The following is a 57,671-nucleotide window of genomic DNA, read 5'->3' as shown; positions in this document are numbered from 1 at the left end:
TATATTTTTATCCACACCAAAATAATTTAACATTTGACTTCTTTGAGAGTCTGTAAGATTTTTACCCAAACTTACAACTTTGTCTACAGTAGCCACTTCATCTGCAATTGCAAAACTAGAAAACAATAAAATAAATATCAGCGTAATAGAAGTCATTCTTTTAAACATGAATATCACCTCAAATTAATTTTATACAATACCTTATATCATAGAATAACTTATTATTACAAGTTTTACAAGGATAAATTATTTCAAATCACTTAAACCGTTTTCGACTTTTTTATTCCTACATCTATTTCTTCAGAAATGTTTTTTAAAAATTCTTCTTTCACTTTAATATTCTTTTTATATTCCTCTTCGCTTATGAGACCTTCCCTTTTCAAGGAATCCAACATGAACATGACCATAATACAAAGATCCTTTAAATCATCTTTTATAAGACTCATAAACACACCCCTTCAAAATTTTAACTTTAACCTATTATATTTTCTATAACTATGTAAAAAGTCCTTTATTTTTTCACAACTGCCCTATTTTCATGTCCAACTAGCCACATTTCAGCCACAATTGAACACAAAAATGGTCCGCCAATATTGACGTACCATTTTTGTTATTGTTTACAATATTCTGTTCTTTAACTCTTCTTTGAATTTTCCATATCCTGTTCTGCTCATAGCTGCTACCTTATGACTATTTAAAAACTTTATTTCATAAGTTCTTTCCCCAACCTCTTTTATTTTGTCTATTTTGTCTTTATTTACGATATAAGACTTATGAACCCGTAAAAAATTATTTCCTAATTTCATCTCCAATTCCTGCAAGGTATCTTGAACACAATAAGCATTATTTTCATCGTGTATAATAGTATTTCTATCTGCCTTTTCTACATATAATATATTCTCTACGGATATAAAAAGCATCTCATTCCCATTTTTTACTACAATTTTTTCTATACCCTTTTTCTCATTTACAGAATTTTTTTCTATACTATTGGTTAAAGTCACTATAGTTTCTATAAGTCTCTTGACATTTATAGGTTTCAAAATATAGTCATAAGGATGTACATCAAAAGCAGATACTGCATACTTAGAATGACCAGTAATAAAGACTATTTTAGTCTCAGGATTAATTTTTTGAATCATTCTACCTACTTCCAAACCATTTAAATCGTCACCCTCAAGTTCCATATCTAGCATAGCTATTGGGGGGTGATGATCTATAGCTAAGTTTATAGCATCTCTGCTATTTGATGTATCAAATACTTCTGATGTAGGAGCATTTTCTGATATGATTTTTTTTATGAATTTTCGAGTATAAACCTCGTCTTCTAAAACAAGAAATTTCATTAAACAACATCAACCCCTACTTCTTTAAACAATCAGGTACATCTGGCTCATAATAAATAAACATACTAGCAGCATTAGCTCCTGTTGATGCAACTGTGCCTAATATCGATGCGAAAATAGCAAGAATACCTTTAATCATTTATTTCACCTCCTCAGTTTTTATAAATATTTTATTTAAAAAATTGTCTATTCCATTTATCATCCAGTATCCAAAAGGAGTCATAAACAAAAGACTTTCAAAAGCACCCAAGACAATAGCTGGAATATAGGTGTTTTTTCCTTGCTTGTCCAAAAATATTGTGAGTATTAACCAAAAAACCAGCACTACAGTAGTTTTCATTTTTTGCTCTTTTATTTTTTCTTTTTCTTTTATGGGCTTTTTCTTTGTATCTGCAGGAACCCATTTCACAATAGTCAACACTCCTAAGACTAGTGTCATATAAAAAAACATCTCCTGAATAATCGACAATTTATCTAAAGATGCTATTTTCCCTGAAATCAAAAAAGTCATCACTCCAAAACTTAAACATCGCAAATATGTGCTAAAATGTACCCCTCCACCAAAATGACGAAAAAAGGCAAAAGCTATAATACAAAACATAGTATATTGAAAGATTCCTAAAAAAACAGACAATACAGCTATAATTAAAAATTTGATAACGGAGTTCAATATTATTTCCAAACCATAAGCCCAAATTTCAACGTCTTGCTTACTTCCATCTAATTTTTCAGCTAATTTAGCTGAAATTTTTAAAGCTAAATCTCTATTCACTTAATCCACCTTCCTTGTATGGAAACACTATTTGAAAAACAGTATCTTCTTGACAATAAACTTCTATAGTACCACCATACTTTTCTATAAGACTTTTAGTTAAAAACAATCCATATCCTCTTCCTACCGAACCTTTGGTGGTATATCCTGGCTCAAATATTTTATCTATCTCTATTTCAGATATCTTTTCTCCATTGTTAGACACTTCAACAACATATTTGTCATCTATATAATTGATTTCTAGCTTTACCTGTCTATTGTCTCTTTTCTTTATGACAATTTCAAAGGCATTGTCTAAGAGATTCCCCAATATACTACATAAATCCCAAGAATTTATTTTTAGTTTACTTAAAATACAATTTATAGAAAAATCGAAATTTACATTGTTCATTTCAGCTACTTTTCGCTTATCATTTATGAGAGCTGTCAAGGCCATATTTCCCACATATATTACATCATCTGTTTGACTGTAGTTTTCACTTAGTCCATCAATATATTCTTTTGCAGATTGTATTTCATCTAAATAAATCATAGATTGGATGGTTTGAATATGTCTCTTATGTTCATGATTTTGAGTTCTCAACACATTGTATAAACCTTCCATTTGTTTAAGATGGGTCTTTAAAAAATTCATTTCAACTTTATTCTCTATATCACTTCCAAGACCTCTTATAGATATCAAAACTAAAATAGTCTGTATACTAATAACGTAATTTACTACAACATATTGTGTTCCAGTCCCATAGAATTCATAAAATAAATAAAAATTCTGATTCATAACTATAATAAATATTCCCTGTGTCAATATTGTGAACAAAACCAATATTGACTTGTCCTTAATTAAACTTTTTTCATCATTTTCATACATTTTTAAATCAAATATATAGATTTTCCTTTTATCTATATATTTGAAAAACCCAACCATTAATAGCCCACAAGGAATAAAATTCAGAACATTGATCCATGGAAATTCTATCAAATCTTCTGTGCCTTTTTGAAATATTCCAAATAAAATTGGAGTAAATAAACTTTGCAATAATCCATTTATTAAAGAACTAGTTGAAATACAAATAAAAGAACATATAAAATTTATTCTCAAAATTATTTTTATTGCAATTAGAGAAGATATTATGAATACTATTGTATGAACCCCATAAACTGTTATATTTTTTCTCGCAAAATATCCTATTATAGAAACTATACATGATATCAAGAAAATCTTTTTAAACTCTATATCTAAATTAAATAATTTAAATCCAAGTATCAAAGTAAAAAATATTTCTGGAATAGACTCAAATAGTACAACATACCAAGGTATTGAATACAACATAGACACTTCACCCACAATTAATATTTAGTTCAATACCTATATTCTACATTGTAGATAAATATCCTCCATATTATGTATATTTATTATCCAACTATTTTCGTCAACATTCGCCTTTTTTTATAGACATAATCAAACGATTATGTACATTTCAACATAATTTTATATGTATATTGAATTTCTTCATTTTTCTCTAAATTCCTTCAATAAATCCTAACTGTCCTTTTTTTAAACCTAACTGTCCTTTTTCTGTGTCTAACTATCCAGTCAAAAATAAATTAGGGCACTTTTAGCGCCCTAATTTATTTTTAACCCTTCTTTTTCAAATTCTTCTTCAATTCTGTCCATTATTTCATCTACATCTATTTCAATTTTGTCATCACTACTTCTTAAAGAATATTCTACAATATTCTCACCAGCCCTTTTCCCTACAGTTATTCTAATAGGAATTCCTATTAAATCTCTATCTTTAAATTTCACTCCAGCCCTCTCATTCCTATCATCAATCAATGCTTCCAACCCTCTATCTTCTAAATAGGAGTATATCTTTTCTCCTAAATTCATTTGATCTTCATTCTTTATATTCACTACAGTGACAATCACATGATATGGTGCTACAACCAGTGGCCATATAATTCCATTGTCATCATGATATTGTTCTACTATAGCTGACATACTTCTAGAAACCCCTATTCCATAGGAACCCATGACAAATGGTTTTTCCTTCCCATTTTCATCTAAATAAGTAGCATCTAAACTCTCACTATATTTTGTACCTAATTGGAATATATTCCCCACCTCTATTCCTCTATCCATCTTAAGTTTCTCTCCACATCTTGGACAAATATCGCCTTTTTCAATAAGCAACAAATCCTCTACCACTTCACCTTTGAAATCCCTTCCATAGTTTACATTCTTTATATGATAATCCGTTTCATTAGCTCCTACTATAAAGTTTTTCATCTTAGTTATCCTTTCATCTACTAAGAGTTTTACTTCTTCTTTTAGTCCTATAGGTCCAGCAAATCCAACTTCTGCTCCTGTAACCTTTTTGACAGTTTCTTCATCTGCCAACTCCAATTCATGTTCTGCTATACCTAAATAATTGCACAATTTTACTTCATTTAGTTCTCTATTCCCTGGCAAAACTACTACAGCAATTTCATCTTTAGCATTATATATTAATGTTTTAGCAAATCCCTCTTCTCCTCTATTGAAAAAAGCAGCTATATCTTCTATAGTCCTTGCATTTGGCGTATAAACTTTTTCACAGTCTAATTCTTCTATATCCTGTCCATCAATATTATAAACTACAGCAGCTTTTTCATCTGTAGCAGCATAGTCACAACTGTCACAATACGCAACTAAACCTTCTCCAACTTCTGACATAGCCATGAATTCGTGGGACACCTTTCCTCCCATAGCTCCTGTATCTCCTTGGACAACTTTGTAATATATTTTTAATCTATTGAAAACTTTTTCATAAGCTTCCCACATGATTTTGTAGGACTCTTCTAGCCCCTCTAAATCCTTGTCATAGCTGTAAGCATCTTTCATGATAAATTCTCTACTTCTTATAAGACCAAATCTTGGCCTCTTTTCATCTCTATATTTAGTTTGAATTTGATACAAATTTAAAGGAAGCTGCTTATAAGACTTTACTTCGTCCTTTATAAGATTTGTAAAATATTCTTCATGAGTTGGCCCTAAGCAAAATTCTCTTTCGTTTCTATCCTTCAATTTAAACATTTCAGGTCCAAAATTATCCCATCTGCCACTAGCTTCCCACAATTCCTTAGGCTGTATAGCAGACATCAACAATTCTTGAGAACCTGCAGCATCCATTTCCTCTCTAACTATTTGTTCTATTTTTCTTATGACTCTATACCCAAGAGGTAAATATGAATAAACCCCAGAAACTAATTTTCTCATCATCCCTGCCCTTAAAAGCAGTTGGTGACTAGGTATTTCAGCCTCAGATGGCACTTCTCTTAAAGTTGGTAAATACAATTTTGACATCCTCATCTCTAATTCCTCCTTAACTTTTTTGGGAATAAAAAAACCTTCATCTCAAAATAGAGACGAAGGTATTCTTCGCGGTACCACTCTAATAGATTTAAAATAATAAATCCACTCGAAAGTTATAACGGAACTACCGTTTAGACCTACTTCTTTTCAATCTAAAAACTCAGGGACGGGTTCAATGTAAAGAGGGCCAGAAATCTCTCACCTTATGATTTCCTCTCTTTTGACCATTCATATTTACTATTTCCCTTCAATGCAATATATTAAATTGATGTAATTATCAATATAATACTAAAAAAAGATTATTGTGTCAAATAAAAATTTAATTTTTATTCAAAATACATACACAATAAGCAGACATTCCTTCTTCTCTTCCCTCGAATCCAAGCCATTCTGTAGTAGTAGCTTTTATACTTATATTATCTATAGATGTATTTAAAGTTCTTCCTATGTTTTCTCTCATAATATGTATATATGGAGCAAATTTAGGCCTTTGAGCCACTACTACACAATCTATATTTCCAATTTCATACCCATTATTCACCATTATATCATAAACTTTCTCAAGAAGAACCATACTAGATATATTTTTATATGCATTATCCGTATCTGGAAAATGTTTCCCAATATCTTCTAAAGCCATTGCTCCTAAAATACTATCCATAATAGCATGAATCAAAACATCTGCATCTGAATGACCTAATAGTCCCCTTTCATGAGGAATTTCTACTCCTCCTACAATTAGTTTTCTTCCTTCTACTAGCTTATGGACATCATACCCCATACCTATTCTCATTCAAACCACCCTATCTACCTTGAAATACAAAATTTCTTTTCTTAAAAATAATTTCCTTATCTTTTAACATAGATTCTGCAACTATTAAATCATCTGGAGTAGTAATCTTTATATTCTCATAAGAACCCATGATCATCTTTACAGGAACTCCTAGCCTTTCCACGAGCATACTATCATCAGTTCCAGTAAAATTATCATCTAAGGCAGCTTTATACGCTTGCATAATGATGTGTCTCCAAAAACATTGAGGCGTTTGAGCTGCCCATATTTGGCTTCTATGGGGAGTATTCTTTATGTCATTGTTGTCATCTACTACTTTTATAGTATCTTTCACAGGTGCTCCTACAACACAAGCTCCATATTTAGTTACTCCAGAAATACCATCTTCAATATTCTTAACTTTTACAAAAGGTCTTGCTCCATCGTGAATCAAAACTATTTTACATTTTTCATCTAAAGCCAACAATCCATTATATACAGAATCTTGTCTTTCTTTTCCGCCCTTGACAACCTTACTAACCTTTTTGAAATCATATTTTTTAACAATCTCTTTTTTGCAATAATCAATCTCGTCCTCTTTAGCTACTACTATTATCTCATCTACATATTTACACATTTCAAATTTTTCCAATGTATGAGCTAGCACTGGTTTATTGTCAATAAAAATAAATTGTTTATTTATTCTGCTCCTCATCCTGTTGCTCATACCTGCAGCAGCTACTATAACTGAAACAAAATTGTTTTCATACATATTTTTCACCTCTTAGTCATTATAGCATATTGAAAAATATTCAGAAATATATTTATAAAAATATGTTCTCCTAAAAGCAAAAAAATATTAGGGTCTAAAACTAGACCCTAAACTGCTCTATCTACTGCTGACTTTGGCTTAGCAAATATCATTCTTCCTGCAGAAGTTTGCAAAACACTAGTCACTAAAACACCAATAGTTTCTCCAATATGCTTTTTCCCACCTTCTACAACTATCATAGTTCCATCATCAAGGTATGCAAGACCTTGACCTATTTCTTTTCCATCTCGTATTACTTGCACTACCATTTCTTCTCCTGGCAAAACTACAGGTTTAATAGCATTTGCAAGTTCATTGATATTTAAAACTTCTATTCCTTGCACTTCTGCTACTTTATTTAAATTGTAATCATTTGTAATAACTTTTCCCTTCATCTGTTGAGCAAGTTTTAAAAGTTTTGAATCCACTTCTTGTACTTCTTCAATCTTTTTATCGCAAATGACAACTTCTATATCTAATTCTTTTTGAATTTTATTTAAAATATCAAGCCCTCTTCTTCCTCTGTTTCTCTTTAGCGAATCCGATGAATCTGCTATACGTTGAAGTTCTTCAAGTACAAATTCAGGTATTATAAGGGGTCCTTCTATAAAACCAGTTTTACATATATCGGCTATTCTTCCATCTATTATGACACTAGTATCTAATATTTTAGGAGATGCTTTGCTACTGGTTTTTACTTTTTCTTTTCCAGTATTTTTCTTGAAAACATTCAATGAATTTGTAAAATCATCTCTATTTCTAGTTGGAATCTTAATTCCTAAATATCCAAATATTAGATACAATACAATAGAAACAATCACTCCTAAATACGGAACCTTTATATTGTAAAATGGTTGGCTCAAGAGATATGCTATAATTAAACCAACTATTAATCCAACAGAACCCAGAATAATATCAGACGCAGGTCTGTTTTGAATTTCCACTTCTAAGAAATGAATAAACTTTCGGATTCCTTTTATAAAATGTGGTGATAAAAAGAAGAAAATAATTCCAGATGCAACCATTACAATGATGAAAATAAAAAATGCAAAAAGTCCACCATCTGCCAATCTCAAAGCTTCAATATTTTTTAATCCAGCTGTAATTCCATATCCAATCAGAACCCCTACTAAAGATATTACAAATTTAGCAATTTTATCAACCATAAATTCACCTCCTCCTTTATATTATATATTTCCATAATAATAAATTATATAACAAAAAACTATAAATATATACCTTTTTTAGATCGAAGGACAATTTATGGCCTCATCTATTAGCATTTCTGTTTGGTCTCTATCTATTCCCTTTGCCAATACTAATTCGCTCACAAGCATTTGTTTAGCACTATTTAACATTTTTCTCTCGCCAGTTGACAAACCTTTTTCAGCATCTCTTATCATGAGATTTCTAACTACTGATGCTATTTCATAAATATTTCCACTTTTTATTTTATCCATATTTAGTCTATAGCGTCTGTTCCAATTTTGAGGCATTTTAGTCTTGCTTCCTTTTAGCACTTCAAATACTTGTTCTATTTCTTCATCATCTATTACTTCTCTTATGCCTATCTCTTTTACATTATCTACAGGTACCATTACTTTCATATCCCCAATAGGCATTTTCATTATATAATATTTTCTCCTTCTTCCCAATATTTCCTTTTCTTCAATAGCCACAATTACACCTGCACCATGCATAGGATAAACAATTTTGTCTCCTATATTAAACATAACGAAAACCTCCCAATATAATTCTCACTACTATAACAGTATACAATAATAGGGAATGAATGTCAAATTTATTATTTTACCACATAGCATGATATCTTGTCAACTCAAAGTTATTTCAATAATTTTCTTTTGAAACCATTTAATAAAATATAAGAATTATTTGACAATGACTTGTCCACATAAGTATAATGAAAATATAAATCAAATAATTTGACTGGGGTGGGAGAAATGGACAAAAACATTGAAAACATAAATACAAATATAAACTGCAGCGATTTTCAAGAAATGACATCTAATGTACTCATAAGACACAAGAGCATTTTAGATATAATCACTAAACTAGATGAATATAATGCTAGAATTAATAGAGCTGTGATTAAATCCGTCACTTCTTGTGGATGCATTTCAATAGATGCAAAAAAACAAGAATACAATAGCGAATCTTTAGAAGAACTTAAAAAATCACTAAAAAGTCATCTAGAAGGAGAACTATGTGAAGTTTGTAGTGAAAAAATAGAAGAAGAAATAGGCTCTTACCTATTCTATTTAGCAGCTCTTTGTGACACATTAGAAATAAATTTATCTGATATATTAAATAATGAATATGATAATCTCAAAACTCTAGGAATATATAATCTTAAATAAAATTAAGAGCTAAATTGGAATCTTCCAGTTTAGCTCTCATATTATGTGCCTGTCTAAAAATATTTGTTCTTGAAATCTTCTTAGAGCTTCCTTAATAGTCCTAGCTCTTACTTCCCCTATGCCCTCAACTAAATCTAATTCTTTTGTGGAAGCTTTCAATATTTTTTGAAAACTGCCAAACATCTTCACCAAATTTTCCAATACGCCTGCTGGAAGTCTTGGTATTTTGCCAAGTATTCTATAGCCTTTAGGATAAACACTTGTATCCAATGCTGAAATTCCACCATCATATCCCATTGTCCTAGCTATAGTATAAAAATCCAAAAGTTCCTCTGAAGAAAGTTCCCTTATGGATTTTTTTATTTCTTCATGAGATTTATCAGGCCAATTTGAATAATCCTTTATAATATTTATTCCGTCTTCCACTACTCCACTCATAAGTTCATCTAATTGCATACTTATAAGTCTTCCTTCATTTCCCAACTCCAAAATATATCTTTCTATTTCATCTGATATTCTCATGACCATTTCCAATCTCTGAATAACTTTGACTATATCATAAACCGTAACTAAATCTTCAAACTCTAATGCAGTCAAATTTCCCATATCTTGATTTAACACATTTTTGTATTTTTCCAATGTCTGTATAGCTTGATTTGCTTTATCAAGTATTTCGCTAGATTCTCTTAATACATATTTGTTGTTTCCCTTATATAAAGTAATGATATTTCTCCTTTGAGAAATGGCTATAACCAATGTATCCGTTTGTTTTGCTACTCTTTCCGCTGTTCTATGACGTATACCCGTTTCTCTTGATAAAATAGACTGATCTGGAATGAGTTGAGCATTGGCATAAAGTATTTTTTTACAGTCACTGCTAAGTATTATGGCTCCGTCCATCTTTGCCAATTCATAAAGATAAGCAGCTGTAAAATCACTATTTATGTTGAAACCTCCATCAACAATTTTTAAGACTTCTTCATTATCTCCTACTACTATTAAAGCACCTGTTTTAGCTCTCACTATGCTTTCAAGTCCTTCTCTTAAAAGGGTTCCTGGTGCTATTATACTCATAGATCTATACATATCTTTTTTGGAATCTTTCATATCTATCCTCCTAAAACAATTTCCATTGCTTCTTCCACACTATCAACACCAATTACATCTATGCCTTCTATCTTATTTAAATCCTTGGTATTTATATTAGGTATTATAGCTCTATTGAAACCAAGCTTCGAAGCTTCATAAATTCTCTTATCTATAAAACTTATTCTTCTCACTTCCCCTGTAAGACCCACTTCTCCCATAATAACAGTATTTGGATCTACATATATATCTCTATAACTTGAAGCTATAGAGGTTATAATCCCCAAATCTATAGCTGGTTCTTTTGTTTGAAGTCCACCTGCAATGTTTATATAAACATCACTATTTTGCATATTATATCCTATTTTTTTCTCAAGAACTGCAACCATCAGAACAACTCTATTATAATCTATTCCCATAGCAGTTCTTCTTGGCATGCCAAAAGCTGTAGCACTAACCAATGACTGTATTTCCACAAGCATAGGTCTTGTACCCTCCATGCTAGGAACTACAACGGTTCCAGAAGAATTCTCTGGTCTTCCTGAAAGTAGAACTTCCGATGGATTTTTCACTTCTACCAATCCTATATCTCTCATTTCAAACATGCCAATTTCATTAGTGGAACCAAATCTGTTTTTAACAGCCCTAAGTATTCTATAGCTTTGATACATTTCTCCTTCAAAATATAGTACTGTATCTACCATATGTTCCAAGACCCTAGGTCCTGCTATAGACCCTTCTTTAGTTACATGACCAACAATAAAAGTAGCAATACCGTTTCTTTTAGCTATTTTCATCAATACATGAGTAGCTTCTCTTACTTGACTAACACTTCCTGGAGCTGAAGCTATTTCACTATTGTATACAGTCTGAATAGAATCTATGATTAACACATTTGGCAATATTTTCTCTATTACATTTCTTATTATATCCAAATTTGTCTCTGATAAAATATATAATTCATCAGATTTTAAATTTAATCTTTCAGCTCTCATTTTCACTTGTTTAGGTGATTCTTCTCCGGATACATATAAAATTTTTAAACCCTTATTTGAAAGATGATTTGCCACTTGTATCAATAAGGTAGATTTTCCTATCCCAGGATCCCCTCCAACTAATATTAATGAACCTTTAACTATTCCTCCTCCTAAAACCCTATCAAGTTCTTCCATATCTGTTTTTATTCTGTCTTCTTCATCTATTTCAACATCTATAAGTTTTTCTACAGATACATCTCTTTGTATTATATTTGCTTTGTCCCTCTTTTCATATATTTCTTCTACAAAACTATTCCATTCATTGCAAGATGGACATTTTCCCATCCATTTAAAAGTTTCATATCCGCAATTTTGACACACAAATTTAGTTTTAGTCTTTCCCATATCACCCCTCCTCATCAATTGCTATCAACTATATCCTACTATATTTCTTTTATAAATAAAAGAACCTATATCTAAGATACAGGTTCTTTATTGAATAAGAGTTTATCCTCTTTGCAGTCGATGATTATATTGTCATCTCTAGATACATTTCCTTTCAGTATTTCTTCTGCCAATTGATCTTCTATCATCTTGGTTATAGTTCTTTCTAGAGGTCTAGCACCATAAACTGGATCAAATCCTTTTTTACTAATATATTTTTTAGTATCTTCACTAACATTGATACTTATATCCATCTTCTTAAGTCTCTTTTCCAAATCCTTTATCATGATATCTACAATTTCACTTACATTTTCCTCATTTAATGGATGGAACATAATGATCTCATCAACTCTATTTAAAAACTCAGGTCTAAATGTTCGTTTCAATTCCTCTGTAATATTTTCTTTTATTTTTTCATATTCTTCTTTTTCTTCATCTTTTCCAGATGAAAATCCCAATACATTTTGCTTTTTAAGAGTCGTAGCTCCTACATTAGATGTCATAATTATAACTGTATTTTTAAAATCAACAGTTCTTCCTTTTGAATCTGTAAGTCTTCCATCATCTAATATTTGGAGCAATGCATTGAATACATCTGGATGTGCTTTTTCTATTTCATCAAATAGAACTACAGAATATGGTTTTCTTCTAACTAACTCTGTCAATTGTCCGCCTTCATCATATCCTACATATCCTGGTGGAGAACCGATGAGTTTAGACACAGAATGTTTTTCCATATACTCAGACATGTCTATACGTATCATGGCATCTTCATCGCCAAATAATGCTTCTGCTAGGGCCTTTGCAAGATAAGTTTTTCCAACTCCAGTTGGCCCTACAAATATAAAAGTCCCTACAGGCTTTTTAGGGTCCTTAAGACCTACTCTAGCTCTTCTTACAGCCCTTGACACAGCCTCAACAGCTTGATTTTGCCCTATAACTCTTTCGTGAAGTATCTCTTCTAAATTTAGAAGTCTTTCACTTTCTTCAGTAGTCATCTTTGTTACAGGAACACCAGTCCAATTTGATACAACCTTTGCTATTTCTTCATATTTAACTTCCAAGGTTGTAGATTTCTTTTCTTGCTCCCATCTCACCTTTTCATTGTTTAATTCTTCCTTAAGTTCTTTTTCCCTATCCCTTATTTTAGCAGCCTTCTCGTAGTTTTGAGTATTTATAGCCTCTTCCTTTTCCTGAGCCAATTCCTCAAGTTTTTCTTCAATTGTCTTTAAATCTTCAGGTGCCGTAATGGATTTTAACCTCACCATAGAAGCAGCTTCATCTATTAAATCTATTGCTTTATCTGGTAAAAATCTATCAGTAATATATCTATTTGAAAGCTCTGCTGCTGCATGGATAGCTTCATCTGTGATATTGACCCTATGATGAGCTTCGTATCTATCTCTTAAGCCTTCCAAAATCTTTATGGTATCTTCTACAGTAGGTTCTTCTACCATAATAGGTTGAAGCCTTCTTTCTAATGCTGAGTCTTTTTCAATGTATTTTCTATATTCATCTATAGTGGTGGCACCAATAACTTGAAGCTCTCCTCTTGCAAGAACAGGTTTCAATATATTTGAAGCATCTATAGCTCCTTCTGCTGCACCAGCACCAACTATTGTATGCAATTCATCTATAAATAAAATTACATTTCCAGATTCATTTATTTCTTTCATTACAGCCTTAAGTCTTTCTTCAAACTCTCCTCTGTACTTAGCTCCTGCAAGCATACTTGGTAAATCCAACGCAACAACCCTTTTATCCTTGATTATTTCTGGCACTTGGCCTTCTACAATTTTTTGTGCCAAGCCTTCAGCTATAGCAGTTTTTCCTACTCCGGGTTCTCCAATTAAACAAGGATTGTTTTTAGTTCTCCTACTTAATACTTGAATAACTCTTTCAATTTCTTTCATCCTACCTATAACGGGATCTATTTTTCCCTCCTTAGCTAGAACATTTAAATCTCTACTGTACTTATCTAAATTTGGTGTACTATCTTCCATTTCTCCTTGATTTGATTTTGAATAACTTTCTTTGAACATTTCTATTATACTACCTTTAAGTCTTTCAATATCCACTCCTAGGCTTCTTAAAATAGCTATTGCTACACCTTCACCTTCTCCAATAAGGCCTAATAGTATATGTTCTGTGCCAATATAATTGTTTCCCAAATTTCTAGCTTCTAAAAAACTTAGTTCAAATACTCTTTTAGTTCTTGGAGTAAATCCCAATATATCAGTTTCATAATTTCCATACCCAACTGCATTCGCCACTTGTTCCCTAGCAGTCTCCAAATCTACGCCTTCATTAGCTAATGCCTTTGCCGCAATACCTTCTCCTTCAGCAATAAGGCCTAATAGCAAATGTTCAGTCCCCACATAATTGTGTTTAAATCTCTGTGCTTCTTCTTGGGCCAATAGTATAGATTTCTGTGCTCTTTCTGTAAACCTACCAAACATCGCCATTTTACTCCTCCTCTCCTAAATCTTTTCTCTTATCAATTCTGCTCTTTTTATATCTCTCTTTTCTGCAGTCAAATCAGTTTCAAAATATTTTTGTAAACTTGCTGGTTGAATAAGTATCATCAGTTTATTTATCTCTTTAGGTTCTATATTTTTAATTATACCCATTTCTATTCCCATTTTTACATCAGAAAGAAGAGACATAGCTTCATTAGATGAAAGAATTCTTGAATATTTAAGAATCCCCATAGATCTAAATACTTTATCCTCTATTTCAATTTGTCTTGTATTAAGCAATTTATTTCTAACTTCTCTTTCTTTATCTGCTATTTGAATAATGACATTCTTAAGCTTTTGAATGATTTCCTCTTCTGTTTCACCTAATGTGGTTTGATTAGATATTTGAAAAATATTTCCCAAAGCACTGGTCCCTTCTCCATAAAGTCCCCTAACAGTAAGCCCTATTTGACTTAATGCCTGATAAATATTGTTCATATATCCCGTAAAAACTAATGAAGGCAAATGTATCATAACAGAAGCTCTCATGCCAGTGCCTGTATTTGTAGGACAAGAAGTAAGGTAACCAAATTTTTCATCAAAAGCAAAATCCAAACTTTCTTCAAGAATATCATCTATATTGTTAGCTGCACTCCACAATTCCTCCAAATTTAATCCTGATGAAAGACATTGTATCCTTAGATGATCTTCTTCGTTTATCATAATAGTAACACTTTCATCATTCTTTAAAAGAAAACTACCCTTTTCTTGATTTTGCACAAGATTTGGGCTAATTAAATGTTCTTCTATAAATACATTTTTTTCTAAAACGGAAAGGTCATTTACTCTATAAAATTTATAATCATTAAAACCATCAGATTTTTTGGCTACATTTAATATTTTTAAACTTATATCTTCAGCTTCTTCTCTGTTCATTATTTGAGGAAATTTAAAATTTTCTAGATTTCTAGCAATTCTTATACGACTACTGATAACCACATCATCTTCTACTCCACTATCTTCCAACCATTTTATCATTTTACCACCTCTAATCATTTTCAATTTCATTTTGAAGAGATTTTATTTTATCTCTAACTTCCGCAGCTTTTTCAAATTCTTCATTCTTAATCAAGATATCCAACTGACTTTTGAGTTTTCCAATTTCTTTTTTTATACCGATTGCTCCTCCAGCTCTTTTAGGTATTTTACCTATATGGGTATCGTGTCCATGAACTTCCTTTAACAATGGTATAAGTTTTGATTTGAATGACTCATAGCAATGAGAACAACCAAATTTTCCTGATTGTTTAAAGCTTGAATAGCTCATACCACATACATCACATTTTATATCAATGTTTTCTTCTTTAAATGACTCTCCTTGTATGTTATCTATAAGCCCTGTTAAGAATTTATGAAACGAAAAAGTTGTATCAAAATCAAATTCTTTATGTTTCTTTGCACATTCATCACAAAGATGAAGTTCAGTTATATCTCCATTGACTATTTTAGTAAAATGCATAGTTGCAGGATTTTTCCCACATTCTTGGCATAGCATAATATCACTCCTATTCTTTCAACAAAATCAATAACATATTCTTTAAAATATTAGCCCTCAGTACATTCCTGTCAGTAGCAGGAGAAAGCGATCTATCTCCAACAGCTACTTTCATCAGATTTCCTTCTCTTTCTGTTATAATGCCCTCTTCCATAAGACTATTTATTATACTATAGGCTTTTGTTTTGGTGATAGAATCTCCTATGGCATTTACAATCAAATTATTTATATTATCATCATCATCTATTCCTACCTTTACAATTTTTATATACCCACCTCCGCCCCTTCTACTCTCAACATAATACCCCATATATGGAGTAAATCTAGTTGTAAGCACATAGTTGATTTGAGAAGGAGCGCAATCGAAATAATCCGCCAATTCATTTCTCTGAATTTCCACAATACCATCTTCAGTTTCTTCTAAAAGTTCCTTTATAAATTCTTCTATTATATTGCTCAATCTTGGCATTTTTACACCTCTCTTTTGACTTTGACTTTCTTTGTCCTTCTAAATAGATTTTTACTTATATTCATACATTTTTCAATAGGCATTTAAAGGTATAAAAGAAGGTACCATGAAAATACATGATGTTTCTTCATATATTCTCTTGATACCTTACTATTTCTCTATTTTTCTCAATAAACTTTTCTTCTTATTTTCAACTATTTTTATTCTTTTTCAGCTTTTGCTTCTTCTATTATTTTCTCACTTATATTTGATGGGACTTCTTCATATCTTGCAAATTCCATTCTGAAACTTCCTCTAGCTTGAGTCATACTTCTAAGGTCAATTGCATACTTGAACATTTCTGCCATAGGAGCTTCAGCCATAACAAGTTGTGAACCATCTTCTTGTTGTTCCATTCCAAGTATCCTTCCTCTACGTTTGTTCATATCCCCCATTATATCACCCATATACTCTTCTGGTATAAGTATTTCTACTTTCATGATTGGTTCTAAAAGAACAGGTTTTGCTGCCTCAATCCCCTTCTTAAACGCAAGAGATGCAGCTATCTTAAACGCCATTTCATTTGAATCTACTGGATGATATGAACCATCAAACAACACAGCTTTTATATTAACTACAGGATATCCTGCCAATACACCATGATCTAAACACTCTCTAATGCCTTTTTCAACTGCTGGTATATATTGTTTTGGTACAGAACCACCAAATATTTCTTCGTCAAATATAAATTCTTCTTCACATGGCTCAAATCTCATGTGAACATCTCCATACTGACCTGCACCACCTGATTGTTTCTTGTGTTTACCTTGAACACTAGCAGTTCCTTTGATAGTCTCTCTATAAGCAATCTTTGGATCTGTCAAGTTTACATCTACTCCAAAAGTATTCTTAAGTTTATTCACAATAACAGCAAGTTGCATGTTTCCTTGACCTCCAATTAATTGCTGCTTAGTTTCACTATTTCTTTCAACTACAAAAGTAGGGTCTTCCTCTGTAAGTCTCTGCAAGGATGAACCAATTTTATCTTCATCGCCTTTTGATTTTGGTTCCACTGCTAAAAACAAGCATGGTTCTGGATACTCAATTTTTTCAAATTGTATAATATTTCCCTTATCACAAAGAGTATCTCCAGTTTGAGTTATTTGTAATTTTGAAGTAGCACCAATATCTCCGGCTACAATTTCAGATACTTCAATTTGATTTTTACCTCGAAGTACAAACAATCCTCCTAGTTTTTCACTATCATCTTTGTTAGGATTGTATAGTTCTTGATCTTTTGTCATTTTGCCAGATAGAACTTTAAATACAGAAAGTTTTCCAACAAATGGGTCGACAATAGTCTTAAATACAATGGCTGAAAAAGGTTCTTTTGAATCAACCTTTCTCTCTATTTTTTCTTCTCCCCTATAACCAACATTTGCTCCAACTTCATTTGGTGCAGGAACAAATCTTCCAATCATGTCTAATAATACCTCAATACCTATAGCCTTTTCAGCACAACCTACTATCAATGGAACAAGATCACAATTCATAAATGCCAATTTTAATCCTTTTTCAAATTCTTCCTTTGTAAAAGCTTCTCCTTCAAAATACTTTTCCATCAATTCTTCATCTGTTTCTGCTACTTTTTCAGTAAGCATTTCCTTTATTGAACTAGCTTCATCTGCAAGTTCTGCTGGAATTTCCACCTCATCTACTATATCGACTAATCCTTTAAAACTTTCTGCCTCACCTATTGGTAATGTAAAAGGTACTATTTTATCTCCAAAATTTTCTTTCAATTGAGCTAATACTTTTTCAAAACTAACGTTTTCCTTATCCATTTTGTTCAAAAATATCATTTTAGGAATTTTATTTTTTTCTGTATATTGCCAAGCTTTTTCAGTTCCTACTTCTACTCCCGCTGAAGCATCTACCAATATAATTGCTGCTTCACTTGCACGCAATGCTCCGTACATTTCCCCTGCAAAGTCAAAATACCCGGGTGTATCTAAAAAATTGTATTTTATGTTTTCCCACTCAGTAGGGATTACAGAAGCTCCAATAGATACTTTTCTAGCCATTTCTTCTTTGTCAAAATCTGAAACTGTATTTCCATCTTCAACTCTTCCTTGCCTTTTTGTCACTCCTGTAGCAAACAAAACTGCTTCTGTCAATGTTGTCTTTCCACTACTTCCATGTCCTATTAAAGCTACATTCCTGATTTGATCTGTTTGGTATACTTTCATTATATCTTTCCCCCTTAGCCAGTCTATTATTTTTTATCAATTCTAAATATTCTACAAAGATTTTAAAATTCCTTTTAAAACCTTATAATCAATTTTAAAATTAATATTTCCCTAAGAAACCAATTTATGCAGGAAAAATAAATATTTAGTACCAATTTAAATTATATCATGAATACTATAATTATCCTAGTGCTTTTTGAACTTGCCTATAGATGATAGTGCTGTTATACTAAAAGATGGATATTAATATTTGAAGGGAGCTGGTTTTATGAATATATCTTATAGAGAGGAACTTAAGGAACTATCACCTTACAAACCAGGTAAACCTATTGATGACGTAAAAAGAGAATATGGGTTAAAGGAAGTTATTAAACTGGCATCAAATGAAAATCCTCTTGGTTGTTCAGAAAAAGCAAAAGAAGCTGTAAAAGCTGCATGCGAAAATCTATCTATTTATCCTGATGGCAATGCGACTTTGCTTAAAGAAGCATTAGCTAAAAAATATAATATTAGTACTGATGAAATACTGCCAAGTAGCGGCTCTGATGAAATGATTGATTTAATCGCTAAAACATTTATAAACAAAGGCGACGAAATAATAATGGCAGACATTACCTTCCCAAGATATATAGCTACTACAAAAATGATGGGTGGAATTCCTAAAATAGTCCCTCTTAAAAATTATACTTATGATTTAGATGGAATGCTAAAGGCTATAACTGATAAGACAAAACTTATTTGGTTGTGCAATCCAAACAATCCTACAGGAACTATGGTTTCTGAAAAGGACATCATAAACTTCCTTGACAAAGTTCCAGAAAATGTTGTGGTAGCTTATGATGAAGCCTATAGAGAATATGTAACAAGAAAAGATTATCCAATGGATAGTATTAAATTTGTGAAAACGTATCCAAATGTATTGACTATGAGAACCTTTTCCAAGGCTTATGGCCTAGCTGGGATAAGAGTTGCTTACACCATTGCCAATAAAGAAATAATTGAAAACATAAATAAAGTAAGAGGGCCTTTCAATGTAAACTCTCTAGCTCAAATAGCTGCTATTGCAGCATTAGAAGATAAAGAATTTCTTCAAAAATGTTTTGATGTAAATGTAGAAGGTAAAAAATACTTATATGATGAATTTGAAAAAATGGGACTTTTCTTCCCTCCTTCTGAAACTAATCATATATTTGTAGATGTTAAAAAGAATGGAAATGAAGTTTTTATGGAAATGCAGAAAAGAGGAGTTATTATAAGACCTATGGGAGGAACTTTCATCAGAGTTTCCATAGGGACTATGGAAGAAAATAAAAAGTTTGTTGAAGTACTTAAGGAAGTTTTAAACAATTAGTTCATAAGCCAAGGATATCCTTGGCTTATCTTTTTGTAGAAACTTTACAAAGGTTTTCATATCAATTCCATAGAATGAAAAGAAACTTTATTATATAATTTATTCTGAGGAGAGATAACTATGGATGATAATATTAAAATCTTTAAAGGCAATATAATCTTTACCCCTACAAAAGATGCTTTTAAGTGTCATAACAATGCCTATATTGTCGTTGAAAACGGAAAGGTAAGTGGAATCTATGACAATTTGGAAGATAAACTATCAAAAGAACAAATTATCGATTGTTCTCAAATGCTCATTGTTCCAGGATTTGTAGATTTACATTTTCATGCTCCCCAATTTGCCAATAGAGGTCTAGGATTAGACAAAGAACTTCTTCCTTGGCTTGAAACTTATACTTTCCCAGAAGAAAAAAAGTATGAAGATATTCACTATGCAGAAAAAATATATAAAAGATTAGTTCATGAAATATGGAAAGTTGGCACTACAAGAATTGTATTCTTCAGTAGTATTCATAGTGAAAGCACAGAACTACTTTTTGATCTATTTGACAAAGCTAAAATAGGAGCTTATATAGGTAAAGTAAATATGGATAGGAATGCTCCAGACTATATACTAGAAGATACGGAAAAATCCTTAAGGGAAACTGAAAATTTTATTTTAAAATATAAAGACAAATCAGATTTAGTGAAACCTATTGTTACACCAAGATTTGTACCTAGTTGTACTCCTGAACTACTAGAAGGATTGGGAGAATTGGCACTAAAATATAATATACCTGTCCAATCCCATTTAAGTGAAAACACCCATGAAGTAGCTTGGGTAAAAGAATTACATCCCGAATCTTTAAATTATGCAGATGTTTATAGCAAATACAAATTATTTGGTCAAACTAAAACTGTAATGGCTCATTGTGTATATACTACAGATGAAGAAATTGAACTCATGGCTAAAAACCATGTTTATGCTGCCCACTGTCCACATTCTAACTACAACCTATCCAGTGGTATAATGCCTGTGAGAAAATTTCTAAATACAAATGTTTCTGTAGGATTAGCTACTGATGTATCTGGTTGTCATGAAACTAGTATAGCCAAAGTCATGGTTTCTGCTATTCAAGCTTCTAAAATAAAATGGCTTGAAACTAATAGAGAAGATATAGCTTTAAATACTAGTGAAGTTTTTTATCTTGGTACTAAAGGTGGAGGAAGTTTCTTTGGAAAAGTAGGAAGTTTTGAACCTGGATATGATTTTGATGCATTGATTATAGATGATTCCAATTTAGGGAATATAGAAAATCTAACTCTTGAAGAAAGATTGCAGAGATTTATATATATTGGTGATGATAGAAATATTGTAGATAGATATGTAAAAGGGACAAAAATCAAAGAACCGGAAGTTTTTTGATTTAAACCTTTAAAGGGTTGAAAATGAGATTTATTTTCAGCTCTTTTAATTTTTAAAAAGTATGTTTAGCATCTATGCCAATTATTTATATCACATTCATTTTAGCATTTTTTCTAGTTCACTATCCATATATTCTATATCTATCTGACTTTTTAGATATTCTTCTATTTTGTCAATAACATAATTTTCATTCTCCATTGTATCCACTTCTTCTTTCGTTAGCCCTACCTTTCCCAAATCATTTTCATATATATGATTTATAACCTTTAAATGAGTTAAATATCTTTCAATTTCAATTGGTCTATATTCATTCCAATATTGTTCTTGTGTCAATCCTAAATTTTCCATATATTAATCTAGAAAATCATCATCTTTAAATAACTCTTCTTTTTCCTCAGTTATCTCCTTTGCTACCTCTTCTTCTGTTACCTTAATATTATTTTTTCCTGCATAATGCTTTTCGTATTTTTCTAGAGCAATCTTTTCAAAAGGTGTTTTGTAATCATCTGGTCCTTTGAATTGATTGTTTGCATCATATAAAGCCTTTCTATATTCAAGTTCTCCCTTATATACTTCTTGCCCATTAACTACTGCTATTACAGTATCATCCTTTAAAAGCTCGTATTTCCCACTGACTTTTTTAGCTATTTCAAGTATATCTTCCTCCGACATATTTTTTGTATCTGTATTTGTACTTATAGCTATTGCAGATACTAAAATTGCTGTAATAACTAAAACACTTACAAGTATCACTTTATGTCTTTTCCCCATAATTTCGCCTCCTTGTATTTTGATGTTTTATTGGCAATTAAAAATAACCTTCTAAAATATCTAATGAATTAACAATTCCAAAATCCCTATTATTAAAGCATAATATAACTTCTACCCCTTCATTACTTTTAGCATTTATTACAGGTGATTGACTTGATCCCTTTTCTAAATATATATAAGTCGAAGGACTTATGATTTTGTCTCTATGAGCACTACTAAAGCTCGTAATTTCCTTACTTACACTTCCATTTTCACGAATTCTAATCATCAAAAGCATATAATCTCCCATCCCGATTTCAGGGTGGTATTGATAATCTGAATATGCATAAACATAATGGTTACCTAAACTCTTTAAATCACCAACTTCATAACACTTTGCATCGTAATCAACTTTTATAACCCACTTTTTAACACCAAAATCAGAACTAAACCCTGTATGGCTAATTTCAGGTATATATTCAGTATCAAATTGTCAATAACCTAAAATGTATGCATATATTAGCAATTTTTATGAAAATTTTCTTTTTTGATGTAGATAACTCTAAAATTACATTCTACACATATTTATATTTATAAACATTTTTAACAAAGCCACTTGCATAAATTATTTTTCCCAATGGAATCCCCTCCTATTTAATTCTTATATGGATATCTAAGTATAATATGGCTATTACTGTATTTATCTAAATTATACATTAAATAAATATTTTTTCAACATCTTTCTTTTGCGATTTTTAGACATATTTCTTTGTATAAATGAAAAACAACCTAGAACTAAGTATAGGCTACTTATGTTCTAGGTTGCTTTGTCTAATTTTTAATTCGTTTTTTATTCTAAATACCATTTAAGTGAAAATTTATCTCCGCTTATTCTTTCAAACAATTCTTCATATTTATATAATCCAGATGGTCTTATCACTTCATTTATGAGAAAATCCCCAAATTCTTTTGGTTTTTCAGCAACTGAATTTACATTGTATTTTTTATAAAATACTTTTTTGAGCATTTCACAGGTTACATCTCCCATGAAATAATTGTGCATATATATTGGATGTGTTGTATAGTGAATTCTATATGCAAAAGGTGGTTCTTCATTATATGGTTTATCTCCAAACAATTCTCCATTTAATTTAAAATATAGATTATATATATCATCTAGAGATTTTATATCATTTTTATACAATTCATGATCAAGGAAAATATCTCCTACAAATCTTAGATAATCAAGTTTCTCATATTCTTGCATTTCTTCAAATTGCTCTTTTACTGAACTATCAAAGAAATTCTTATAGAACAATTCATCATACAAAAACCCACCAAATAAATTTGCTATTCCTTCTGTGACTATTCCACTGACCCCAGCATTTAGAATGATTTCTTCTGGATCCAATAAAAATGAATGCACTCCATGACCTGTTTCATGAAGAAGTACTCCGTATTCATGATATTTGTTTTTCACATTGGCAAGTATCCTTGAATCTACTCCATTTTTTATAGGGAAATTGTATCCCCATTCTGATTTATTTTTTCTTGAAAAAATGTCATAGGTAATATTGAATTTATCAATATCTATGCCAAAATTTAGGAAGAAATTTCTCACATAGTCATAATACTTTGACATATCTACGGTAGTATTAAGTGCTGGAGCTATTTTAGATTTTACATAAGCTCCATCCCAAGGCATAAGTTCTTCTTCACTTATGAATCTTCTAGCATATTCCCCTCTTTTATTGTTTAAAGTATCAATATAGGGATTTAAATCTTCTTTCCAATTGTCAAAAATACTTGGAGATAGTTCGTTCATTTTTAACTTATGCTCTACAAAATTTTTATCTCCATAGGCTTTGGCATATTCTTTTCTTAAATTGATTAAATCTATAAATCCTCCATCAGCAAGAGGTTTATTTATTTGGTTTCTTGCAAAATATGCCTTTTTTCTTAAATCTCTATCTTCCTCATTGGAAAGTATTTGAGCTATTTCTACACTAGAAACTTCTTTTCCGTCTATTTTAAATCTAAAGGTATTAAGTATCATAGAAAGTTCGTTGGTCTTTTTTTGGATTTCTAAATTTAAATCATTTAATTCTTTGCTTAAATGATATGGTTTAATCATATTATATACAATTTCAACTCTTCTTTTATCCTCTGGATTCAAATCTTTTCCCTTGTACTCAAGAACCAATTCATAGTTTTTCTTATCTTCCAAAAATTCGTTCATTTTCTTATATGCTTCTTCTATGCCAAAATCATATCCTGCAGTATATTGAACCCACGTAAGTTTACTTATATTTGTCTCCATTTCATCTAACTTTTTAGCCATATCTAAAAGTCTTTCCATCAAAACACCCCCTTGTAAATTAGGATAGATGTTTAACATCTATCCTAATAATTATATCACATTTATTTCGATACTAGAAATAAATTTTATTCTACTTTTCTCAATTTGATTCCTGTTTCATGACCATTTAAATCTTGTCTTTCAAAGGAATCATCATTTACTTTTTCTATGGAAACTGCCAATGTTTCTTTCATTATATATTCTCTATAGAAATTTATAGCTGCTTCTATATCCTTATCTCCATCATAATATATGTTTATATTGTCTAACATTTCATATCCATTGTTCTTTCTCATCTGTTGAATTTTAGATATAAACTCTCTTGCATATCCTTCATTGATTAATTCAGGAGTCAAAGTCGTATCAAGAATTACAAACAAGTTGTTTTCCATAGCTACATCAAAACCTTCTTTTGAAGAAATAGTCACCATGACAAAATCCTTTTCTATTTCTACATCTTCTCCACCTAAATTCAAAGTGATTTTTCCTTCTCTTTCTAATGTTTCAACTGTTTCATGAGCATCTACTTCATTTAGTGCCTTCCCAAAAGCTTTTATCTTTGGTCCTAATACTGGTCCTGCTACTTTGAAGTTTGGCTTCAAAGTATAGTTCATAAACTGAGATAAATCTTTTTCAAATACTACTTCTTTTACATTTAATTCTTCTTTTATAAGTGGCACCAAATCTCCTATGAGCTCTTCATATTTCCCATCAATTAGAACTTCACTTAAAGGTTGACGTACTTTTATCTTAGCTGCTTCTCTTGAAGCTCTGCCAAGCCCTACTAAATCTCTGACTAAATCCATCTTCTCTTCAAGTCTTAAATCTATCAAATCTTCATTAGTCTTTGGATAATTATCTAAATGCACAGACATTTCTCCTGTCAAATTTCTATACATTTCTTCAGCTGTAAATGGTACAAAAGGTGCTACAATCTTACTCAATCCTACAAGAACTTCATAAGTAGTCTTATATACAGCTTTCTTATCTTCATCCAATTCTGTAGCCCAAAATCTTCTTCTTGAACGTCTAATATACCAGTTGGATAAATCCTCATTGACAAATTCTTGAATTCTCCTTACAGCCCTTGTCAAATCATATTGATTCATATCTTCTTCTAAATCTTTAAGTAAACTATTATATTTAGAAAGTAACCATCTATCTAACTCTGGTCTATCATTATGTTCTACATTGAACTCTCTTGGATCAATTTCATCTGTATTTGCATAAAGAGTGAAGAAATTGTATACATTTCTTATAGTTCTAAAGAATTTGCTTTCTACCTCTTTTATACCTTCTTCATCAAATTTAGTTGGAGTCCATGGTGGTGATACATAAAGTATATACCATCTTAGAGCATCTGCTCCATATTTATCAAATAGACTAAATGGATCCACTGTATTTCCCTTTGATTTAGACATCTTCCTACCTTCTCTATCTAACACAAGATCGTTCACAAGTACTCTCTTGTATGGAGATTTGCCTGTGACAAAAGTAGATATAGCAAGTAGTGAATAAAACCAACCTCTAGTTTGATCTATTCCTTCGCATATGAAATCTGCAGGAAATAGTTTGTCAAAATTTTCTTTGTTTTCAAATGGATAGTGATGCTGAGCAAATGGCATAGAACCACTGTCAAACCATACGTCTACTACATCTTTAACTCTGGTCATAGTAGCACCACATTTTTCACATTTTATATGAACATCATCTACATAAGGTCTATGAAGTTCTATATTTTCATCTATATTTTCTATGGCCTTTTCTGCCAATTCACTTCTCGAACCTATACTTGTAGTATGACCACAATCATCACATCTCCAAATATTTAAAGGTGTTCCCCAATATCTAGTTCTTGAAATAGCCCAATCATTTAAGTTTTCTAGCCAATTTCCAAATCTCTTTTCTCCTACAAAAGCTGGATACCATTCTACGCCATTGTTGTTTTCAATAAGTTTATCTTTAAGCTTAGTGATTTCAATATACCAACTAGGCTTTGCATAGTATAATAATGGTGTATGACATCTCCAACAATGAGGATAATTGTGTAGCATTTTTTCTTTTCTAAATAGCTTTCCATTTTCTCTCAACCACTGAATGATTTCTGAATCTGCATCCATGACAAATTTCCCTTTCCAAGGGGTTTCTGTAAACTTTCCTTCTTCATTTACAGGTTTAAGAACTGGCAATTTATATCTAACACCTGTATTGTAGTCATCTTCACCAAAGGCAGGAGCAGAGTGAACTATTCCAGTGCCATCTTCAGTAGTTACATAATCAGCTACAGTAACGAAAAAGGCTTTCTCATTGGTTTTAACAAAAGGTATAAGTTGTTCATACTCTACATATTCCAAATCTTTACCTTTCATTTCTTCAAGAACTTCATATTCATCCCCTAGCACTTTATTGGCTAAAGTTTTACTTACATAGTATATTTCATCATTTTGCTTAACTTTTATATAAGTTTCTTCTGGATTCACAGTTAAGCACACATTGCTTGGCAATGTCCAAGGAGTAGTAGTCCATGCCAAGAAATATTCATCCTTATCTTTTCTCTTGAACTTAACTATTACAGTTTCTGTTTTTATCTCTTCATAACCTTGAGCTACTTCATGAGAAGCAAGACCAGTTCCACATCTTGAACAATAAGGAAGTATTTTGTGCCCTTCATAGATGTATCCTTCTTTGAAAAACTTATCAAGTATCCACCATACAGATTCAATATAGTCATTGTCCAAGGTAATATATGGATGGTCTAAATCTATTTCATAGGCCATTCTCTTAGTCATTTCACGCCATAAGCTTTCATATTTGAAAACTGATTCTTTGCATTGTTTGTTAAATTTTTCAATTCCATAGTCCTCAATATCTTGCTTTTTATTTAGCTTGAGTTGTTTTTCTACTTCAATTTCTACTGGAAGACCATGAGTATCCCATCCAGCTTTTCTTTTTACTTGATACCCCTCCATAGTCTTGTATCTACACACAACATCCTTTAGAGTTCTAGCCATAACATGGTGAATACCAGGCTTTCCATTGGCTGTTGGAGGTCCTTCAAAAAATACGAACTGATTGTCTTCATCTCTAGAGTTTATACTCTTTTCAAGTAAATTTATCTCATTCCAGTAATCTGATATTTGACTTTCTCTATCCTTTACTGGCAAATTTGATAATTCTTTAAAAGCCATTTTTTTCATCCTCTCTATATTTTATTAATTTTAATTTTAGTGGCAAAACAAACGTCCCTATGTCATTTTGTGACAAATAGGGACGAACATGCCGTGGTACCACCCATATTATAAGTATATACCTTATCTCTCATTAAATCATAACGTGAAAACACGAGATGCCCTACTATGTATTTTCGAACATCCAGCTTAGAGGCGATTTTCATAAAAGTTAAGCAACAATCTTTCACCAAATGATCATTTCTCTGTAAGCAATCCCTTTTATTACTCTCCTCATCAAGGCTATTAAATATGAAATTCCATTTTGAATAATGATACATCAAAAGCTATCAATTTGTCAAGACGCCTTTAATCAATAATAGCTTTTAGAAGTTCATCTTGAGAAATTCCTGAAAAATAGTAACCTACATCAATGCTTTTTAGTGCTTCATTTATTTCATCTTCACTATATTTTATATCTACTAGTTTTTCTTCTACATCCTTCAAATCTCCATGACCGAAAAAGTCTCCATAAAATTTAATGTCCTTGATAAATCCATTATCTACATCTATAAGTATTTCTACCTTTCCACTTGGAAATCTCCTGTCTTTTCTTATATTGAACTCTGGCGATTGTCCATAAACCCAATCCCAAGTCATATATCTTTCTTCCATCAATTTATTAATATTTTTTAAATCTTCTTCTGTCAATTCATATACTTCCATATCTTCTTTATCTTTAAACATATGTTTTAAAAGAAGTTCTTTAAAATCTTCTATAGTGATATCTTCCTTTAAATGTTCTTTTATATTTGTGACTCTGCTCCTTACTGATTTGACTCCTTTAGATACTATTTTATCTTGTGATACTTTTAGAGCTTTAGCTAGAACATCCAATTCTACATCAAAAAGTATAGCACCATGATGAAGTACTCTTCCCTTTCTCATATATTGAGCATTTCCACAGAACTTTTTACCATCTATAACTATATCATTTCTCCCAGTAAATTCTGCATGTATACCTAAATCAGCTAATACTTCTATTACAGGTTGAGAAAAAGTTTTAAAATCAAAGCCATTGGAATCCTTGTTTTTAGATATTATAGTATAATTTAAATTGCCTAAATCGTGATAAACAGCTCCACCACCTGAAAGTCTTCTAACTACATTGATATTATTTTCTTTGACATATTGAATGTTTATCTCCTCAATAGTATTTTGATGTTTCCCAACTACAATAGTAGGCTCGTTTATCCACAATAAAAATATTTCATCAAATTGATCTAAATAGTTAAACACATATTCTTCTAGTGCTAAATTAAATTGAGGTTTATTGCAGTCATTTTTTATATAAATCATGGGTTTACCTCCAAATATATTTTTTAATTGATTCATAAAAATTATAAACTATATTTTTCTAAAAAGCAAAGTCTCTGTATAAATGTTCTTAAAAAAACCTTTCAAGTTTATATAAGCTATTTTATAATATATAAACCTGAAAGGCTTTGAAAATAATATAGGCTAATTTTTTTTAGGTAAATGTATTGCCTTTCCTAGTGTATCAGCACAAGCTTCTACAAAAGCTTCAGAATATGTTGGATGTCCATGAACTGTTTGTAGAACTTCATGTACTGTAATTTCCATTTCCATAAGAGCTGCTGCCTCATTTATCATTTCTGCTACCCCAGGTCCTACCATGTGAACCCCCAATATTTCTCCATATTTTTTGTCTACTATAACTTTAACAAAACCTGTAGTTTGTCCTGAAGCCAATGCTCTTCCATTTCCTATAAATGTGAATTTACCAACAGAAATATCATATTTTTCTCTTGCCTCGTCTTCAGTAAGTCCTACTGAAGATGCTTCTGGCATAGTATAAATAGCAGCTGGTGTATTGCCCAATTTTACCTTTTCGCTTCCACCCATAGCGTTTATTGCAGCTGCTTCACCCATTTTGAAAGCTGCATGAGCAAGCATCTTTCTGCCATTTATATCTCCCGGTGCATAAACTCCTTCTACACTAGTTTCCATATAATCGTTTACTTTTATTCTTCCTCTTTCCATTTCAAACTCAACTTCTCCCATACCTGCTAAATCTGGGACTCTTCCTATGGATAATAGTGCTTTGTCTACTACTAAATCTTCTTTTCCTTCTAATTTCAATGTGAGTTTTCCATCTTTTTCAATTATCTCATTTAACTTAGTAGAAGTATGAATTTCTATTCCTTTGCTAGTCAACGCATCATGTAGCGCTGTAGATACATCTTTGTCCATATTTGGTACTATTCTATCCATCATTTCAACGATTGTTACATGGCTTCCAAAAGAATTAAAAGCTAATCCCAATTCTACACCTATGACCCCTCCGCCGATAACTGCCAATTCCTTTGGAACTTCTTTTAAGTTAAGCATTTCATCACTTGTCAAAACCAATCTGCTTTCTATTCCTGGAATTTTTATTTTAGCTGCTTTTGAACCACCTGCTAAAATAATCTTTCTTCCTTCAATGATTTCACTATCGTTTATAGATACTTTTTTATCTTTAGTTATTTTTCCTATGCCTTTGTATATAGCTATTCCATTGCTTTTCAAAAGTCCTACTACACCATTAGTCAAGGTCATAACTACTTCATTTTTTAGTTCAACAGTTCTATCCATATCTACACTTACATTGGAGTTTTCCAAAACAACTCCTCTTCTTCCTGCAGCCTTTATTTCTTCAACTATTTCAGCATTCTTAAGATAAGTCTTAGTTGGTACACATCCTCTATTTAAACAAGTTCCACCCAATAAACTTTTTTCTACTATTGCAACTTTTCCACCTAGTTGAGCTGCTCTTATAGCTGCTACATATCCAGCTGGTCCTCCACCTATAACTATTACATCATAAATATCATCATCTTTTTCTACTTTTATTTCTGGGGTTTTAACTTCTTCTTTTACTATTTCATTGTTTCCTGCGTCTTTGATGATTTCTCCTTTTTCTCCTAAATATCCTATAGTAGTTATAACTGGAACTGTTTCTCCATCATGTTTCAATATCTTTAGTAAATATCCTGAAGTTTCCGCTTCTACCTCCATATTTACTTTATCTGTCATTATTTCAAGTAGAACTTCTCCTTGTTCTACATATTCGCCTTCTTTTTTATACCACTTTATAATCTGCCCTTCTTGCATGTCCATACCTGCTTTAGGCATTATTACTTCTGTTGCCACAACTATTCCCTCCTTTATATGAGCATAGCTACTGGATTTTCTAGTAGATATTTTAAATCTTGTAGGAACTTAGCACCTACTACTCCGTCTATCACTCTATGGTCTACTGTCAAACTCAATGTCATCATAGGTTTAATCTTCATTTCTCCATTTACAGCTACTACCTTATCTACTGTAGTATTTACTCCCAATATTGCACTATTTGGTTGATTTATAATTGGATTGAAATGAGTTATTCCATACATTCCTAAATTACTTACTGTAAATGTACTTCCTTGCAATTCATCTGGTGATAATTTCATGTTCATAGTTCTTTCTACTATATCTTTTGTTGCTAAAACCATTTCAGTTAAACTCTTCTTGTCTGCATCCTCTATAACTGGAGTTAGAAGTCCACTTTCAAGTCCAACTGCCATAGCTAAGTTTACATATTTATGAAGTATAATATTTTCTCCATCTTCTGATATACTTGCATTTACCAATGGATGTTTAATTAAAGCTTTAGCTGTAGCAAGCATTATTATATCTGTAATAGTGATTTTCTTTCCTGTTTCTTCTAAAATCATGTCTTTCACTTTTGCTCTTAGTGCTTTGACTTCTGTCATATCTACCTCTGTATTTAATGTAAAAGTTGGAGCAGAAAAATAGCTTTCACTCATTCTCTTTGCTATTATCTTTCTCATATTAGTCATAGGAACTAATTGAATTCTTTCATCTTGAGTTTCTGCAGTTTCTTCAGTTTCTCCATTTCCTAATACCTTTAGTACATCCTCTTTCATCACTTTCCCATTAAATCCACTACCTACGATACCTTCTAAATCTACTCCTTCTATTTCAGCAATTCTTCTTGCCAATGGTGAAACTTTAATGACATCTTCTTTATAATTTAATACATCTATTTGTTGTATTCTTCCTTTTGGACCAGAACCTTTAACACTTAACAAATCAATTTCTCTTTCTCTTGCAATTCTCCTTGCTGCTGGAGTTGCTCTTACTTTTCCTTTTACTTCTTCTACTACTTCTTCTTTTTCTACCTTAGGAGATTCTTTAGTTGCTACTGCTTTTTCTTCTACTACTTTCGTTTCACTAGCAGCTGCAGCTTCAATGACTTCTCCTTTTTCTCCTAAATATCCTATAGTAGTTATAACTGGAACTGTTTCTCCATCATGTTTCAATATCTTTAGCAAATATCCTGAAGTTTCTGCTTCTACTTCCATATTTACTTTATCTGTCATTATTTCAAGTAGAACTTCTCCTTGTTCTACATGTTCGCCTTCTTTTTTATACCACTTTATAATTTGCCCTTCTTGCATATCCATACCTGCTTTAGGCATTATTACTTCTGTTGCCATCACTCTTCCCCCCTATCGGTTCATAACTTTGAGTACTGCTTCTCTTATTTGTTCTTCACTTGGAACTATTGCTTTTTCTAATTCAGGGTTGTATGGTACTGGCACATCTAATCCTGCTAATCTAACTATTGGTGCATCAAGATAGTCAAAAGCTTCGCTTTCTACTATAACTGAAGCTATTTCTCCTAAATATCCTCCAGTTTTGCATGCTTCATTTACTAGTATTACCCTTCCTGTTTTCTTTACTGATTCAATTATCAATTCTTTATCCAATGGTACTAGAGTTCTAGGGTCTAATACTTCTACACTGATACCTTCACTTTCCATTTCTTCTGCTACTTTTAGTGCCCTTGGAAGCATTCTACCATAGCTAATGATTGTTACATCTTTTCCTTCTTTCTTTATTTCACCTTTTCCTAGAGGAATTATAAACTCTTCGTCCATAGGAACTTCACCTTTTATTTTATAAAGAGTTTTTTGTTCAACAAATACGACTGGATTGTCATCTCTAATTGCTGCCTTCAAAAGCCCCTTTGCATCTTTTGCTGTACTAGGTACTACTACTTTTAGTCCAGGTACATGACAGAACCAAGCTTCTAAACTTTGAGAGTGCTGAGCTGCTGCTCCTGTTCCTGAACCACCAGGGCACCTTAAAACCATTGGTACTTTAGCTTTTCCACCAAACATATATCTCATTTTAGCAGCTTGATTCACCAATGCATCCATTGCTATTGTTGAGAAGTCCATAAACATAATTTCGGCTATTGGTCTCATTCCTGTAACAGCTGCTCCTGCTGCTGCTCCTGCTATTACAGCTTCTGATATAGGAGTGTCTCTAACTCTTTCTTCTCCAAATTCATCAAGCATGCCTACAGATACTCCAAAAGCACCGCCATATAGACCTACGTCTTCACCCATCAAAAATACATTTTCATCTCTTCTCATTTCCTCAACCATTGCCAATTTAACAGCTTCTTTATATGTCATTTCTTTCATTTCATTTGCCATTTACATTCCCCTCCTTATGCATATACATCTTCTGTTACAGTTTCAATTGGTGGATTTGGACTGTTGTTTGCAAATTCCACTGCATCTTCTATAGCCTGTCTAGCATTTTTTTCTATTGTATCTAGTTCTTCTTCTGTTGCTATATTGTTTTCTAACATATATTTTCTAAATCTCTTTATTGGACATTTCTTTTTCCATTCTTCTACTTCTTCTTTGCTTCTATATATTTGAGCATCTGATTTAGAATGACCTAACCATCTGTATGTCTTACTTTCAATCAATACTGGGCCTTTTCCACTTCTTACATACTCACTAGCTTCTTTCACTGTATTATAAACTGCTACTGCATCATTTCCATCTACTATATATCCTGGTATTCCATAAGAATCAGCTCTTTTAGCAATATCTTTGATATTCATTGATTTTTCTATAGGTACGCTCATACCATATAGATTGTTTTCACAATAAAATATCACTGGCAATTTCCAAACAGAAGCTAAATTTAATGCTTCGTGGAAACTTCCCTCATTTGAAGCTCCATCTCCAAAAAAACAGAGTACAATTTTGCCTGTCTTCTTCATTTGTTGAGTAAGAGCTGCTCCAACAGCTATTCCATGCCCTCCGCCAACTACTCCATTGGCACCTAAATTCCCCGCTTCTACATCAGCTATATGCATAGAACCACCTTTTCCCTTGCAATATCCTGTATATTTTCCTAGTAGTTCAGCCATCATTTTATTTAAATCTATTCCTTTTCCTATAACTTGACTATGACCTCTATGAGTAGACGTAATCAAATCATCACTATTTAAAGCCATACATGAAGCAACACCTGATGCTTCCTCGCCTACTGATAAATGGGTTGTCCCATGAACCATTCCTCTTGCGAAAAAGTAACTTACCTTTTCTTCAAAGGACCTAGCTTCATTCATTCTTTTGTACATTTCCAACAATGTTTCTTTACTAATATCAGTCATTTATATCCCTCCTGATTTCTTTAAAATTTCAATTTATTTTAATTTTCTTCATACTCTTTTAAAATACTTCTAGCAACAACTTCATCAGTAACAAGTACATCCATAAGTCCACCTTTAAGAGCTCCATGAATGGCTTTAATTTTTTTATCTCCTCCTGCTACTGCAACTATAGTTGGTATTTTTCTTAATTGCTCCAAACTGAGAGCTACAGTTCTATCTGAAAAAATATTTTCTGTGTACTGCCCATTTTTGTCAAAAAAACAAGTGCTTATATCTCCAATGACTCCAGCATCTAACAACTGCTTTATATCATCCTCTTCCAAAAGTCCTATATCTGCCATAGTTGAAGCAGCTATACTTCCTATTCCTACTATAGCAATATCAGCTCTTTCACTGGTTTCTATTACCTTTTTTATACTTTTATCGTTAAATATCAAGTTCCTTACTTCTTTAGTAGCAACAAATACTGGAGAATACAATCCAAGAGAACTTGCACCTAAATTTTTAGACATAGTATCTGCTATTACATTGGAATGATAAATGTTCATCTCATTTCCAATTCCACCAACCAGCGGAGATATAACTATATTTGTTTTCCCATTTGACCTAATTCTACTTGCTACTTCATATACGGTTCTCCCCCATGAAACAGCTATTGTCATATTGTGATCAATTATTTGACTTAAATATTCTGTAGCTCCATCAGCCAATTGAGTTATCAATCCATCTTCATTCTTCGAAAGTCTAGGTACTATTATAGCTTTCTTTAGTCCAAATATTTTTTCCATCTTTCTTTGCAAATCAAAACAATATAGTTCTGAATCTTTTATTTCAATTCTAACAATTCCCTTTGTCCTTGCTTCATTGAGCATCATAGATACCATAGACCTTGAAATTCCATACTCTTTGGCTATTTGATTTTGACTCATTTCATCTATATAGTACATATAAGCTATTTCCGCAAGTTTCCTTTCTTTGGTTTTATCCATTTAGTATCCCCCTTGTCCTAAGCGCCATTTGACACGATTTATATTTTCTTTTAATTTAATTATACTACTTTATTGACATATGTCAATGGATTTGACATATGTCAATAAAGTATTTTATCAGTAATTTTAATTTCTATTTATTTTTTCTTTTTTGAAGAAATACTTTCTCTATACTTTAAGGAATCAGGATGTATTTTCTTTTCCCTTTCTCTAAAACTTAAATAAAGTTCTTCCCCATCAGTATACATAGGAGCATTTATCCAGTATCTCCCTTTCAATAGGGTGGGGTTCCCAATTCTTAAATAAATTTTTCCATTATAATATTCCTTAACTCTAAAATACTTTACTTTATTTAAATAATAAGAATGGACTCTTCCAAAAGAATGAAACTCAAGCTTTTCCCCATCATCCACAATTTTTTCTGGATGACTAATGGAAACAAAGGTATTAATTATTCCATATATAGATACTATTATCGCCAATGTATATATATTAAAATTTGTAGACTTTATATTTTTTGACAGACTGAAAATTAAAATGCCAATCATGAAAAACCCTGGAGCTGTTACTGATAAAAAATATCTCTTTGGATTGTATTTGTATTCTTTCAAAACTTTCCTCCTTCACTATAGACATTTTTCTATCATTCTCAGTACATCTTATTTTTTTACTTTTCTAAGATTCTTTAATATGGAACGGAACTCAAAAGTTTTTTCAATCAATTTCTCATATATATCTTCTTTCATTGAAAATAATATATGTATAAAAAGACCCAGTTTAGCATACCAATTCTAGTAATTAATACTGGGTCTTAAAAACCTATATGAAAAATTTATCTTTGTCCATAGACATTTTTAAATAAATCATTAGCTCTTTTTATTTCTTCTTCTGGCAATCTAATTGGTTCACCTATAGCCTTAGCCAAATAATATACCTTGCTGGCATCTTCTAGCATTACAGCTGCTACTAACGCATGGTGAGGATCTTTTCCAAAAGTAAATACGCCATGATTTTGTAGCAAAACAGCTTTTTGGTCCCCAATATTTTCAATTATGCTTATTCCCAATTCTTCAGAAGCAACAGGAGCATATTTAGCTACAGGGACTTCTCCGCCAACTTCATTTGCCATAGTTGTAGACACTACTGGTATACTTTCATTCAATACAGCAAAACAACTGGCATAAGTAGAGTGAGTATGAATAATTCCATTTATATCTTTTCTTGCCTTATATATTTGAAGATGTGTTATTAAATCTGAACTAGGTTTTCTGTTTCCTTCGATTATATCTCCATCTATATTTACTATAACCACATCTTCTGGTTTCAATTTTTCGTATTCCATTCCACTTGGAGTAATAGCTATCAAACCTGTTTCTTCATCTCTTCCGCTGACATTTCCTCCAGTTAGTGATATCAATTTATATTCTTTCAATTGAATTCCTATTTCTACGATTTGTTTTCTAAATTGTTCTAGCATCATTTGCATCACATCCTCTTTTATTAAAGTATAAGTCAGAGAATTTCCCTGACTTATACTTATTATTTATTAATTTTCAGAGTTTTGATTCATAATTCTCTTTCTATTATAAATTGCAAGTCCTAATGCAATAGCAACCATGATTACTGTCCCAACAACTTTAAATTCCATAGTTCTTGTAAATAACCATGACAATGGGTTTGCACCATCACAAATACTTGAAATCATAGTAGCTCCTTCTGGCATTTGAAATTTAGCATTTACTGCCATTTGAGTGTGTAATGGAGCTAAGTTTGTAGCAATCAATAGTCCAGTTGATATCGTTATCAATCCAATGATGAAAGTTCTAAATACATTTCCTTTTGTTATTGGAACAAGCATTACTAGCATAAATGGTATAACTGCTAAATCAGCAAAAGGTAAAACTTTGTTTCCTGGAAGAACTGCGGCTAACAATATAGTCACTGGAACAAGTACTAGTGATACAGCAAGAGTTACAGGATGTCCAACTCCAACAGCTGAATCTAATCCAATATACATCTTTCCTTTTCCTTTATATTTTCTTTCTATTAAGCTTTGAGCCGCATCAGATATTGGCATAAGTCCTTCCATTAACATAGCAGCCATTTTAGGAATTAGAACTAGTACAGCGCCTAATGTAATACCTGTTTCAAGAACACCTTTTACATCATAGCCAGCACCTATTCCTATTAGTATCCCTAGTATAGTACCTATCAATATAGGTTCACCGAATACACCAAACTTTTCTTGTAAATCTTCTGCATCGATTTCAATCTTATTTATTCCTGGGATTATATCAAGAACTTTATTCAATGCAATAGCTATTGGAACGAATGCTCCTGAAAATCCATGAGGTAATGAAATTCCTGGAAGTCCATTATATTTTTCAATTCCTGGTGCAGTTAAGTCTGCAATAACCATTATGATAATCATATCCAATACTGCTGCAAGTATTCCTAATGCTGTACTACCTGTAGCGCCTTGCACCAATGCACCAGTAAAAGCAAAATGCCAATAATTCCAAATATCTATATTTACTGTTTGAGTAGTATTTGTTACCAACATCAAAATATTCACTAACAATCCTATTGGTATTATTATAGCGCCTACTCTTGAAGCAAAAGCTATGGCTGCAGCTGCTGGCCAACCAACATCTATAACCGTCAAATTTAATCCTAATCTTTGAACCATTTCTTGAGCTGCTGGTCCCAGAGTTCCCCCAAGAAGGCCAATAACTAAATTCAATCCAACAAAACCTACTCCTACAGTTAAACCTGCTCTAAGAGATTTACCAAATTTAGCGCCTAATACTAATCCAAAAATAGTTATTATAATAGGCATCATTACTTGTGGACCAAGTCCAACAATAAAGTCTAATACTTTCATCCTCCCACCCTCCTATTATTTATAAATTTAGTTTTTCAACTACTTCATCAACAACTTTATCAATTCCCACTCCAGTCAAAAATGGAAGTCCAGAGATAACAGGCGTTGAAATTTTGCTAGATACTTGAGTAGTAGCAACTATCAAATCATAATCTGCTGCCTTTGAACTCAATTCTGCTACTTTACATTGAGTGATGGAAACATTATTTGCTTTGCCTCTCTTTTCTAATTCTTTTTTTAATTTATCTGCAGCCATAGTAGATGTGCAGATACCTGTTCCACATGCAACTAATATTTTAACCATCTTTTCCCCTCCTTTCATTGAATTGGCGTTTATTTATATAATGGGATTATTCTTAATCTATAAGAATAGTCTCCATATTCCAAATTGATATCTATATTGTATTAGAAAATACCTTCATTATTTCTTCTTTAGTCTTAGCTTGTCTCATTTTTAGAAGAAGAGACTTGTTCTGAAATATTGACATAAGTTTTTGTAACATTTCAATTTGACCCTTTGGCTCATTTAAAGCCATCATGAATATTATATTTACATTTACATTCTCCTCAGGCATTCCCATCATTTGAAATATAACTGGATTTTTTAGCACTCCAATAGCCATGGCACTTTTGTTTACATGAATAGCATCCGTATGAGGTATTGCAATTCCTACTTTTTCTGTTGGCAATCCTGTTGGAAATACCTTTTCTCTATCTAATATTGCATTTATATAGCTTTCTTTTACATATTCCCTTCTATATAATTCTTTGGCTATTTTTTCTATAGCTTCTCCTCTGTCCTTTGCTTCAACATCAATAAAAATTAATTCTTCTTTTAAAAGTTCCATTGGCTCTTTCATCGAATTACCTCCTAAACAATTGTATTATTTCATTAATTTCAGTAGATTTTTTTAATTTTTCATAATTTCCTTCCTCATGGAAAAAATTACTTATTTCTCTCACAAGTTCAATACAAGTTTCATCAAAAGCAAGCAATGCTACAACTCCTGTCTTTTGTCCATCCCAATCTATTTCGTTTTCTAATATTCCTAAACCGATTCCAGGTTTTATAACCCCTGCTGGATCCCCATGAGGGATAGCTACTCCTTTAGTTAAATTTGTTGAACCAATTCTTTCTCTATCTACTACTGAACTAAAAAAACTTTCATCAACATAATTGTTTTCAGAAAGAAGTTCAGAAAGTTTTTTTATAGTTTCTTCTTTTGAACTTGTCTTCATATTAAATATTGTTGTCCTAGAATCTAATATATCTACAACTTTTAATTCTTTACCTCTTTTTACATCTAATTTAGCATCAAATAAAACTTCCTTAATTTTCTCTTCAATATTACCTGATATTATATTTTCTAATGATATATATGGTATTCTATCTATTTTAGGATCTACTGTTCCTATAATAGCCAGTATCTCATTAGTCTTTTCTATATTCTCTATTATTATATTTACATCTTCATATACAGCTCCTATTGGAATTATATTTACTGACTCATCATATTCATTGACTAGATTCTCTATCAATTCCTTTATCTTTTTAGCTGATCCTTGACCTGTTATGCACATTGTTAAAATAACTTTAGGCTTGTTTTTATCTTTTCCTTTTCTAGTTGCCACCTTTGTTATATATTTAGGTTCTTCTTCCAACGCGTCTGCAATTTCATCTAAATCTGCATCAGGAAGAATAGATCTTCTAACGGCCTCTACCACCATTAAAGTATCAGTTCTTGCAATACTTCGAGTTCTAATTCCAGTTCTTTTAGTTATCAATTCTCCAAAAGTCACCAAGGACCCCATATCTACCAGTAAAAGTACTCCTTTTCCCTCATCTGCAATCTTAGCCATTTCTGTAGCTCGTTCTAATGCCATCTCTGGCTTTTCATCTAGAGCCATTTCTATAGCTTTTACATGATTTACACCTAGTAGCTTGTTAGCCACTTCAGCCATACCACTTGCCACATTTCCATGGGATATGAGTATTACACCTACTCGTCCTTCAACTTTGTTTTCTTCTTCTCTTGTCATTCTCAAATACATTGTTATAAATCCTGCTTCATCTTCTGAAAGTTCTACATTTAATTCTTTTTCAATAATAGCTACCATTTCCTTTGCAACTTCAAATTCCTCTTTGTAGTCTCTTTTTATCTTGTCAAGTTGTGGATTTTTTGCCTCTTTTCCTTGTTTTACTCTTTCAATAGTCGTACTCAAATGAGCTGCCAATACATAATATAAATCATCAGCATTTATTCCTAATCTCCATCTAGCCACTTTAATTATCTTCTCAACCACATTTATTATTTCAGGTCCAACTATTTTCATTAAATCCTTTTTTTCTAAAGGCCTTGTATTTCGTCTAACTTTATTCATTAAATCCTCTAATTTACCTTCCATTTCAACTCCAATGATGTGATTTATAGCTTCTTGATTTATATTTTGTTCATTCAGCTCATTGTACCTATTTTCAATATATCCATATATTTCATTTGGAAGAATATATAAATTTTCATAAGGTGTCATTTTCATGGGATTATTGTCAGGATGTATAACTATATCTACATTGCCCGTCAATTCTTGCATTTCTTTTCTATTGTTTCGTATCTTAAGTAGCCCTTTTTTAGCACTCAAAGGCAATTCATTTATACTAACTTCCATTACATCTCCACGATTCACAACACAGTTAAGAAAACTTCTAGCACAAGATACTTGTATATCACTTCTAAGCTGTCCAATGTTTCCTGGACAATCATACAATAGCAATGCTCCTAGTGCTTCATTTTTAACCTTAACTGAATTTTGAGTTCTATTAGCTTCTTTTCTGTAAAATTCTTTTATTATGTCTAATCTTTCATTCAATGGTCTTTCACTTAAAGTTGGAAGTTCAATTATCATTGGAATTCTTCTTCTAAAGGTAGCTAATAGAGTTGAATCTGGATTTTCAGTAGTAGCGGCAATAATTGTAACTTGTACATGCCTTTCTTTATCTGTTTCCCCTAGTCTTCTAAATTTGCCCTTATCTATAATATAAAATAGCAATTCTTGACCTTCTGCAGGTAATCGATGAACTTCATCTAGAAAAATAACACTCTCATTGGCTTTTTCTACTAAACCTTCCTTGTCTTCTTCTGCTCCTGTAAAAGCACTCTTTGCATAACCAAACAATTGCGACATAAGAAGTTGGGGATTGTCTGCATAATCTGCGCAGTTAAATATAATAAAAGGCATTTCTTTAGAAATAGTTCCAGACTCTTTGGCAAATTCATACATTGCAGCAGCTAATTCACTTTTACCTACTCCCGTAGCTCCTAATATCAGTGTATGAAGACCATGAGGGGGATAGAGTACAGCCGCTTTTGCCAATTGAATGTGTGGCTTTAGACTTCCCTCTGAACCTATAATATTTTTAAAAGCTTTATAACCCTCTTCTGGCTTGTTTAGACCAATCGAATTTGTATTTTCCTTCTGTATAGAATTGTCAATGTTCTCATTTGTCTTTTTAATACTTCCTCTTTTTTGAAGCCCAATTTCTTTTTTGCATTCTCTGATAGTATGCCTAGAAACCTTAAATCCCTTTTCATTTACTTTTTGAGTCAAATCTCTTTCTGAAATATTTTCATCCTTCTCCAATATAGAATTTACTATATCGACTAAATTGCTCATCCTTCTTCCTCTGGAATTTGGTATATTTAACTCATTTCGTAAGTTAGTTACCAATTCTCTACTCACTTGAAGAAATTCTGAAATTTGTTCATCTGTATAAGGATTTTTTTTGTCTTCTCTTTCTATTAACTTTTTTAATTTTTCTTTCATTCTTATCATCCTCGCTTATTATATATGCAATCATCATGCCAACATTATGAAACCATTTTCCAAGTTGAATTTTACACATCTTTGATGTATGATTAACGTAAAAAACCACGTTGTAACTAATTGTGCCACCACTTATAACGATATATACCACAACAATTTACTAATTCAACCATCTTCTTGAAAACAAGGTATAAAAAAAGTGAGAATCAATTTTAAATTGATTCTCACTTTTTTTATATTATGTTTTTTATCCTATAACGTGTTCTTGCAATTCTCTAAGTTTGTATATTAAAGTAGTCTTATCTAATTCAACCATATCATAAGTAATTGGTTGACCTTTTTTAGCGTCAATCTTCATCACAGTATTCTTATTGATTAATCCAAGGGGCACTAGATTTTCTTTTCTTGATATTTCATAAGTTTCTATGCTTCCATATACTGTAAATCCGCCTATTCCATCTAATTTTTCTCCAGCTTTTAAATCTTTTTTAGCTATAGTAATAGTTTCAGCTGTTGGTTTTCCATCCATAGGTATGATTGTTGGCTCATTGTCAAGAACTGCTTTGGCTACTGTTAAAGGTGTCTCAAGACTTGTTAAATGATATGGACGATATAGTACATAGTTAGGTCCTTCACCCATGCTTAAATATTGCATTTCATGATGTACCTGTGGCAATTTACTTGTAACAATTATAAATACTCCAGGAGCGATTCCATTTACATATTCAACAATTTTATATTGATTTAAAATTCCACCTTCACTTTTCAATCTAAATACTTGTGGCAATTCTGAAACTTTAGCTACTGGAGCATGACCGCCTCTTACATCTGGAATATATCCTGTAGCATTAGCCATACAAGTCATTTCAACCATAGTCTTTGTACCATCTTTAAAAGAAGTAAGCATCTTAGGACTAACTCCTGATTTCAAAGCTTGTTCACGAACGCTATCTGGAGTTGATTCCAAATTTACAGGATTATTTTTTCCCTTTCCAATAGCTAAAACATCAAATCCAGCTGCATCAGCAAAATCATATAATTCTTTAACAGCTCCTGGTTCATCCCCAGCAGTTCCTGTATATACTACTCCTGCATTTCTAGCCATCTTGTTAAGTATTGGTCCAACTACTACATCTGACTCTACATTTAACATAACAATATGTTTTTTATTGAAGATTGAATCTATGGCTAGCTTTGCTCCAATATCTGGAACACCAGTTGCATCAACTACTGAATCAATAAGATTTGCTTTAACTGCAAATTCTGAATCCTGTGCTGCTACATATTTACCTTGTTCCATTGCTACATTTACTTCTTCTAGAGTTTTAGCAACAACTATGTCTTCTTTACTTATTCCAGCTAATACAAATGATTCCACTGCATTGTCAAGATTTATATCTACTACTAATGATGGAGTCATTCCTTTCATTAATTTCATTTGACTAACCATACCTTTGCCCATTTGGCCAGCTCCAACCAACCCAACTCTAATGGTTTTACCTTCTTCTTCTAACTTGGCAAGTTTAGTATTAAGTCCTAACATCTTAATTCCTCCTATTTTTAAAAATATTTGATAATGTATTTGAAATTTATTTCACACTATTAAATTTATTTCACATTGATTATAATATTACACCTCCAAATAGTCAATAACTATTCGGCTTTCTTTTTATCTATATTTATTAAATACTCAATTTAGAATAGATAAAGAAATCCACAATTTTGGATTTCTTTATCTTTCATTTTTTGGTATACTATACTTGTAAACATAATTCATTTTATTTTTTTTGGGGAGATACATCTATTTAGTATATAGAAATGGTCTCTCCTATTTTTATTTCTTTTAGTTCTTCTCCTTTTAAATTTATAACCCCCGGCAAATCGGCAGTATCAGAATCTTTAAACTTAAATGTACAATGTCCTAATTCTCTCAAAGTCTTATTAGCTTCCCATCCAACTGCTACTACTTCATACTTCACATCTCCAATAGTCATTGTATCTCCTACTTCTACATCTTCTTTCAACACATCTTTTGTATGTAAGACCGAGATTTCAGCCAATTCTTCTGGGGCATTTTCATTGAAAATGATTAGCATTTTTTCTCCAATAAATTCTTCTACCATTTCTCCTAGTTTAACTACTTTAACTGAATACTTCATAGGTCTCCTCCTGTCTTAGATAATAATCAAGTAAAACGTTTTTATATATTAATATAAGCCAAAGCTAAATAAGTATGCTATCAAAACAGATATAGGACCAGTAATCAATCTTGAAAATAATATTGCTGGAACACCTACTTCTACTGTTTCAGGCTCCGCTTCGCCTAAACTCAATCCTACTGGTATAAAATCACAACCAACTTGTGGATCTATAGCAAACAATGCTGGCAATGCATATTGAGGTGGAATATTACCTTTTCCTATTTCAACACCAATCAAAACTCCTACTACTTGTGCTATAACTGCTCCAGGTCCAAGCAATGGTGAAAGAACTGGTATAGCTGCAATTATAGATATAACTAGCAATCCTCCTATGCTTCCAGAATAAGGAGCAATAACTTTAGCAATCGCATCTCCAATTCCACTTTTTATTATGATACCAATCAACATAGAAACAAAAGCCATAAAAGGTAATATGTTTTTGATAACAGAATCTATTGCTTCACGACCCGCTGAATAAAATATTCCTACTACATTTCCAATACCTTTGCCTATTTTCTCAACAATATTTCCTTTTTTCTGTGTTTGAGTAGTCTTTTTTTCTGTTTCTTTCACTTCAATTTTTGATGCTACATTTTCATTATTAACATCCATTTCTAAATCATCAACAACCATTATGTCCTTAACAGTAACACCAGATACATAAATATCTTCTTTTATATATTTAGCTAATGGTCCTGATTGTCCAACTTGCATTAAATTTACTGTATAGATATTCTTCTTTGGATATACTCCACATCTTGCAGTACCACCACAGTCTACAACAGCAACTAAAACTTCCTCATCGGGAACGCTTGTCTTAAATCCGTCAACAACAACTCCTCCTGTAAGTTCTGCAATTTTTTCTGCAACAGGACTAACTCCTCCACCAGTAACTGACAATATTTTATCTTTCCCAGATTGTGGAGTTATAATCAATGGACCACCCCAACCACCAGATCCTTTTTTTATCTTTATAGTTTTATAAGCCATAGACTTTACCTCCATTCATTTTTTAATGTAATTTCCTAGTCTTATTTCTTGCCTAACATACGAGCCGTAATAAATTCAGTAACTACTCCACGCATAAATATAACAATAAGTCCTACTAGAAAATATCTTACAGCAAGTTGTCCTAATGGTAATCCCAACTGTTTTATCCCTTCTGCAATACCAAGATATACAAATAATTCTGCTGGATTAGCGTGTGGGAAAAGTCCAGTTATAGGATGAACAAAAGATACTGCTGCATCATAAAAAGCTGGTTTGTATTTTTCATCTAGAAATTTTCCAAAAGTATAACACATAGGATTAGTTAAAAAGAAAACTGCTATTAGTGGCAACAATGTATATCTTGTAATTACATTTTTTGTTGCTTTTTTTGCTACACCTTGAACCCTGTCTTCTCCTATAATCTTTACTATGGCATTTACAAAAGTTATCAATACAATTAATGTTGGGAGTATGCCTGTTACCAATCCTACAAACGTTTCTCCACCTTGTTGAAATAAGCCTATAAATCCTTCAGCTCCTCTTGCTAAAACCTCCATAATCATTCTCCTTTCTTTTTTTAAATATTATTTTTACTGAATTGAAAATTTTACCTCCTTTCTTGTTTTTTATAATTGTGAAAATTTTGTATTTTCAATATTTGCTGATTTTTTGAACAATTATTTCTATAATTGTTCAATAGCTTTTTTTAAAGCTAAACTACTCTTTTTATTTTTCATATTTGGGAGTTCTCTTTTCAACTCATCTATACTTTTATTTATAAACTCATCTTTAACTCTGAATTTATCGAAAACAGTTATTCCTCTCATTTCTTGAGCATTTATTACTTTGTTGTGCTTGTCTATTGCCAAAACCACTATACTTCCTGCACTTAACTTCCCTTTTTGTTGACCAATTAAAACTTTTCCTTGTTTTTTCATCTCATTTACAACTTTTCTAAAATGCTTGATTTGAAAATAAGCTAAAATTCCTTGAAGCATCCACATTCCAAATATAAATATCATTATTTTTAATAAATCGCTTATTTTTCTCACCTACCTAATCAATATGTGTCTGATAGCTTTAAAACGCTCTCCGCCGTATTTTCATCAGTTATAAGTACATCTATATATTTCCCTACAAGAGTAGCTAAAATCGCTTTGCTCTTATGCTCATGACCAGCTATTCCTATGGTTAATGGAACCCTTTTTAAGGTTTCTAAATTCATACCTATAACCCTTTTGTTAGACTCAAAAGAACTTCCATCCCCATATTTGTCCATGAATAGCATACTAATATCTGCTACTGCTCCTTGTTCTTCTAATTCTTTAATATCTTGCATTGTAAAATAGCCACTTTCCACCAATGTAGAAGTATTTTCCAAAGGAAAACCTATTCCTGCAACTGCTATGTCAACCCTTTTCATTAAATCAAAAAATGACTGTATATTCTTATCTTGTACAAACATTTCTTTCCTATCTGGATTATCTACTATTGAAGGAGCATGTAACAATTTACAGTCTGCCCTGAATTTTTTCGCTAAATTAAGTGCAATACTATTGGGATGAATCTCAACATTTGTCTCGCCCACTCCTCCAAGCAATGGAATAAAAGTAACATCATGCTTCTTGTCGTTTTTTACATACATGGGAATCTTACATAAAGTTGTTCCCATAGTCACACCTATGATTTGTCCATCTTTAATGATTCTTTCCAAATAATCTGCAGCAGCTTTAGCTAATTCTTTCTTTATTTCTTCATAATCATTTGACATGCTGTCAACAATTATTGCTTCTTTTAAATCAAATCTTTCTTCTAGTTGCTTTTCTAGTTTTATATTTTCATCCTTAAATGGATTATTTACTACAACCTTTACTACTCCTTCTTCTTTGGCAGCAGATAATATTCTAGAAACTGAAGATTTAGAAATTTGAAGTTTTTCTGCTATATTCGCTTGATTTAATTCTTCATCATAATACATCTGTGCACATTTAACCATAAGTCTCATATCATACTTTTTTTTACTCATATCAATCACCCTTGAATTTTTTTTCATACTCTAAAACTATTTTCATGTATATTCTATTCATACTCTACTTAATAGTCAAGCTATGTTTATTTTTTAACCATTTAAATTGCATTTCTAAATTTTTTAAATAGTTTTTTACAAAATATAAAAATGAATACAATTAAAGAAAATAGGGAGATATCTACTCTCCCCAGTATTTTTTAATAGCATAGCTCACGCCATCTTCACTATTCGATAAAGTTATAAAATCTGCATTTTTTTTAACAATGTCCAATCCATTTTCCATTGCTATTCCCACACCTGCATATTCAATCATAGAAATGTCATTTTCACCATCGCCAATAGCTATTATTTCATCTCTATCTATACCATAGGTTTCTCCTATCTTAGCCATGGCATGTCCCTTGCTTGCTCCACTATTATACACTTCTAAAAAAAACGGAAGAGAAAATTCAGCTGTAATATCATCTCTATATATTGATAGATTCTTTTCTTTAAACATAGTCAAAATTTCATTGTCTCCCGATTGCAATATCTTTCCTACACTTTCCCATAAATTGCTTTTATCAAGAAATTCATATAAATTTTCTACTTCTTCTATTTCAGTAGTAGTATATTTTTCAAATAATTTAAATCTATCGTCATCCTTATTGGATACATATAGCTTATTCCTTATGAATACTACATTATATATATCCTTTTCCATACATATTTCAATTATTTCTTTCGTCACCTCAGAATCTATATTTTGTTCATATATTACTTTTTCTCCTGTATAATCCGTAATTATAGCTCCATTAAACCCAACCAAGCAATCCTTTAATCCTAATTTTCTACCAATAGGTGCTATAGAAGAAGGTTCTCTTCCTGAAACCAATATGATTTTTACACCTTTATCCATCAATTTACTTATGTTTTCTATATTAGTTTTAGATACCTCATGATTTGGATCTAAAAGTGTACCATCTAAATCTAATGCAAGTATTTTGTACATGTTTTTCCTCCTTTTTTTAATCTAATGCTGCGTTTATTCCAGCTACATAACCAGACGACCAAGCCCATTGAAGATTAAAGCCTCCACAATCTCCATCTATATCAACCATTTCTCCAGCAAAATATAGACCTTTAATTAATTTAGATTCCATGGTTTTACTGTCTATTTCATTCGTATTTATGCCTCCAGCAGTAACTTGAGCATCATCCCAAGATTTACTCCCAATCACTTTAAACCTCCAATCCGTTAAAATATTAGCTATTTCTTCTATTTCTTCATTAGATAAATTAGCAACTTTTTTATTTTTATCAATATTTATCTCTTTTAAGATCACATTTATTAATCTTTTATTTATGAGACCAATAAGAGCAATATCGATACTTTTTTTGGACATGTAGCTAAATCTCATCTTGAGATATTCAAATAATTCTTCTTTTTTCTTAGTGTTTATTATGGATATTTTAAGTATTGGCTTTTCCCCTTTATTTAAAATTTCTAATGCACTTCTACTTAACTGCAGTACTGGTGGCCCTGATATGCCATAATTAGTAAATAAGATATCCCCCGTATCTTGTTTTACAGTCTTTCCTCTATGTAAAAGGGTTGCTGTACCCACTACTTTCACTCCATCAATGGCTTTTAGGAAATCTCCCTCTAATTTCAATTGAACCAATCCTGGAAACACTTCTACAATGTTGTGACCAAAATTTTTAGCTAAAGCATAGCCATTCCCATCGGAACCAGAAGAAGGCATAGCTTTTCCACCTGTAGCCAATATAACTGCATCTCCATTTTTTGTTCTTCCATCTTTCAATATTACTAAAAAACCTTTTTTATCTTTCTCTATATTCTTTACATAGGCATCGCAAATAATATCTACTCCAAGTTCTTCTAATTCATATCTTAAAACATCTAGTACGCTTGAAGCTTGAAAGGATAGAGGAAACACTTTTCCATTATCTTCTACTGCATGAGCAATCCCTAGTCTTTCAAAAAAATCTATGGTTTCTTTTACTCCAAACTGAGAAAGAGAACTATATGCAAACCTTGAATTTTTCCCGTGATAATTTTTGATATCTGTGAATGAATTTGTATAATTGCATCTGCCATTTCCTGTAGCCAATATCTTTTTACCTATTCTTGGATTTCTTTCAAGAACAACTACATTTGCCCCTTGTCTCTTCGCTACAATTGCAGCCATAATACCAGCTGCTCCGCCACCAATAATTATTACGTCCTTAGCCTTCATAACAAAACTCCTTTTAATTTTATCAGTCTTTATATATTATATCAAAAAATAATATCTTTAAAACAAAAATAAAGGCCTCCCCTATTTTTAAGGAAGACCTTCGTTTCATATTATTTATATATTATTCATTTACATTTCTATTTAGCACTGCATTTAGCAACACACCTATTATAGCTGCAAAGCTTAAACCTGAAATTTTTACACTTTCATTTATAGGTATTCCTATGACTACTCCAAATTTCTTTTCTATTATACTGCCGCCAAGACCTAAAACTATTATTGTAGACATAACTATTATATTCTTCCAATTAAATTTCACTTTGCTATTTTTTATAGTCTGTACTCCTACTAAAGATATCATACTAAAAAGCATTATACTTATTCCACCCATTACAGGTACTGGTATCGTACTTAAAAATGCTCCTACTTTTGAGACAAATCCCAATGCTATAGCAAATACTGCTGCCAATCTCAAGGTAGATGGATCATAGTTTTTAGTTAACGCAAGTACTCCTGTATTTTCTCCATAAGTTGTATTTGCAGGTCCTCCGATTAATGAAGCTGCCATAGTTGCAAGACCATCTCCAAGTAGTGTCCTATTTAGTCCTGGATCTTCTATGAAATTCTTTCCTACTACTTGACCATTTGTAGTGATATCTCCTATGTGTTCCATGAATACTGCTAGCACTACTGGTGCTATTATAGCTATCGCTCCTATATCAAATTTGGGTAAATTGAAAGGTGGTAATGAAAATACTGGACTTTCCTTTACTAAATTTAAGTCTACTAAACCAAGTTTCAAGGATACCAAGTATCCAACTATTACTCCAGTTAAAATTGCCAATTGCTTAAAAAATCCTTTCCCTTTAAAGTTCACAAGTAGTGCCACTCCCAATGTAATTCCTGCTACTAAAAAATTGTTACTAGCCATATCTATTGCTGTTGGAATAAGATTCATTCCTATAACTATAATCATTGGTCCTACTACTTGTGAAGGAAGATATCTTTCTATTTTTTCTACACCTATTTTCTTAATCAGAAAGGATACTATTACATATATAAGTCCTGCTACAAGCATTCCGCCTTGGGCATAAGATAAATCTCCATTATACATTTCTTTTACAGCCAAAACTACTGGTATAAAAGCGAAGGAAGAACCCAAAAATACTGGTACTTTTCCCTTTGTGCATAGGTGAAATATCAAGGTTCCCATTCCTGCTGAAAAAAGAGCTATGGATGGATTCAGACCTGTAAGCATTGGAACTAATACTGTGGCTCCAAACATAGCTATTAAATGTTGAAGTGCCAATACTACTTTTCTTGATGAACTTTTAAGACTTATTTCTTCTTTCTCATATACATTCTCTTTAATCACGTTTTCAGTCATAAAAAAACCTCCTATTTTTAGTTTTAAGGAGATTTTCTAATCTCCTTTTTCAGCCTCACAGGACTAAATTAAAAGGTTCACAATATTTGATTGCAATAATGATAATAAAAAACTTCTTGCAACTAGCAAGAAGTTTTTTACATAAAAACCCGTTCTATCACAATCTTGCCAGTCTCACAGGACTGAGTTAAAGATTTGTGTTCCTTTTTTTCTTTTCAATTATAGCACCATATTTCATATATTGCAACACTTATTTTTATAATCTCCTAAATATTTCTCCCTCTTCAAGGCCTTCCATTTTAAGACCTTCTTTTATTTGTTCTAATATAAGATTTTTATCTTTATTTAATGTTCCTCCTAATGCTACATAATTAGAAGCGTGATTGCTTCTAAAAATACAATTATCTAAATTTAACCTTTGTACAAATTCTCTAGTCTCTAAAAGAACTTCTTTAGGAGTTAACAATTTAAACCTTTCATTCCAAACATCATCATAAAGTTCTGTTCCTTCTTCTACTAAAAGAGTTAATAACCCTATATAATCTGGATTCATTTCATTTACTACTCTAGCAGATTCTACCCCATGCTCCATGGAGTATTCTTTTCCTCCAAGACCAGATATAAGAGTTATAGATAGTGGAATTTCTGCTTCTTTTATTTTTTTACCAGCAGCAATCATTTCAGAAGAATTGACTCCTTTTTTTATTTTTTCAAGAATTAAATCACTTCCAGATTCAACTCCCATGTATACAATTCCAAGACCTGATTTTCGTAACTCTATGAGTTCTCCTGTACTCTTTCCAAGTATTGATTTAGGTGAAGCATAAATTCCTACTCTCTTACATTCAGGAAAAATTGTTTTTATTTTTTCTAATATCTTTAACAATTCTTCTGTCTTTATAATCAATGCATCTCCATCAGCTAAAAATATCTTTTCTACTTTTCTATACTCTTGTCTTCCTAATATTAAATCTTCTACTATATCTCTAGTTTTTCTTATCCTGAAATCTTTTTCTTTATACATAGAGCAAAAAGTACATCTGTTTTGAGAACATCCTATAGTTGCTTGAACTATTAGGCTATATGCTTCACTAGGAGGTCTATAAAGTGTTCCTTCATATCTCATAACATCTCTCCTTTAATTGCATTTAGAATATCCACAATTCATGCATATAGTGCACCCGCCTTCATGCCCTATGGGATTTCCACATTCTGGGCATAAAGCTGAAGTTTTTTCTTCTTTTGTGCTAGAAAGTTCATCTACAGAATCTTCATCTATAATAGGATCTTCCACCTGAACATAAGTATCCATTGCTTTCTCCAATGCTTTTCCTATAGCATCTGGACAAGATAGCACTTTTATATCTTTGTTTGTGGCCTTTTGTCTTAATGTAGAATGACATCTGATTCCCTTTAGCTGTTCTATTATTTCTTCTACATCCATACCTGATCTCAATGCTATAGATATGAGTCTACTAGTAGCTTCACTTTGGCTTGGACAACCTCCTGCTCTCCCTAAATTTGTAAATACTTCACATATCCCATTTTCATCATAGTTGACAGTTATATATAAATTTCCACATCCTATCTTTACCTTTTCGGTTATACCCCTTGTTATTTCTGGTCTCATCCTTGGTTTGACAAGTGGAAGACTTCCTACAATAACTTCTCGCTTCTTTTCCTTCTTTCCAGTACTTAAAACTTGATTTTCTCTGCTTCCATCCCTGTAGATAGTTACACCTTTACAACCCAATTTATAAGCTAGTATATATACTTCTTCTACATCTTCTTTTGTTGCTTCATTTTTAAAGTTTACAGTTTTAGAAACCGCATTATCTACATGATTTTGAAAAGCTGCCTGCATCTTTATATGCCAAAATGGTATTATATCATGGGCTGTGACAAACACTTTCTTTACATCTTCGGGGATTTCTTCAATATGTTGAATAGTCCCTTCTCTAGCTATTCTCTCCATCAATTCTTGTGAATAGAATCCTCTTTCCTTGGCAACTTTTTCGAAGTATGGATGAACTTCTAATAGTTTGTCATTGTCCATTACATTTCTAATGAAAGATATAGCAAATAGTGGTTCCACTCCACTGCTCGCTCCCGCTATAATGCTTATAGTCCCCGTTGGAGCAATAGTAGTTGTAGTTGCATTTCTCATCTTCATTCCATTTTCATGATAAATACTCATTTCATATGCTGGAAATACTCCTCTTTCTTCTGCCAATCTCATAGATTCTTCTTTAGATATTCTATCAATAAAACCCATCAATTCATCTGCCAAATTCACAGCTTTATCTGAATTGTAAGGAATACCTAAATAAAACAATAAATCTGCAAATCCCATAACTCCAAGGCCTATTTTTCTGGTCTTTTTAGTCATCTCATCTATTTCCGTTAGAGGATACTTATTCATATCTATAACATTGTCTAAAAAATGTACTGAATTTCTAACAACATCTTCTAATTTCTCATAATCAATCTCATATCCTTCTAAACCTTCTACTACCATCTTAGCTAGATTTATTGAACCTAAATTGCAAGATTCAAAAGGCAAAAGTGGCTGCTCCCCGCATTGGTGAACCACTATTCCATTACAAATCATAGAATGTGTAGTAGGCTCTGTCAAATCATATACTGTTTCTTTTCCAATATAGTCAATAGAAATTACCTTATCATAGTTTTTTTCTTTATAAAAAGACTTAAATCCTATGCTCTCAAGAGCTCTTTGTTTTTTCTCGCACATAAATCCTATAGTTTTTGCAAATCTATCCCGGGATTTTCCGAATATACCTAATTCATACAACACACCATCACAATCATACTGCCTCTCCTCCCCATTTACAGTAGTATATTTAAATACTCCTTCTCTTGGCTCTCTGGAGCGATCTAATATGATGCTCTTCATTCCCAAATTGATCAATAATTTTTGCACACCCTTTAATAATTCTTTACTTTTAGATGTTAGAACCACCCAAGAACTATTTGCTTTAGGATTGTCTCTAACACTTCCATCCGCTGTAAATAAAGCTTGCAAAAATCCTACAACTACCTCATATGGAGCATTATATATACTTTGGGGCACTTCTTTTTCTCCTGATTTAACAGGTTTTACCCCTAAATCTTTGAAAAATTCTACAAAGTATTTACTATGATATGAAAGATGATAAACTCCATTTTTTCTTTCAACTTCTTTGATATCTTTACCATACATATTATTTATAATTGGTTTTAAATAATTTAAAATCTCTATATCATCTTCTGAGAAAACAAACCCTGCTCTCGGATTTTTAGGATCATCTCTTAACCAACCATCACCCATAAGCCAACCTAAAGTTTGCCCAAGTTCCTTAGACCACTTATTAGGCAGATTCAACTCATACATTCTTCCATTACCACCAACATAACTGTTTTCCGTTCTAAAAGGAAGATTATACTCTTTTGAAAAAACTCCTTCTCCAGATTGTATTAAAACTTCATCACCATTTTTTATTTCACTAAGTTCTTTCCAACCTTCTGGTGTTAAAAATCTATGATCATAAGTAGATTTTATTTCATAACCAGATTTTGTAGTTAACTTGAATACATCCTTTTCTCCATTATTATATACCTTAGTTATTCCATTAAAAGAAACACCATCACATTCCATACATGGAATGGTCTCAGCAACACTTCCGCCATTTACTACTTCATATTGAGTCATAGGCACTCTATCATCAGTAGCTATAATAAGTCCACCATTCTCATATTTGTTATATATTTCATCAATTCTCATCAAACCATATTCCGTTGAGACATAAGTATCTCCAGTAACACATGGGTTAGTGCTTTCTATTTCTCCCAATTTTCTTACTGGGCTAGTTTTATTTATTCTATCTAAAAATACTATTCCAGGTTCTCCTGTACTCCAAGCCATTTCTACAATATGTTTAAATACCTCCTTAGCATTTAAGCTTCCTACAGACATTTTGGTATGAGGATCTATCAAATCATAATCTTCTCCATTTTGAACAGCTTCCATAAACTTTTCAGTAATCCCAACACTTATATTGAAATTAGTTATTTCACTAGTATCTCTTTTGCACTCAATAAATTCCATTATATCGGGATGGTCTATTCTCAAAATTCCCATATTTGCTCCTCTACGAGTACCACCTTGTTTCACAGCTTCAGTAGCCGAATTGAACACTTTCATAAAACTAACAGGGCCAGAAGCAACTCCACCAGTTGATTTAACCGAAGAACCTTTTTGTCTAAGTCTCGAAAAACTAAATCCAGTACCACCACCACTTTTATGTATTAGAGCTGCATTTTTTATTGCATCAAAAATGCCTTCCATAGAATCTTCTACTGGCAAAACAAAACAAGCTGACAATTGCCCAAGTTCTTTTCCTGCATTCATAAGGGTGGGCGAATTTGGTATAAATTCTAAATTAATCATCATATCATAAAATTTTTGAGCCACCTTTTTTACATCTATATCCTCATCATATATTTTATCTGCTTCAGCAATAGAATTTGCTACTCTTCCAAACATTTGTTCAGGAGTCTCTACAATTTTTCCAGTACTATCTTTCGTCAAGTATCTTCTTTCAAGAACTTTCTTCGCATTATCTGTAAGCTCCATAAAAACACCTCCAATATCTATATTTAGTATATATCATTCTCCATAATACAATACATTGTAACATTATCAAAAAAAACTGTCAAAAGAGTTTAATGACAGTTTTTTTTTGATATAGATATATATTCTACCCATTTAGTCGATTTTCTTAGTTTTAGTTATATTATCATATTATTTTCTTTCATACCCATCTAATGTATATTTATTTGATGCATTCCAAAAAATCCATTCTCTTACACCACTATCATAACAAGCCTGTATTTGAGCCTTTATCTGTTTTTCTCCATATTTTGTGTAATAAGAACCATATTGCTTCTTTAACCATGGAGCTGAAAAGTCTTGAAGCCAAGGCCTTATAATAGCTTTTCTATCATTTGTATGAATATTATCTATTCTATTTACAGCAGTTGTAACACTCTTATAAACTATTTTATATGGCTCTGCATCTGGATATCTAACTCCATAACTACCCATTGCATAATGGGATGGATAAACCATGGGTGATACAATATCTACACTTGTAGCTATCGTTTCTAAATATTGTCCTAATCCCATGTCATCTTCTGAAGTTGTTACCAAGCCAAAAACATCTGCTGACACATAAACTCCCAAAGGCTCCAGTCTTTCTTTCGCATACTTAAGAAATTCTCCAATAGCTTCTTCCATAGGAATATCTTTTATAGCTTGTCCATAATCTATAAAATCTCTTTTACCATCAGTTGGAAATCTTACATAATCAAATTGAATTTCTTTAAACCCCTTAAGAGCCGCTTCTTCAGCTATTTTTACAGGATATTCCCAGGACTCTTTGTTGTAAGGATTGAGCCAAGCATCCCCCTTATTGTCTCTCCACACAGTTCCTTCCTTGGATTTAACGGCTAAATCAGGTCTTTTGCTTGCCAAATTTCTATCTTTAAAAGTCACTATTCGAGCTATAGGATATATATCTTTTTCTCTCAATATGCTCATCACTTCACCAATATCTTCAATTCTAATATTGTTTGTTGCTCCTATATCTTTTAGATAATCCAAATCTGTATTGTATGTTATTTCTCCTAAATCATCTTTTATATCTATGACTACTGCATTTATCTCTGTAGTATCAATAAATCTTATCAGTTCATCAAATCTATCTTTATATCCTACTGTATTTCCTGTAAGATATATGCCTTTTACTTCTACCTTTTCTTTATATGGAGCCCAATTGGTATCTGGTTGAACTAAAAAATCCTTTTTAGAAAATCCTGTAGAATGTGAATAATTGTCAACATAAAAGAAAGAAAACAAAATAATTATTGTGGCAAATATAAATATGTTTCTACATCCTTTTCCCAACAATGTCACCTCACAATCCTAATACCCTATTTTTTTCAGTATTTCCTTCAAGGTTTCTTCTGCATATTCACCTTTTTTATATTTTCTCATGGTCACAATAACAGATGGCTGATTTCCACTATTGTATACTTCTTTTATGCAAGTAGGTCTTTCTACAAAACTACCCAGTTGAGTGAAATATTTATCATAAAATACAAAAGTAGGTATTCTCACAATATTCTCTTCACTGTTAAAAACTTTAAAAAATCCCTCATTTCCTTCTTTGCCAACTATGGAAATGTGGATATTTTCATTTATTTGTCTCATCTTTTCCACAATAGGCACATTTATCATACAATCTGGGCACCAAATTTCTGCACAAATCAAAATATTTATCTTTTTATCTATGCTTTTTATTCTTTCTATATTTTTTTCTTCAAAACTTACACCATTATAAATTTCTAATGTTTTATCTCTATAAGAATTTGAATCCATATTTACAAAATCTTTAAACGAAATTCCTCTTTCAAATATTTTTTTAGCCTCCATTAATAATCACCCCTTTATATTTCTATACAATACATTTTATTGTTCAACTAGTTAGATTATAATATATAAATGTTTTGATTACAATAAAAGCCCTACCTCGACCTACGAGATAGAGCTTTTATTTTTATGTAATCTGGCGATGTCCTACTCTCCCAGGGCGTTACCACCCAAGTACCATCGGCAGCTAAAGAGGCTTAACTTCTGTGTTCGGTATGGGAACAGGTGTGACCCTCTTGCTATAATCACCAGGTATAGCCTTTCGGCAATTTTAAATTTTGAAAATACTGCACAGTAAGATAATTGGTCAAGCCCTCGACTTATTAGTATCCCTTAGCTAAGGATATTGCTACCCTTATACCTGGGACCTATCAACCAAGTGGTCTACTTGGAGTCTTAC

General features: G+C 31.8%; 51 protein-coding genes, 2 rRNA genes and 2 other annotated features (1 of these 55 running past the window's edge). Of the genes, 3 read left to right on the top strand and 50 right to left on the bottom strand.

What is annotated here, in order from left to right:
- The 11 genes from BUA21_RS11715 to BUA21_RS11665 form a co-directional block, all read right to left on the bottom strand.
- Positions 1-168: the beginning of a DUF1002 domain-containing protein gene (locus BUA21_RS11715; RefSeq protein ID WP_072745022.1), read on the bottom strand. 693 nt of this gene lie to the left of the window's left edge; the window shows 168 of its 861 coding nt (coding positions 1-168); its start codon is at positions 166-168; its stop codon lies beyond the left edge, outside the window.
- Between the two features lie 92 nt (positions 169-260).
- Complete coding sequence (locus BUA21_RS11710) at positions 261-446, bottom strand: hypothetical protein (protein WP_072745021.1); 186 nt, start codon at positions 444-446, stop codon at positions 261-263.
- A 171-nt stretch (positions 447-617) separates the two neighbouring features.
- The gene (locus BUA21_RS11705; RefSeq protein WP_072745020.1) at positions 618-1,346 is read right to left on the bottom strand and encodes a LytR/AlgR family response regulator transcription factor; all 729 of its coding nucleotides are present in this window, start codon (positions 1,344-1,346) and stop codon (positions 618-620) included.
- Positions 1,347-1,362: 16 nt separating this feature from the next.
- A complete protein-coding gene (locus tag BUA21_RS11700) occupies positions 1,363-1,485 on the bottom strand; it encodes a cyclic lactone autoinducer peptide (protein ID WP_084604284.1) in 123 nt (40 codons plus the stop codon).
- Complete coding sequence (locus tag BUA21_RS11695) at positions 1,486-2,118, bottom strand: accessory gene regulator ArgB-like protein (RefSeq protein WP_072745019.1); 633 nt, start codon at positions 2,116-2,118, stop codon at positions 1,486-1,488.
- Positions 2,111-3,448, bottom strand: coding sequence for a sensor histidine kinase (locus BUA21_RS11690; protein WP_072745018.1), 1,338 nt, complete (start codon positions 3,446-3,448; stop codon positions 2,111-2,113). The genes BUA21_RS11695 and BUA21_RS11690 overlap by 8 nt, the downstream gene beginning before the upstream one ends.
- A 294-nt stretch (positions 3,449-3,742) precedes the next feature.
- The gene (locus tag BUA21_RS11685; protein ID WP_072745017.1) at positions 3,743-5,470 is read right to left on the bottom strand and encodes a proline--tRNA ligase; all 1,728 of its coding nucleotides are present in this window, start codon (positions 5,468-5,470) and stop codon (positions 3,743-3,745) included.
- Between the two features lie 49 nt (positions 5,471-5,519).
- Positions 5,520-5,733 (bottom strand) — a binding site (T-box leader).
- 59 nt (positions 5,734-5,792) lie between these two features.
- Complete coding sequence (gene ispF / locus BUA21_RS11680) at positions 5,793-6,266, bottom strand: 2-C-methyl-D-erythritol 2,4-cyclodiphosphate synthase (protein WP_072745016.1); 474 nt, start codon at positions 6,264-6,266, stop codon at positions 5,793-5,795.
- Between the two features lie 10 nt (positions 6,267-6,276).
- Complete coding sequence (ispD, locus tag BUA21_RS11675; RefSeq protein ID WP_072745015.1) at positions 6,277-7,017, bottom strand: 2-C-methyl-D-erythritol 4-phosphate cytidylyltransferase; 741 nt, start codon at positions 7,015-7,017, stop codon at positions 6,277-6,279.
- A 107-nt stretch (positions 7,018-7,124) separates the two neighbouring features.
- On the bottom strand, positions 7,125-8,222 hold the full coding sequence (locus tag BUA21_RS11670) for a PIN/TRAM domain-containing protein (RefSeq protein WP_072745014.1): 1,098 nt from the start codon (positions 8,220-8,222) through the stop codon (positions 7,125-7,127).
- Between the two features lie 78 nt (positions 8,223-8,300).
- Positions 8,301-8,789 carry a CarD family transcriptional regulator gene (locus tag BUA21_RS11665; RefSeq protein WP_072745013.1) on the bottom strand — a complete coding sequence of 163 codons (489 nt, stop codon included), beginning with the start codon at positions 8,787-8,789 and terminating at the stop codon, positions 8,301-8,303.
- A 228-nt stretch (positions 8,790-9,017) separates the two neighbouring features.
- On the opposite strand from BUA21_RS11665, the gene BUA21_RS11660 reads away from it, so the two are divergent.
- A complete protein-coding gene (locus tag BUA21_RS11660) occupies positions 9,018-9,434 on the top strand; it encodes a nucleoside triphosphate pyrophosphohydrolase family protein (RefSeq protein ID WP_199229087.1) in 417 nt (138 codons plus the stop codon).
- Between the two features lie 36 nt (positions 9,435-9,470).
- Here BUA21_RS11660 and disA read toward each other — a convergent pair whose 3' ends face one another.
- From disA to fusA, 7 genes are all read right to left on the bottom strand, one after another.
- Complete coding sequence (gene disA / locus BUA21_RS11655) at positions 9,471-10,541, bottom strand: DNA integrity scanning diadenylate cyclase DisA (protein WP_072745012.1); 1,071 nt, start codon at positions 10,539-10,541, stop codon at positions 9,471-9,473.
- 2 nt (positions 10,542-10,543) lie between these two features.
- Complete coding sequence (radA, locus tag BUA21_RS11650) at positions 10,544-11,902, bottom strand: DNA repair protein RadA (protein ID WP_072745011.1); 1,359 nt, start codon at positions 11,900-11,902, stop codon at positions 10,544-10,546.
- Between the two features lie 71 nt (positions 11,903-11,973).
- Complete coding sequence (locus BUA21_RS11645) at positions 11,974-14,406, bottom strand: ATP-dependent Clp protease ATP-binding subunit (RefSeq protein ID WP_072745010.1); 2,433 nt, start codon at positions 14,404-14,406, stop codon at positions 11,974-11,976.
- A 15-nt stretch (positions 14,407-14,421) separates the two neighbouring features.
- The gene (locus BUA21_RS11640) at positions 14,422-15,438 is read right to left on the bottom strand and encodes a protein arginine kinase (RefSeq protein WP_084604283.1); all 1,017 of its coding nucleotides are present in this window, start codon (positions 15,436-15,438) and stop codon (positions 14,422-14,424) included.
- 10 nt (positions 15,439-15,448) lie between these two features.
- Positions 15,449-15,955 (bottom strand): UvrB/UvrC motif-containing protein, encoded by a 507-nt coding sequence (locus tag BUA21_RS11635; protein ID WP_072745008.1) that lies wholly within the window; start codon positions 15,953-15,955, stop codon positions 15,449-15,451.
- A 10-nt stretch (positions 15,956-15,965) separates the two neighbouring features.
- Positions 15,966-16,424, bottom strand: coding sequence for a CtsR family transcriptional regulator (locus BUA21_RS11630; RefSeq protein ID WP_072745007.1), 459 nt, complete (start codon positions 16,422-16,424; stop codon positions 15,966-15,968).
- A gap of 200 nt (positions 16,425-16,624) precedes the next feature.
- Positions 16,625-18,652 (bottom strand): elongation factor G, encoded by a 2,028-nt coding sequence (gene fusA, locus BUA21_RS11625; protein WP_072745006.1) that lies wholly within the window; start codon positions 18,650-18,652, stop codon positions 16,625-16,627.
- A gap of 268 nt (positions 18,653-18,920) precedes the next feature.
- On the opposite strand from fusA, the gene hisC reads away from it, so the two are divergent.
- Positions 18,921-20,003 (top strand): histidinol-phosphate transaminase, encoded by a 1,083-nt coding sequence (gene hisC / locus BUA21_RS11620; RefSeq protein ID WP_072745005.1) that lies wholly within the window; start codon positions 18,921-18,923, stop codon positions 20,001-20,003.
- 120 nt (positions 20,004-20,123) lie between these two features.
- Positions 20,124-21,410 carry a guanine deaminase gene (gene guaD, locus BUA21_RS11615; RefSeq protein ID WP_072745004.1) on the top strand — a complete coding sequence of 429 codons (1,287 nt, stop codon included), beginning with the start codon at positions 20,124-20,126 and terminating at the stop codon, positions 21,408-21,410.
- Positions 21,411-21,506: 96 nt separating this feature from the next.
- Here the strand turns inward: guaD and BUA21_RS11610 are convergent, their stop codons facing one another.
- The 32 genes from BUA21_RS11610 to BUA21_RS11455 form a co-directional block, all read right to left on the bottom strand.
- Positions 21,507-21,758, bottom strand: a complete 252-nt coding sequence (locus BUA21_RS11610) for a hypothetical protein (RefSeq protein ID WP_072745003.1) — start codon at positions 21,756-21,758, stop codon at positions 21,507-21,509.
- A 3-nt stretch (positions 21,759-21,761) separates the two neighbouring features.
- Positions 21,762-22,181: a SurA N-terminal domain-containing protein gene (locus tag BUA21_RS11605; protein ID WP_072745002.1), complete on the bottom strand. Its 420-nt coding sequence runs from the start codon at positions 22,179-22,181 to the stop codon at positions 21,762-21,764.
- Positions 22,182-22,218: 37 nt separating this feature from the next.
- Positions 22,219-22,458 (bottom strand): hypothetical protein, encoded by a 240-nt coding sequence (locus BUA21_RS11600; RefSeq protein WP_072745001.1) that lies wholly within the window; start codon positions 22,456-22,458, stop codon positions 22,219-22,221.
- A gap of 552 nt (positions 22,459-23,010) precedes the next feature.
- A complete protein-coding gene (locus tag BUA21_RS11595) occupies positions 23,011-24,519 on the bottom strand; it encodes a gluzincin family metallopeptidase (protein ID WP_072745000.1) in 1,509 nt (502 codons plus the stop codon).
- Between the two features lie 86 nt (positions 24,520-24,605).
- A complete protein-coding gene (ileS, locus tag BUA21_RS11590; RefSeq protein ID WP_072744999.1) occupies positions 24,606-27,707 on the bottom strand; it encodes an isoleucine--tRNA ligase in 3,102 nt (1,033 codons plus the stop codon).
- 75 nt (positions 27,708-27,782) lie between these two features.
- Positions 27,783-27,996 (bottom strand) — a binding site (T-box leader).
- Positions 27,997-28,055: 59 nt separating this feature from the next.
- Positions 28,056-29,045: a lipoate--protein ligase gene (locus BUA21_RS11585; RefSeq protein ID WP_072744998.1), complete on the bottom strand. Its 990-nt coding sequence runs from the start codon at positions 29,043-29,045 to the stop codon at positions 28,056-28,058.
- A gap of 162 nt (positions 29,046-29,207) precedes the next feature.
- Entirely contained in the window at positions 29,208-30,902 is a 1,695-nt protein-coding gene (gene lpdA, locus BUA21_RS11580) for a dihydrolipoyl dehydrogenase (protein WP_072744997.1), read from the bottom strand.
- A 14-nt stretch (positions 30,903-30,916) separates the two neighbouring features.
- The gene (locus BUA21_RS11575; protein ID WP_072744996.1) at positions 30,917-32,254 is read right to left on the bottom strand and encodes a dihydrolipoamide acetyltransferase; all 1,338 of its coding nucleotides are present in this window, start codon (positions 32,252-32,254) and stop codon (positions 30,917-30,919) included.
- A gap of 12 nt (positions 32,255-32,266) precedes the next feature.
- On the bottom strand, positions 32,267-33,262 hold the full coding sequence (locus BUA21_RS11570) for an alpha-ketoacid dehydrogenase subunit beta (protein WP_072744995.1): 996 nt from the start codon (positions 33,260-33,262) through the stop codon (positions 32,267-32,269).
- Between the two features lie 14 nt (positions 33,263-33,276).
- Positions 33,277-34,239, bottom strand: coding sequence for a thiamine pyrophosphate-dependent dehydrogenase E1 component subunit alpha (locus tag BUA21_RS11565; RefSeq protein WP_072744994.1), 963 nt, complete (start codon positions 34,237-34,239; stop codon positions 33,277-33,279).
- 38 nt (positions 34,240-34,277) lie between these two features.
- Positions 34,278-35,228, bottom strand: coding sequence for a sugar-binding transcriptional regulator (locus BUA21_RS11560; protein WP_072744993.1), 951 nt, complete (start codon positions 35,226-35,228; stop codon positions 34,278-34,280).
- Between the two features lie 137 nt (positions 35,229-35,365).
- Positions 35,366-35,839: a hypothetical protein gene (locus tag BUA21_RS11555; protein ID WP_072744992.1), complete on the bottom strand. Its 474-nt coding sequence runs from the start codon at positions 35,837-35,839 to the stop codon at positions 35,366-35,368.
- 221 nt (positions 35,840-36,060) lie between these two features.
- Entirely contained in the window at positions 36,061-36,708 is a 648-nt protein-coding gene (locus tag BUA21_RS11550; protein ID WP_200796551.1) for an L-ribulose-5-phosphate 4-epimerase, read from the bottom strand.
- Positions 36,709-36,774: 66 nt separating this feature from the next.
- Positions 36,775-38,112: a PTS galactitol transporter subunit IIC gene (locus BUA21_RS11545; RefSeq protein WP_072744991.1), complete on the bottom strand. Its 1,338-nt coding sequence runs from the start codon at positions 38,110-38,112 to the stop codon at positions 36,775-36,777.
- 19 nt (positions 38,113-38,131) lie between these two features.
- Positions 38,132-38,416: a PTS sugar transporter subunit IIB gene (locus tag BUA21_RS11540; protein ID WP_084604282.1), complete on the bottom strand. Its 285-nt coding sequence runs from the start codon at positions 38,414-38,416 to the stop codon at positions 38,132-38,134.
- 91 nt (positions 38,417-38,507) lie between these two features.
- Complete coding sequence (locus BUA21_RS11535) at positions 38,508-38,972, bottom strand: PTS sugar transporter subunit IIA (protein ID WP_072744989.1); 465 nt, start codon at positions 38,970-38,972, stop codon at positions 38,508-38,510.
- A gap of 4 nt (positions 38,973-38,976) precedes the next feature.
- Positions 38,977-41,934, bottom strand: coding sequence for a sigma 54-interacting transcriptional regulator (locus BUA21_RS11530; protein ID WP_072744988.1), 2,958 nt, complete (start codon positions 41,932-41,934; stop codon positions 38,977-38,979).
- 247 nt (positions 41,935-42,181) lie between these two features.
- Positions 42,182-43,477: an NAD(P)H-dependent oxidoreductase gene (locus BUA21_RS11525; protein ID WP_072744987.1), complete on the bottom strand. Its 1,296-nt coding sequence runs from the start codon at positions 43,475-43,477 to the stop codon at positions 42,182-42,184.
- A 262-nt stretch (positions 43,478-43,739) separates the two neighbouring features.
- Complete coding sequence (locus BUA21_RS11520; RefSeq protein ID WP_072744986.1) at positions 43,740-44,093, bottom strand: PTS glucitol/sorbitol transporter subunit IIA; 354 nt, start codon at positions 44,091-44,093, stop codon at positions 43,740-43,742.
- 48 nt (positions 44,094-44,141) lie between these two features.
- Positions 44,142-45,125, bottom strand: a complete 984-nt coding sequence (gene srlE, locus BUA21_RS11515; RefSeq protein WP_072744985.1) for a PTS glucitol/sorbitol transporter subunit IIB — start codon at positions 45,123-45,125, stop codon at positions 44,142-44,144.
- A gap of 41 nt (positions 45,126-45,166) precedes the next feature.
- Positions 45,167-45,682 (bottom strand): PTS glucitol/sorbitol transporter subunit IIC, encoded by a 516-nt coding sequence (gene srlA, locus BUA21_RS11510; RefSeq protein ID WP_072744984.1) that lies wholly within the window; start codon positions 45,680-45,682, stop codon positions 45,167-45,169.
- 126 nt (positions 45,683-45,808) lie between these two features.
- The gene (locus BUA21_RS11505) at positions 45,809-46,177 is read right to left on the bottom strand and encodes a transcriptional regulator GutM (protein WP_143147165.1); all 369 of its coding nucleotides are present in this window, start codon (positions 46,175-46,177) and stop codon (positions 45,809-45,811) included.
- Between the two features lie 8 nt (positions 46,178-46,185).
- A complete protein-coding gene (locus BUA21_RS11500; RefSeq protein WP_072744982.1) occupies positions 46,186-47,151 on the bottom strand; it encodes a sugar-binding transcriptional regulator in 966 nt (321 codons plus the stop codon).
- A 181-nt stretch (positions 47,152-47,332) separates the two neighbouring features.
- Positions 47,333-48,145, bottom strand: a complete 813-nt coding sequence (locus BUA21_RS11495; RefSeq protein WP_072744981.1) for a Cof-type HAD-IIB family hydrolase — start codon at positions 48,143-48,145, stop codon at positions 47,333-47,335.
- Positions 48,146-48,161: 16 nt separating this feature from the next.
- Entirely contained in the window at positions 48,162-49,394 is a 1,233-nt protein-coding gene (locus BUA21_RS11490) for a BaiN/RdsA family NAD(P)/FAD-dependent oxidoreductase (protein ID WP_072744980.1), read from the bottom strand.
- A gap of 121 nt (positions 49,395-49,515) precedes the next feature.
- Complete coding sequence (locus BUA21_RS11485; protein WP_072744979.1) at positions 49,516-50,781, bottom strand: uracil-xanthine permease family protein; 1,266 nt, start codon at positions 50,779-50,781, stop codon at positions 49,516-49,518.
- Positions 50,782-51,037: 256 nt separating this feature from the next.
- Positions 51,038-51,907 carry a radical SAM protein gene (locus BUA21_RS11480; protein WP_072744978.1) on the bottom strand — a complete coding sequence of 290 codons (870 nt, stop codon included), beginning with the start codon at positions 51,905-51,907 and terminating at the stop codon, positions 51,038-51,040.
- A 12-nt stretch (positions 51,908-51,919) separates the two neighbouring features.
- Positions 51,920-55,414 carry a TSCPD domain-containing protein gene (locus BUA21_RS11475; RefSeq protein WP_072744977.1) on the bottom strand — a complete coding sequence of 1,165 codons (3,495 nt, stop codon included), beginning with the start codon at positions 55,412-55,414 and terminating at the stop codon, positions 51,920-51,922.
- A gap of 168 nt (positions 55,415-55,582) precedes the next feature.
- Complete coding sequence (locus tag BUA21_RS11470; protein ID WP_199229090.1) at positions 55,583-56,746, bottom strand: putative glycoside hydrolase; 1,164 nt, start codon at positions 56,744-56,746, stop codon at positions 55,583-55,585.
- A gap of 18 nt (positions 56,747-56,764) precedes the next feature.
- Positions 56,765-57,274 (bottom strand): thioredoxin family protein, encoded by a 510-nt coding sequence (locus BUA21_RS11465; protein ID WP_072744976.1) that lies wholly within the window; start codon positions 57,272-57,274, stop codon positions 56,765-56,767.
- Between the two features lie 131 nt (positions 57,275-57,405).
- Positions 57,406-57,524, bottom strand: a 5S ribosomal RNA gene (gene rrf, locus BUA21_RS11460).
- 50 nt (positions 57,525-57,574) lie between these two features.
- Positions 57,575-57,671: ribosomal RNA gene (locus BUA21_RS11455) — 23S ribosomal RNA — on the bottom strand; the annotation flags it as partial.

The organism is Sporanaerobacter acetigenes DSM 13106 (genome assembly GCF_900130025.1).
In the GTDB taxonomy this organism is placed as follows: Bacteria; Bacillota; Clostridia; order Tissierellales; family Sporanaerobacteraceae; genus Sporanaerobacter; species Sporanaerobacter acetigenes.
The sequence above is the reverse complement of the archived record's forward strand: the minus strand, read 5'-3'. Positions and strand labels throughout refer to the sequence as shown.

Coding starts and splice junctions, on each gene's coding strand:
- BUA21_RS11710 (WP_072745021.1), bottom strand. CDS start 446: ATGAGTCTTATAAAAGATGATTTAAAGGATCTTTGTATTATGGTCATG.
- BUA21_RS11705 (WP_072745020.1), bottom strand. CDS start 1,346: ATGAAATTTCTTGTTTTAGAAGACGAGGTTTATACTCGAAAATTCATA.
- BUA21_RS11700 (WP_084604284.1), bottom strand. CDS start 1,485: ATGATTAAAGGTATTCTTGCTATTTTCGCATCGATATTAGGCACAGTT.
- BUA21_RS11690 (WP_072745018.1), bottom strand. CDS start 3,448: ATGTTGTATTCAATACCTTGGTATGTTGTACTATTTGAGTCTATTCCA.
- BUA21_RS11685 (WP_072745017.1), bottom strand. CDS start 5,470: ATGAGGATGTCAAAATTGTATTTACCAACTTTAAGAGAAGTGCCATCT.
- ispF (WP_072745016.1), bottom strand. CDS start 6,266: ATGAGAATAGGTATGGGGTATGATGTCCATAAGCTAGTAGAAGGAAGA.
- ispD (WP_072745015.1), bottom strand. CDS start 7,017: ATGTATGAAAACAATTTTGTTTCAGTTATAGTAGCTGCTGCAGGTATG.
- BUA21_RS11670 (WP_072745014.1), bottom strand. CDS start 8,222: ATGGTTGATAAAATTGCTAAATTTGTAATATCTTTAGTAGGGGTTCTG.
- BUA21_RS11665 (WP_072745013.1), bottom strand. CDS start 8,789: ATGTTTAATATAGGAGACAAAATTGTTTATCCTATGCATGGTGCAGGT.
- BUA21_RS11660 (WP_199229087.1), top strand. CDS start 9,018: ATGGACAAAAACATTGAAAACATAAATACAAATATAAACTGCAGCGAT.
- disA (WP_072745012.1), bottom strand. CDS start 10,541: ATGAAAGATTCCAAAAAAGATATGTATAGATCTATGAGTATAATAGCA.
- radA (WP_072745011.1), bottom strand. CDS start 11,902: ATGGGAAAGACTAAAACTAAATTTGTGTGTCAAAATTGCGGATATGAA.
- BUA21_RS11645 (WP_072745010.1), bottom strand. CDS start 14,406: ATGGCGATGTTTGGTAGGTTTACAGAAAGAGCACAGAAATCTATACTA.
- BUA21_RS11640 (WP_084604283.1), bottom strand. CDS start 15,438: ATGATAAAATGGTTGGAAGATAGTGGAGTAGAAGATGATGTGGTTATC.
- BUA21_RS11635 (WP_072745008.1), bottom strand. CDS start 15,955: ATGCTATGCCAAGAATGTGGGAAAAATCCTGCAACTATGCATTTTACT.
- BUA21_RS11630 (WP_072745007.1), bottom strand. CDS start 16,424: ATGCCAAGATTGAGCAATATAATAGAAGAATTTATAAAGGAACTTTTA.
- fusA (WP_072745006.1), bottom strand. CDS start 18,652: ATGAAAGTATACCAAACAGATCAAATCAGGAATGTAGCTTTAATAGGA.
- hisC (WP_072745005.1), top strand. CDS start 18,921: ATGAATATATCTTATAGAGAGGAACTTAAGGAACTATCACCTTACAAA.
- guaD (WP_072745004.1), top strand. CDS start 20,124: ATGGATGATAATATTAAAATCTTTAAAGGCAATATAATCTTTACCCCT.
- BUA21_RS11610 (WP_072745003.1), bottom strand. CDS start 21,758: ATGGAAAATTTAGGATTGACACAAGAACAATATTGGAATGAATATAGA.
- BUA21_RS11605 (WP_072745002.1), bottom strand. CDS start 22,181: ATGGGGAAAAGACATAAAGTGATACTTGTAAGTGTTTTAGTTATTACA.
- BUA21_RS11600 (WP_072745001.1), bottom strand. CDS start 22,458: ATGCTTTTGATGATTAGAATTCGTGAAAATGGAAGTGTAAGTAAGGAA.
- BUA21_RS11595 (WP_072745000.1), bottom strand. CDS start 24,519: ATGGAAAGACTTTTAGATATGGCTAAAAAGTTAGATGAAATGGAGACA.
- ileS (WP_072744999.1), bottom strand. CDS start 27,707: ATGGCTTTTAAAGAATTATCAAATTTGCCAGTAAAGGATAGAGAAAGT.
- BUA21_RS11585 (WP_072744998.1), bottom strand. CDS start 29,045: ATGATTTATATAAAAAATGACTGCAATAAACCTCAATTTAATTTAGCA.
- BUA21_RS11575 (WP_072744996.1), bottom strand. CDS start 32,254: ATGGCAACAGAAGTAATAATGCCTAAAGCAGGTATGGATATGCAAGAA.
- BUA21_RS11570 (WP_072744995.1), bottom strand. CDS start 33,262: ATGGCAAATGAAATGAAAGAAATGACATATAAAGAAGCTGTTAAATTG.
- BUA21_RS11565 (WP_072744994.1), bottom strand. CDS start 34,239: ATGACTGATATTAGTAAAGAAACATTGTTGGAAATGTACAAAAGAATG.
- BUA21_RS11560 (WP_072744993.1), bottom strand. CDS start 35,228: ATGGATAAAACCAAAGAAAGGAAACTTGCGGAAATAGCTTATATGTAC.
- BUA21_RS11550 (WP_200796551.1), bottom strand. CDS start 36,708: ATGATGCTAGAACAATTTAGAAAACAAATCGTAGAAATAGGAATTCAA.
- BUA21_RS11545 (WP_072744991.1), bottom strand. CDS start 38,112: ATGAAAGTATTAGACTTTATTGTTGGACTTGGTCCACAAGTAATGATG.
- BUA21_RS11540 (WP_084604282.1), bottom strand. CDS start 38,416: ATGGTTAAAATATTAGTTGCATGTGGAACAGGTATCTGCACATCTACT.
- BUA21_RS11535 (WP_072744989.1), bottom strand. CDS start 38,972: ATGAAAGAGCCAATGGAACTTTTAAAAGAAGAATTAATTTTTATTGAT.
- BUA21_RS11530 (WP_072744988.1), bottom strand. CDS start 41,934: ATGAAAGAAAAATTAAAAAAGTTAATAGAAAGAGAAGACAAAAAAAAT.
- BUA21_RS11525 (WP_072744987.1), bottom strand. CDS start 43,477: ATGTTAGGACTTAATACTAAACTTGCCAAGTTAGAAGAAGAAGGTAAA.
- BUA21_RS11520 (WP_072744986.1), bottom strand. CDS start 44,093: ATGAAGTATTCAGTTAAAGTAGTTAAACTAGGAGAAATGGTAGAAGAA.
- srlE (WP_072744985.1), bottom strand. CDS start 45,125: ATGGCTTATAAAACTATAAAGATAAAAAAAGGATCTGGTGGTTGGGGT.
- srlA (WP_072744984.1), bottom strand. CDS start 45,682: ATGGAGGTTTTAGCAAGAGGAGCTGAAGGATTTATAGGCTTATTTCAA.
- BUA21_RS11500 (WP_072744982.1), bottom strand. CDS start 47,151: ATGAGTAAAAAAAAGTATGATATGAGACTTATGGTTAAATGTGCACAG.
- BUA21_RS11495 (WP_072744981.1), bottom strand. CDS start 48,145: ATGTACAAAATACTTGCATTAGATTTAGATGGTACACTTTTAGATCCA.
- BUA21_RS11490 (WP_072744980.1), bottom strand. CDS start 49,394: ATGAAGGCTAAGGACGTAATAATTATTGGTGGCGGAGCAGCTGGTATT.
- BUA21_RS11485 (WP_072744979.1), bottom strand. CDS start 50,781: ATGACTGAAAACGTGATTAAAGAGAATGTATATGAGAAAGAAGAAATA.
- BUA21_RS11480 (WP_072744978.1), bottom strand. CDS start 51,907: ATGAGATATGAAGGAACACTTTATAGACCTCCTAGTGAAGCATATAGC.
- BUA21_RS11475 (WP_072744977.1), bottom strand. CDS start 55,414: ATGGAGCTTACAGATAATGCGAAGAAAGTTCTTGAAAGAAGATACTTG.
- BUA21_RS11465 (WP_072744976.1), bottom strand. CDS start 57,274: ATGGAGGCTAAAAAAATATTTGAAAGAGGAATTTCGTTTAAAGATTTT.